Annotated in this window: 40 protein-coding genes (1 of these 40 running past the window's edge); 19 read left to right on the top strand and 21 right to left on the bottom strand. The window is 55.7% G+C overall.

What is annotated here, in order from left to right:
• Positions 1 to 743, bottom strand: partial view of a formyltetrahydrofolate deformylase gene (locus tag ABEA92_RS07730; RefSeq protein WP_345683245.1) — the 5' portion only. It extends 118 nt beyond the left edge of the window; the window shows 743 of its 861 coding nt (coding positions 1-743); its start codon is at positions 741 to 743; its stop codon lies beyond the left edge, outside the window.
• 167 nt (positions 744 to 910) lie between these two features.
• On the opposite strand from ABEA92_RS07730, the gene ABEA92_RS07725 reads away from it, so the two are divergent.
• The 3 genes from ABEA92_RS07725 to ABEA92_RS07715 all read left to right on the top strand — a co-directional run bounded on the left by ABEA92_RS07725 (position 911) and on the right by ABEA92_RS07715 (position 4,275).
• A complete protein-coding gene (locus ABEA92_RS07725) occupies positions 911 to 1,402 on the top strand; it encodes a YkgJ family cysteine cluster protein (RefSeq protein ID WP_345683244.1) in 492 nt (163 codons plus the stop codon).
• A gap of 23 nt (positions 1,403 to 1,425) precedes the next feature.
• Positions 1,426 to 2,760: a histidine--tRNA ligase gene (gene hisS / locus ABEA92_RS07720; protein WP_345683243.1), complete on the top strand. Its 1,335-nt coding sequence runs from the start codon at positions 1,426 to 1,428 to the stop codon at positions 2,758 to 2,760.
• Between the two features lie 222 nt (positions 2,761 to 2,982).
• Entirely contained in the window at positions 2,983 to 4,275 is a 1,293-nt protein-coding gene (locus tag ABEA92_RS07715; RefSeq protein WP_345683242.1) for a prolyl oligopeptidase family serine peptidase, read from the top strand.
• 3 nt (positions 4,276 to 4,278) lie between these two features.
• Here ABEA92_RS07715 and ribH read toward each other — a convergent pair whose 3' ends face one another.
• From ribH to coaE, 3 genes are all read right to left on the bottom strand, one after another.
• The gene (ribH, locus tag ABEA92_RS07710) at positions 4,279 to 4,746 is read right to left on the bottom strand and encodes a 6,7-dimethyl-8-ribityllumazine synthase (RefSeq protein ID WP_345683241.1); all 468 of its coding nucleotides are present in this window, start codon (positions 4,744 to 4,746) and stop codon (positions 4,279 to 4,281) included.
• Positions 4,736 to 6,247: a transcription termination factor Rho gene (rho, locus tag ABEA92_RS07705; RefSeq protein WP_345683240.1), complete on the bottom strand. Its 1,512-nt coding sequence runs from the start codon at positions 6,245 to 6,247 to the stop codon at positions 4,736 to 4,738. Before rho ends, ribH begins: the two co-directional genes overlap by 11 nt.
• A gap of 131 nt (positions 6,248 to 6,378) precedes the next feature.
• Entirely contained in the window at positions 6,379 to 7,044 is a 666-nt protein-coding gene (coaE, locus tag ABEA92_RS07700; protein WP_345683239.1) for a dephospho-CoA kinase, read from the bottom strand.
• Between the two features lie 196 nt (positions 7,045 to 7,240).
• Between coaE and ABEA92_RS07695 the strand changes: the two genes are divergently transcribed.
• Positions 7,241 to 7,384, top strand: a complete 144-nt coding sequence (locus ABEA92_RS07695; protein WP_345683238.1) for a hypothetical protein — start codon at positions 7,241 to 7,243, stop codon at positions 7,382 to 7,384.
• An 80-nt stretch (positions 7,385 to 7,464) separates the two neighbouring features.
• On the opposite strand, the gene ABEA92_RS07690 is transcribed toward ABEA92_RS07695, so the two are convergent.
• The 4 genes from ABEA92_RS07690 to ABEA92_RS07675 form a co-directional block, all read right to left on the bottom strand.
• Positions 7,465 to 8,199 carry a zinc ribbon domain-containing protein gene (locus ABEA92_RS07690; protein WP_345683237.1) on the bottom strand — a complete coding sequence of 245 codons (735 nt, stop codon included), beginning with the start codon at positions 8,197 to 8,199 and terminating at the stop codon, positions 7,465 to 7,467.
• A gap of 257 nt (positions 8,200 to 8,456) precedes the next feature.
• Positions 8,457 to 10,115, bottom strand: a complete 1,659-nt coding sequence (locus ABEA92_RS07685; protein WP_345683236.1) for a sigma-70 family RNA polymerase sigma factor — start codon at positions 10,113 to 10,115, stop codon at positions 8,457 to 8,459.
• A gap of 295 nt (positions 10,116 to 10,410) precedes the next feature.
• Positions 10,411 to 12,522 (bottom strand): DNA primase, encoded by a 2,112-nt coding sequence (dnaG, locus tag ABEA92_RS07680; protein ID WP_345683235.1) that lies wholly within the window; start codon positions 12,520 to 12,522, stop codon positions 10,411 to 10,413.
• A 401-nt stretch (positions 12,523 to 12,923) separates the two neighbouring features.
• Positions 12,924 to 14,465 carry a 3-keto-alpha-glucoside-1,2-lyase-like domain-containing protein gene (locus tag ABEA92_RS07675; protein ID WP_345683234.1) on the bottom strand — a complete coding sequence of 514 codons (1,542 nt, stop codon included), beginning with the start codon at positions 14,463 to 14,465 and terminating at the stop codon, positions 12,924 to 12,926.
• Between the two features lie 275 nt (positions 14,466 to 14,740).
• Between ABEA92_RS07675 and hemB the strand changes: the two genes are divergently transcribed.
• Positions 14,741 to 15,757, top strand: a complete 1,017-nt coding sequence (gene hemB, locus ABEA92_RS07670) for a porphobilinogen synthase (protein ID WP_345683233.1) — start codon at positions 14,741 to 14,743, stop codon at positions 15,755 to 15,757.
• A 7-nt stretch (positions 15,758 to 15,764) separates the two neighbouring features.
• Positions 15,765 to 16,481 carry a class I SAM-dependent methyltransferase gene (locus ABEA92_RS07665; RefSeq protein ID WP_345683232.1) on the top strand — a complete coding sequence of 239 codons (717 nt, stop codon included), beginning with the start codon at positions 15,765 to 15,767 and terminating at the stop codon, positions 16,479 to 16,481.
• 75 nt (positions 16,482 to 16,556) lie between these two features.
• Here ABEA92_RS07665 and ABEA92_RS07660 read toward each other — a convergent pair whose 3' ends face one another.
• Positions 16,557 to 17,981 (bottom strand): PQQ-binding-like beta-propeller repeat protein, encoded by a 1,425-nt coding sequence (locus ABEA92_RS07660; protein ID WP_345683635.1) that lies wholly within the window; start codon positions 17,979 to 17,981, stop codon positions 16,557 to 16,559.
• Positions 17,982 to 18,205: 224 nt separating this feature from the next.
• Entirely contained in the window at positions 18,206 to 19,279 is a 1,074-nt protein-coding gene (locus tag ABEA92_RS07655) for a hypothetical protein (protein WP_345683231.1), read from the bottom strand.
• A 139-nt stretch (positions 19,280 to 19,418) separates the two neighbouring features.
• Here ABEA92_RS07655 and ABEA92_RS07650 point away from each other — a divergent pair, with 139 nt between their 5' ends.
• Positions 19,419 to 21,263 (top strand): mucoidy inhibitor MuiA family protein, encoded by a 1,845-nt coding sequence (locus tag ABEA92_RS07650; RefSeq protein WP_345683230.1) that lies wholly within the window; start codon positions 19,419 to 19,421, stop codon positions 21,261 to 21,263.
• 90 nt (positions 21,264 to 21,353) lie between these two features.
• On the opposite strand, the gene ABEA92_RS07645 is transcribed toward ABEA92_RS07650, so the two are convergent.
• Positions 21,354 to 22,283 (bottom strand): carbohydrate kinase family protein, encoded by a 930-nt coding sequence (locus tag ABEA92_RS07645; RefSeq protein ID WP_345683229.1) that lies wholly within the window; start codon positions 22,281 to 22,283, stop codon positions 21,354 to 21,356.
• A 317-nt stretch (positions 22,284 to 22,600) separates the two neighbouring features.
• Between ABEA92_RS07645 and ABEA92_RS07640 the strand changes: the two genes are divergently transcribed.
• Complete coding sequence (locus ABEA92_RS07640; protein ID WP_345683634.1) at positions 22,601 to 24,769, top strand: PQQ-binding-like beta-propeller repeat protein; 2,169 nt, start codon at positions 22,601 to 22,603, stop codon at positions 24,767 to 24,769.
• Positions 24,770 to 25,247: 478 nt separating this feature from the next.
• Here the strand turns inward: ABEA92_RS07640 and ABEA92_RS07635 are convergent, their stop codons facing one another.
• Positions 25,248 to 26,609: a sulfatase family protein gene (locus tag ABEA92_RS07635; RefSeq protein ID WP_345683228.1), complete on the bottom strand. Its 1,362-nt coding sequence runs from the start codon at positions 26,607 to 26,609 to the stop codon at positions 25,248 to 25,250.
• A gap of 502 nt (positions 26,610 to 27,111) precedes the next feature.
• Between ABEA92_RS07635 and ABEA92_RS07630 the strand changes: the two genes are divergently transcribed.
• On the top strand, positions 27,112 to 28,875 hold the full coding sequence (locus tag ABEA92_RS07630; RefSeq protein ID WP_345683227.1) for a DUF885 domain-containing protein: 1,764 nt from the start codon (positions 27,112 to 27,114) through the stop codon (positions 28,873 to 28,875).
• Positions 28,876 to 28,893: 18 nt separating this feature from the next.
• Here the strand turns inward: ABEA92_RS07630 and ABEA92_RS07625 are convergent, their stop codons facing one another.
• A complete protein-coding gene (locus ABEA92_RS07625) occupies positions 28,894 to 30,057 on the bottom strand; it encodes a substrate-binding domain-containing protein (protein WP_345683226.1) in 1,164 nt (387 codons plus the stop codon).
• 183 nt (positions 30,058 to 30,240) lie between these two features.
• Between ABEA92_RS07625 and ABEA92_RS07620 the strand changes: the two genes are divergently transcribed.
• On the top strand, positions 30,241 to 30,507 hold the full coding sequence (locus ABEA92_RS07620; RefSeq protein ID WP_345683225.1) for a hypothetical protein: 267 nt from the start codon (positions 30,241 to 30,243) through the stop codon (positions 30,505 to 30,507).
• Positions 30,508 to 30,557: 50 nt separating this feature from the next.
• Here the strand turns inward: ABEA92_RS07620 and ABEA92_RS07615 are convergent, their stop codons facing one another.
• Positions 30,558 to 30,701, bottom strand: a complete 144-nt coding sequence (locus tag ABEA92_RS07615; RefSeq protein ID WP_345683224.1) for a hypothetical protein — start codon at positions 30,699 to 30,701, stop codon at positions 30,558 to 30,560.
• 182 nt (positions 30,702 to 30,883) lie between these two features.
• Positions 30,884 to 32,110, bottom strand: a complete 1,227-nt coding sequence (locus ABEA92_RS07610; RefSeq protein ID WP_345683223.1) for a DUF1559 family PulG-like putative transporter — start codon at positions 32,108 to 32,110, stop codon at positions 30,884 to 30,886.
• A 421-nt stretch (positions 32,111 to 32,531) separates the two neighbouring features.
• Between ABEA92_RS07610 and ABEA92_RS07605 the strand changes: the two genes are divergently transcribed.
• Together ABEA92_RS07605 and ABEA92_RS07600 are read left to right on the top strand one after the other, a co-directional pair.
• On the top strand, positions 32,532 to 33,083 hold the full coding sequence (locus ABEA92_RS07605) for a sigma-70 family RNA polymerase sigma factor (protein WP_345683222.1): 552 nt from the start codon (positions 32,532 to 32,534) through the stop codon (positions 33,081 to 33,083).
• Positions 33,083 to 35,746, top strand: a complete 2,664-nt coding sequence (locus ABEA92_RS07600) for an iron dicitrate transport regulator FecR (RefSeq protein ID WP_345683221.1) — start codon at positions 33,083 to 33,085, stop codon at positions 35,744 to 35,746. Before ABEA92_RS07605 ends, ABEA92_RS07600 begins: the two co-directional genes overlap by 1 nt.
• Here the strand turns inward: ABEA92_RS07600 and ABEA92_RS07595 are convergent.
• Positions 35,736 to 35,909 carry a hypothetical protein gene (locus tag ABEA92_RS07595; protein WP_345683220.1) on the bottom strand — a complete coding sequence of 58 codons (174 nt, stop codon included), beginning with the start codon at positions 35,907 to 35,909 and terminating at the stop codon, positions 35,736 to 35,738. The two genes, ABEA92_RS07600 and ABEA92_RS07595, sit on opposite strands and share 11 nt — an antisense overlap.
• On the opposite strand from ABEA92_RS07595, the gene ABEA92_RS07590 reads away from it, so the two are divergent.
• Complete coding sequence (locus ABEA92_RS07590) at positions 35,908 to 37,836, top strand: glycoside hydrolase family 97 protein (RefSeq protein ID WP_345683219.1); 1,929 nt, start codon at positions 35,908 to 35,910, stop codon at positions 37,834 to 37,836. The genes ABEA92_RS07595 and ABEA92_RS07590 overlap by 2 nt on opposite strands.
• Positions 37,837 to 38,062: 226 nt before the next feature.
• Here ABEA92_RS07590 and ABEA92_RS07585 read toward each other — a convergent pair whose 3' ends face one another.
• From ABEA92_RS07585 to ABEA92_RS07570, 4 genes are all read right to left on the bottom strand, one after another.
• On the bottom strand, positions 38,063 to 38,527 hold the full coding sequence (locus ABEA92_RS07585; protein WP_345683218.1) for a hypothetical protein: 465 nt from the start codon (positions 38,525 to 38,527) through the stop codon (positions 38,063 to 38,065).
• Positions 38,497 to 39,447: an HD-GYP domain-containing protein gene (locus tag ABEA92_RS07580; protein ID WP_345683217.1), complete on the bottom strand. Its 951-nt coding sequence runs from the start codon at positions 39,445 to 39,447 to the stop codon at positions 38,497 to 38,499. The genes ABEA92_RS07585 and ABEA92_RS07580 overlap by 31 nt, the downstream gene beginning before the upstream one ends.
• A gap of 236 nt (positions 39,448 to 39,683) precedes the next feature.
• On the bottom strand, positions 39,684 to 40,733 hold the full coding sequence (locus tag ABEA92_RS07575; protein WP_345683216.1) for an NAD-dependent epimerase/dehydratase family protein: 1,050 nt from the start codon (positions 40,731 to 40,733) through the stop codon (positions 39,684 to 39,686).
• A 167-nt stretch (positions 40,734 to 40,900) separates the two neighbouring features.
• Entirely contained in the window at positions 40,901 to 44,299 is a 3,399-nt protein-coding gene (locus ABEA92_RS07570) for a serine/threonine protein kinase (protein ID WP_345683215.1), read from the bottom strand.
• 405 nt (positions 44,300 to 44,704) lie between these two features.
• On the opposite strand from ABEA92_RS07570, the gene glgA reads away from it, so the two are divergent.
• The 6 genes from glgA to ABEA92_RS07540 all read left to right on the top strand — a co-directional run bounded on the left by glgA (position 44,705) and on the right by ABEA92_RS07540 (position 55,595).
• Positions 44,705 to 46,237: a glycogen synthase GlgA gene (glgA, locus tag ABEA92_RS07565; RefSeq protein WP_345683214.1), complete on the top strand. Its 1,533-nt coding sequence runs from the start codon at positions 44,705 to 44,707 to the stop codon at positions 46,235 to 46,237.
• 104 nt (positions 46,238 to 46,341) lie between these two features.
• Entirely contained in the window at positions 46,342 to 47,568 is a 1,227-nt protein-coding gene (locus tag ABEA92_RS07560; protein WP_345683213.1) for a galactose-1-phosphate uridylyltransferase, read from the top strand.
• Between the two features lie 474 nt (positions 47,569 to 48,042).
• The gene (locus ABEA92_RS07555; protein WP_345683212.1) at positions 48,043 to 50,208 is read left to right on the top strand and encodes an alpha-amylase/4-alpha-glucanotransferase domain-containing protein; all 2,166 of its coding nucleotides are present in this window, start codon (positions 48,043 to 48,045) and stop codon (positions 50,206 to 50,208) included.
• A gap of 565 nt (positions 50,209 to 50,773) precedes the next feature.
• Positions 50,774 to 51,394 carry a sigma-70 family RNA polymerase sigma factor gene (locus ABEA92_RS07550; protein WP_345683633.1) on the top strand — a complete coding sequence of 207 codons (621 nt, stop codon included), beginning with the start codon at positions 50,774 to 50,776 and terminating at the stop codon, positions 51,392 to 51,394.
• A gap of 15 nt (positions 51,395 to 51,409) precedes the next feature.
• Positions 51,410 to 54,316 (top strand): serine/threonine protein kinase, encoded by a 2,907-nt coding sequence (locus tag ABEA92_RS07545; RefSeq protein ID WP_345683211.1) that lies wholly within the window; start codon positions 51,410 to 51,412, stop codon positions 54,314 to 54,316.
• Positions 54,303 to 55,595, top strand: coding sequence for a hypothetical protein (locus ABEA92_RS07540; RefSeq protein WP_345683210.1), 1,293 nt, complete (start codon positions 54,303 to 54,305; stop codon positions 55,593 to 55,595). Before ABEA92_RS07545 ends, ABEA92_RS07540 begins: the two co-directional genes overlap by 14 nt.
• Before the next feature lie 110 nt (positions 55,596 to 55,705).
• Here the strand turns inward: ABEA92_RS07540 and ABEA92_RS07535 are convergent, their stop codons facing one another.
• On the bottom strand, positions 55,706 to 55,906 hold the full coding sequence (locus ABEA92_RS07535) for a hypothetical protein (protein WP_345683209.1): 201 nt from the start codon (positions 55,904 to 55,906) through the stop codon (positions 55,706 to 55,708).
• Between the last annotated feature and the right edge of the window lie 1,765 nt (positions 55,907 to 57,671).

Below are 57,671 nucleotides of genomic sequence, written 5' to 3'. Positions count from 1 at the left end.
ACCTCGTCTAACTTGGTTCCTGGCGAGACGGCAAAGGTGCGTTGATTGATCGTTTGGTTGCCCGCATCAAGTTCGGGGATGATGAAGTGGCATGTCGCTCCAAACGTCAACATCCGAGCGGCGTAGGCATCATGATAGGGACGAAACCCAGGAAACCCTGGCAGCAGTCCATGATGCAGATTGATGATCCGCCCGCCCGCGAATTGCCAACACGTCGAGGGGGGCAGAATCCTCATGTATCGCGCCAACACCACATAGTCGACTTGGTAGCGATCCAACAACTCGACCATCATTGCATCGTTAGAAACGCCGTTGCCATCGCCGATCATCTCAAACGCGGCACCGAATTCGGCAGCCAACGGTGCGAGTTTTTTTCGATTCGAGATCACCACGGGAGCGTCCGCATTGATCCCCCCGTCCCTGACCGCTTCGAGGATCGCTCGTGGGGTGTGTTCTAGATAGGTACAGCAAACCGCCAAACGGGGACGCTTGGCCCGCAGCTCGCTGCTCCAAACCCGAATCGCCAATCCGGTCACCTCGCCGATTTGCCGCATCGCATCGGATAAACGCTCAAATTCGCTGGCGGGAATATCGATCCGGCAAAGCATCGCAAACAGATGCTCTTCGTCGTGATCGTACATCTGGATTTCGGCGATCCGTGCCCCCTGGCCGGTGACGTGGTGAATGATCGGATCGGCCAAACCGACATTATCGGGCCCCAGTGCTGTAATCACGACTTCCACTGATTAGTCTCTCCCTAATGTCTTTCAAGCGTTTGTAAGCTTGAACTATCCGCAAAACACGCCCCAAACGAACCGTAGGGGCTTTGTTGAACAATCGATGCTTTGGTAGTTTCTACAACATCCAGCATCGACCTAGAACCACCAATGCCGTGAGGAGATTCGCCCAGGTGAGCACTGTAACCCAGATCCCGAGTGGGAGCCCCCAAATCCGGACGGGGAAACGCCGCGATCAATTCCCCGAGGGAACGAATCTGTGCGAACATTGCACGGCAAAATGCTGTCACTATTTCGCTCTGCCGATTGACGAACCGGTCAATCGCCGCGATTTTGACTTCATTCGCTGGTACCTCGTTCACCCTGGGGCGACGGTTTTTGTCGAAGGCGAAACTTGGTATTTGCTGGTCTATTCGACTTGCCAACACCTGCAAGAGGACCATCGCTGCGGGATCTACGAAACGCGACCTCAAATCTGTCGCGATTACACCACCAAAGAATGCGAATTCGAAGACGATTGGTGCTACGAAAAGTATTTTGAGACCCCCGAACAAATCGACGAATACGCCGACGCGTTGTTCGGACCTCAGTTTCCTGATCCGGATCGCAACGACCACGACTCGCTGCGAAGTCGTCGCCCCACCTCGCTTCCCCTGCTCTCGTAATCCACCCTCTACCGATCCCAACTATGTCGCTTATCCAGCCCAGAACACTCAAAGGTTTCCGCGATTACCTGCCCGCGGTCATGATCCCGCGCGAGCAATTGATGCAAACCGCCCGCGAGGTCTTTCGCTCGTTTGGCTTCGCACCGATTGACACCCCAACGCTTGAACACTTGGAAATCTTGACGGGAAAAGGCAGCGACGAAACCGACCGCCAAATCTATCGATTCCAAGACAATGGCGGCCGCGATGTGGGCATGCGATTCGACCTGACCGTCCCCTTGGCTCGCTTTGCGGCGCAGCACATCGGCACGCTGGGAACGCCGTTTAAACGCTACCACATCGCCCCGGTGTGGCGAGGCGAAAACCCGCAAGCGGGTCGCTACCGCGAATTCATCCAGTGCGACTTTGACACGATCGGAACCGAATCGGTGTTGGCCGATATCGAAGCCGTCGCGGTGATCAACAACCTGTTGGAAACGATTGGCTTTGACCGCTTTACCATCAGCATCAACAACCGCGCCGTGTTGACGGGACTTCTCGACCATCTCGGGTTGGCCGATCGCAGCGTTCCGATCCTTCGCAGCCTCGACAAATTGGCCAAAATTGGTCGTGAAAAGACGATCAATGAAATGGTCACGACGGCAGAGATCCAATCGGAACAGGCCGAAGCGGTTTTGCAGCTCGCCGAGTGCACCGGCGAAGCCGACGCGATTTTCGCCAAGCTAACCGAGATCACCGGCGGGAACGAAAAAGCCGCGCAAGGCATCCAGCGTCTGCGAGACATCTACGAAGGCGCCTTGGCGTCGGGAGTTCCCGAGCGTCGACTGCGTTTGGACGTTTCGATCGCTCGCGGCTTGGACTACTACACCGGCGTGATCTTTGAAACGATCCTCGATGACCTGCCTGCAATCGGCAGCGTTTGTAGCGGCGGTCGCTACGACAACCTCGCCGGGCTGTACACGAAGCAACACCTGCCAGGGATCGGCGCCTCGCTCGGGCTTGATCGCTTGATCGCGGCAATGGAGCAGTTGAACCTGTTGCCATCGACCTCGACGCCAGCATCGGTGTTTGTCGCCTACTTTGACGAATCCCACCGCGACGACTACCTGCGACTCGCCAGTAACCTGCGAGCGGCCGGAATTGGCACCGAAGTCTATCCCGAATCGAAAAAGCTCGGCGCCCAGCTGAAATATGCCGATAGCCACGGATTCCCGTTTGCGATCATTGCCGGTGGCAACGAGTGGAGCGATGGCCAGTGTCAATTGAAACAATTGAACACCAAGGAAACCGAGCAGATTCCTTACAGCCACGACGACCCCAGCAAGCTCGTCGAGCGACTTCGCGAATTGCTGAAGTAAACGAACGCCGCGATGTCCTTCGGCGAACCGGCCATCGCACGCTGATCCGCACGCAGTGCAAGCAAGTGAATCCGTTACACTCGTTTGCGCATCGTGCTAATATTAGGGTCGTTTTTCACCTGCCGTTCGCCTTCGCCACGTGTGACTCGGGTCAATCCCGTTGTTCACGCAAGCCGACAATGGGTTCCACGGCAATCTGTGTCGATAGCTTTAAAGCTGATCATGAACCCACATCGCAATGTTCCGTGTATCCGGTGCAACACCATCCTGCTGGTGGCCACGTCGGCTCAGACCGTTCAAGTGCAGTGCCCAAAATGCGGAACCTTTCTGCAAATCCCAGGCGTTTCTAGCTTCACAGCGCCGGACGACCTCGATTTCGAAGCGTTGCAGACGAACTATCCTGCTGCGCCCTTTCCAACGCAGCAAATCGATGGCCGCAGGCGACAAACCGCTGCATCGCCACAATATGGCCCCACCGCGCCGCCACCCTACGCTCATTCGCGAACGGCACCGCGAGGAGGCATTCCGTCCTGGATTTACCTCGTCGCCGCTCTGGTGATCGTGCCACCGGTGTTCTGTGGCGTTTCCGGAGTGGCTGTTTATTTCTGGGCAACAAACCGCGGTTCCAACACTCCGATCTCCGCAGCGGGTCTGCAAAACGTACCGGTTCCAGATGCCCTTCCCAGCCTAGGGCCGGTCGAACGAACGTTCGCATCCGGTGTCACGACACACTTTGTGCGGCTATTAGGCGATCCGACGGTGGCAGGAAGCCGGATGACGATGCGGATCTACATTCCCGCCGGAACTCACTACAACCAATCGCTGCCCTGTGTATTGGTCGCGCCTGCGGGAACGCCACTGATACACGGCGTCAGCGTTGACCCTAGCGACAGCTATCACGATGAAACCCTGCCGTATGCCGAAGCAGGCATGGTGGTGATTCAATACTCGATCGATGGTGCGATGCCGGCCGGCGCCGAAAACAGCGACCAACTCTACTTAAAATCACTTCCGCTGGCGTACCAAAAGTTTCGTAGCGCCGGAGCAGGAGTCGTGAACGGACGCAACGCCGTTGAATATGCGATCAAAAAAATCGCGATCGTGAACCCCCAAAAAATCTACTGCGCCGGACACAGCTCGGCCGGCAGCCTCGCCTTGCTGCTGGCAGCAACCGAACCGAGAATCACTCGCTGTGCGGCGTTTGCAGCGGCCTATGACTTGGAAAGCCGCATGGCGGAGATCACCTCCGATGTAAGCTACCGGATGATGTTGCCGGGGATCAAAGATTTTGTGGCGGAATCGTCGCCGATGAACCACGTCGACGAATTCCAATGTCCGCTATTGATTTTTCATGCACTCGACGATTCCAACGTACCGCTGGAACACGCCGAGGATTTTCGAAAAAGGCTACAGCAAGCCGGCAAAGACGCCACTCATCTACGCGTTACCGGCGACCACTACACCCCGATGATCCAAACCGGCATTCCTGCGGCCATCGACTTCTTCAAGCGATAAGCCTTACATTTTTTCGGCGAGCCGCAGCAACTCGAGCACCGCCTCGGCCGCCTCTTCGCCTTTGTTGCCGACATTTCCACCGCTGCGCTGCAGCGCCTGTTCGACCGTGTTACAGGTTAGCAATCCAAAACCAACCGGCGAATCGGATTCGATCGATAACCGCATCAATGCTTCGCTGACGGCGCGGTTGATATGTTCGTCGTGAGTCGTTTCGCCTTTGATGACGCAGCCCAACGTGATCACGGCAATCATGCTGTGCTGTTTGAACATCCGCGACGCCACGATAGGCAGTTCCCAAGCCCCCGGAACCCGCACGACGACAATATCAGCGGCACTATACCCAGCCTCCAACAGCGTGCTTTCGGCACCTTTGACCAACGAGTCACAGATCGCTTCGTTGTAGCGACTCGCGACGATCGCAATCTTTCCCTTGGGCAACTTTCCGTCCACTCCACTCACTTCAATCGACATCCTTCAAACTCATCAAAAATTCGGCGTTGTTCTGGGTTTTTCTAAGCTGTGCTACTAAATCTTGCATGGCGTCGGCGGGCGAAAGCTCGGCCAACGCACGGCGAAGCGCCGAAATCCGACGATACTCTTCGGGATCCATCAACATTTCTTCGCGGCGAGTCCCGCTGCGGCTGATATCGATCGCTGGCCAAACCCGGCGGTCAACCAACGAACGATCAAGCACGATCTCGAGGTTCCCGGTGCCTTTGAACTCTTCGAAGATCACGTCATCCATGCGGCTGCCGGTATCAACCAACGCGGTGGCTAAAATCGTCAACGAACCGCCTTCTTCGACCTTTCGCGCCGAACCAAACAGTGCTTTGGGTTTTTGCAAAGCTCCGGCATCAAGTCCCCCGGTCAATAATTTACCGGTCGATTCACCTTCGCTGTTGTGGGCGCGAGACAAACGCGTGATCGAATCCAAAAAGATAACGACATCCACTCCGGTTTCGACCATCCGCTTGGCTTTTTCGATCACCATCTGAGCGACTTGAATGTGCCGCTGAGCCGGTTCGTCAAACGTGCTGCTGATGACTTCGCATTGTGGCCCGCGAACCTCACGTTCCATGTCCGTGACTTCCTCAGGCCGCTCGTCGATCAACAGGATAAACACGTAGGCTTCGGGGTAATTTTTCAAAACCGCCTTGGCCAACTGCTGCATCAAGATCGTTTTGCCCGCGCGCGGTGGGCTGACGATCAAACCACGTTGACCAAACCCGACGGGGGTCAACATGTCGACCACCCGCGTGCTCAATTCCTTGCTATCGTGCTCCATCATGATGCGGTGATCGGGATGCAGCGGCGTCAATTCATCAAACGGGATCTGGTTTTGGCGTCCCATCGGGTCACGGCGATTGATCGCCTCGATCCGCAACAAGGCAAAGTACCGCTCGTTTTCTTTGGGCGGCCGAATTTGGCCTGCCACATGGCTGCCGGTTTGCAAACCGAATCGCCGGATCTGGCTGGGCGAGACATAAATATCGTCTGGGCACGAAACGTAGTGGTACTGCGCACTGCGAAGAAAACCGAAACCATCGGGCAGGATCTCAAGCGTTCCTTCGCCGAACATCAACCCATTGGCTTTCATGCGTTGCTTCAGAATCGAAAAGATCAATTCTTGCTTTCCACCCGCCTTGGCGACCTTGATCCCCTCGGCTTCAGCCATCGCGGTCAACGCGTCCTGTGGCATCTTTTGCAACTGAGCGATGTTTAGCTGCGGTGTCTCGGACTCGCCGCTAGGGATTCCGACTTTTTCGCCAATCTTGTTCGCTTCACTGACAATTTCTTCGGGCAACGACAGCGGATCACGCTCGGCATCGAGTTCACGAATCCGTTGATCGACCTCTTTGTCAGGGTGGCGGGGACGATGGTTTTGACGCTGATAATTGCGGTACTCGCGCGGACCACTATTGTCGTTCGAGCCGCGACTATTGCGATCGCGAGGTGGTTGATTGGATTGCATGATGATTAGGCCGAGATCGATCGGCGCTGGCAGGACAGTCGATTGGAAAAGAGATGGGTAGGAAGGTGTGAGTGCGAGAATTCAGTTCAAGCAGATCGGGTCGAGAAAAGAGAAATGTTTTTTCGTGTGACTTAGCCGTCGTCTGGTTCGAGACAATGTCGATCCGGAGAGGATTCTCCACTGCAATCGTTTAACTTAACGTAAAGCTGGCGGATCTGCTCGTAGAGGTCCTCGAGCGAGCCATCATTACGCAGGACGCGGTGGCTAAGCCGGCGTTTTTCTTCAATGGATAGTTGGTTGGTTTCACGTTTGGAAAGCTGAGCTGCATCCCAACCGCGTTCTTGGGCTCGCTGCAACCGGTGTGCCCATGGGGAATCGACACACCAGATCTCGTCACAAGCTCGATCCCACTTTGATTCGAATAGAAGTGGAACATCCAGTACCAAGACGTGTACGCCCTGGGCCTCCGATTGCCGGATTTGCTGCAGGATTTCGTTGCGAGTAGGCGGATGGGTCAGCGACTCTAAATAGTCTAATGCGGCGCGACTCGCGTCGTCATCCCCGAAAACCACCTCAGCGAGACGCGAGCGGTTGACTTTCCCCTCGGCATCGGCGATTTCCGAGCCAAAACGCTCGACCAACTTGGCCACAACCGACGGTCGATGAAGTACTTCACGGGCAATCAGATCCGCGTTGACCCAGGTGGCTCCGAGTCCCTGTAGATAGCGAGCAACGGTTGATTTTCCACCCGCCGGAGCTCCCACAATCCCCACGATTACCATGTTTGCTGTACTCAAAACGAGAACGAAAAGGAGCTATTCTGCCTTGTTTTGTCGCCAAATCTAGGGTGATCAGACCGCTACAAAATCGAAAAATAATTTTGCCAAATTTTTTTATCAATCAATCGCGAAAACGTCTCGAGCCTCGCAAACCCGAAGCGATGCCCGATCCAGTCGCTGCCTGCGAGACGCTACAAAAAACACCACGGCGACCGTGACGCCCCGCGAACGCAAATCGGTCTCGCTGCCGATGTCGCTGCCGATGTCGCTGCCGATGTCGCTATCGATGTCGCTGCCGATGTCATTGAAACCGAGCCTGCCGCGAAGGACCGCTGCATCAGTGACGCAGCCCCGCTAGCGGCGGCAAGATCCGGAACGCCAATGAAGGGTTAGCGACGTCTGCAATCTCGACTTGGTCCAGTCCGGACCCCGCCACACTTAGGTGACTCGGCGATTTTCAGGAAGGTATAAAAACGCGTTGCAGTTGGGGCATCGCACCAAACGCGACAACTGCAATTGACTCATCACCTGAGTTGTCAGCGTCTGGTAACACCCGCCACACGAATCGCCATCGATCGGCGCAAGTGCCTCTTCTCCCTTGGACGCGGTCAACCGTTCGTAATCCGGACGAACCGCACTAGGGATTTGTTTTTCGGTTTCGACAAGCTCGGCTTCGACGCGTTCGAGCTCTGATCGTAAACGCTCCATCTTGGCGTGAACATCGACCACTCGTTGCTCATGCTCGGATTTCTGCTTGTCCAGCTCGGATTTCAGCGAATCCAACTCGGCTTGCAGCTCATCGATATACTCGAGCCCCTCGAGGATCTCGTCGCTCAATACACTGTTGGCCTGTTCGTCCGCCGCGATCTGCTCTTTGAACGTCGTGAACTCACGATTGCTGGCGGCCGTGTTCAGTTTGACGTTGATTTCGACGATCCGTGCCTCACGCGACTTCAACTGGAGCTGTTTTTCGTCCGAAGCCAGCTTCGTCTTCTTCAGCTTCTCCTGCAACTCGTCCAGGTCCGCCTGCGCCTTCGCGACCATCGCCTCGCCTGCTTTGATTTGGCGGGGCCCACGCGATAGTTGGCCACGCAAATCCGTCAATTGACGATGGATACGGTGAAGCGTGCGAAGGAGTGAAGCGCTGATTTCGATATTCGAACCAGTAGACATGACGACAAGACCAGTGGGAACCGAAGCAATATGAATAACGGTAGGTATAGCATATCGCTTTGGACGTCGATCCGACACCACCGAGGGTGCCCAAGCGACCGGATCCCACAAAGACCTCAGGGGCACGCTCGCACCAAAAGCAGCGAAAATCGCGGCTCCGTGGCGGCCGCCGCTAGAGCGAACGAAACTCTTGGCGAGTTTCGCTACGTTTTGTTTCACGACGCTTCGTTTCGCTACGTGAATCCGAGGACCGTGGCTTACGCGGCGGTCTTCAGAAATTCGCTCAAACGATCTGCTCGCGATGGGCTTTGCAGTTTCGCAACCGCCTTGGCCTCGATCTGCCGCACTCGCTCACGCGTGACCTTGAAAATGCGGCCACACTCTTCGAGCGTGTAACTGTAGCCATCGACCAAACCGTAGCGAAGGCGGATGATCTCGCGTTCACGGAACGTCAACGTCTTGAGCAATTCGTCGATCTTGCCTCGCAAGATCCCGCTAGCGGCCGCTCGCACGGGGTTATCGTCTTCGCTGCCCTCGATGAATTCACCAAAGCTGCTATCTTCGCCTTCGCCGACGGGACGATCCAAACTGACGGGGTGCCGGCCGATGTCCATCACGCGGCGAACCTCTTCCAGTGGTACTTCGGTGGCCAACGCGATTTCTTCGTACGTCGGCTCGCGACGCAGTTCTTGAGTCAAACGCTTCTGAGCCTGACGCAGCTTGCTCAACACGTCGATCATGTGCACAGGGATACGGATCGTGCGTGCTTGGTCGGCAATCGCTCGCGTGATCGCTTGGCGAATCCACCACGTGGCGTAGGTGCTGAATTTAAAGCCACGACGATATTCGTACTTGTCAACCGCTCGCATCAAACCGGTGTTGCCCTCTTGGATCAAATCCAAGAACGACAGCCCGCGATTGCGGTACTTTTTGGCGATCGAGACCACCAAACGAAGATTACCGCTGCTCAATTGACGCTTGGTCGCTTCGTATTCATCAAAGTGGCGACGAACTTTGGTCATCCGGTTGCGAAGGCTTTCCGGACTCTCTTGAGTGACCAACATCAATTCGCGAAGCTCTTGTTTCAGATCCGCAGCTTCATCGCGGCTCATCGCGTCATCGCCCAAAGCGGACAAGCGATCGCGAATGAAAGTCATGCGGCGTGAAATCTTTTCGAGCTGTCCCAACAACGGCACGACGCGGCGACTGCGAAGCGACAATTCTTCGACAAGCTGCAAGCACTTGCGGCGGTTACGGATGAATCGACGGCGAATCTCGGCCTTCAAACGAGGCGAAACGCTCTTGCGAACGAGCTGCTCAAAATCCGATTTGTTCTGCGCGATCAAGACATCGATCGTTCGCAGGTTGTGAGGCATACGAGCACTGATCTGCTCTTTGGTCAATCGTTCGGTCAACGAAACCTTGATGGTACGATCAAATGGCAATTCACCGTTGTGCACGCGGTGCAGCGTTTCGACCGTGCTGCGAAGTGCGTAATCGGATTCCAACAACATGCGGCGATATTGACGACGCGTGATTTCGATTTTCTTGGCCAACGAAATCTCTTGCTCGCGAGTCAGCAAGGGGATTTCAGCCATCTGGCTCAAGTACATGCGAATCGGGTCATCGCTAGCCTTGGGCAATTCTGCCGATACCAGCGGCGCATCGTCGTCTTCGCTGTATCGCATTTCAGCCACACGAGGCTCGGGCTTTTTGCCCGCTGCAACAATCGCCTTCTTTTCCGCCTTTTCGATTAACTGAATCCCGTGACGCTCAATCGCTTGCATCAGTCGATCGAGCTTTTCCGGATTGACGTCTTCATCCGGTAGGTAGGCGTTGACTTCGTCGTAGGTGAGGAATCCATCCTTGGTTCCACGAGCGATAAGTTGAGAAAGATCTTGGTCCATCAATTGCATCTGAAAACCTCATGTTTTTTTAGTGCCGAATCCTGGCACCGTGGGTCGATTGAAAAATCCTATTTCACACAATACGCACATGATCAGCTCCTCTGATCGGTCACCGTTGGCGGGCGTCTTTTTGACAAAGACATCAACGATGCGTGGTATTGAATCGGGACGGTCTGAAGCGGGGTGTCAGTAGCTCCTTCGATTGATTGGAAACAGTAACGTTTGCGAAAGGTTCGGTTGACTTAAGTTACTTAAGCGTTTTCGTGTTGACTTCGAATGCTATCATTTGCTAGCATCTCGCAAGCTAATCTTTTTTCATCTGGTGACGCGCTCGCTCGGCGTCAAACAGCTCTTTCAATAGAGCCTCCTCTTCCTCTTCTGCCAATGCCGAAGAAGCCAGTTTTGCGATTTGGCGGTTTTTTTCTGCCGAAAATTCTCGCTCGCGGTAGCGCAGAACAACCCCCGCGTAACGCTCGAAGGTGGTTTGGGTGGATTGGTCGCCGCGACGACGCACGCGTTCCTCGAGCGTCACGACTTGGTTTTTCAAATCTTCGTTTTCAAGAACCAACATCAGCGACTCGAGCGTCAAGTCACGGCCTTGCAGATCCAAGTCTTGATAGGCCGACAACAACATCTTTGCCGTATTGGAATCGAGCCAATCAGGATCGATCGATTCGACCGCCATCGCCGCAAGCTCGGGTGATTCAATCAGCGTTTCAAACAACTCGCGATCGATTCCGCTGAGCGGCTGCACACGATTCGCTTGCGACGATGAACGTGACGACGTCCTGCCAAAATCGCCAGACGCATCCAGCCCGCCAAAATCGGACGCGCCACCGAAGTCCGGGGCGCCGCCGAAATCCGGCGGGACACCGAAATCATCGTAGCCGCCAAAATCACCTTCAACTTCTGCCGACTCTAAAAACGCCGCATTCGGATCAAACGATGACGCCGGGGGCGAACTTTCGCTGCGAGGCGGCGGCGAGGGACGCTTCACCGGCCGGGCAGCACCAGGGCTTGCGCCGCGACTGCGTGAATCACGATGTTTCGCCTGGGCTCGCGAGCGTGTTTTGCGAACCTCTTCGAGTCGCTCACTAAGCCGCTCAATCGGCAACCCGAACGTCCTCGACATCCGCAGCATCAACTGGTCCACTTTTAGATTCGCGGTCCGCGGAGCTTGAGCGATGATCCCCAACAAAACTTCGATCGCTTGCGTCACCTTGTGCGTGTCGTTCGTGACATCGACCCCTTCGGTCAACCGATTCAATTTGTGCTCGAGCGCGTCGGGCGCCTTAGCCACCAATTCATCAAAGGCGGCGCGCCCCTGTGACGCCAAAAAATCGGCGGGATCATTGCCATCGGGCAACGTCAAAACCCGCATGTCGACATCGGCACGCACAAACAACTCGAGCACTTGATCGGCGCGGGTTTGCCCGGCGGTGTCACCATCGAGCACCAAAACGACCCGTTTCGCAAATCGTTTCAACAAACGAATGTGGTCGTCACCCAAGGCGGTCCCAAGCACGGCGACCGCCGACTCGACGCCTGCTTGGCGAGCGGCGACCACATCGGTGTAACCCTCCATCACCAAGGCGTCACCACCGCGACGGATCGATTCACGCGCCAGTTGCAAATTGTACAGCTGGTGTGACTTGCGGAATAACTTGGTCTCAGGACCGTTGATGTACTTGGCCCCGGCCTTTTCTTCGCCACGTCGCGCGGCGATCGCGGGGATCAACCGGCCTCCCAACGAGATCGGGCGATCTTGCAGGTCATGAATCGGGAACATCAACCGGCCGCGAAACCGATCGTAATACCCGTCACCCTTGTTTCGTTTGATGGCCAAGCCAGCGGCTTCGGCAACCTCGGCGCTAAAGTTATGCTTCTTAAGCAAGTCGACAGCAAAGCTCCACGACTCGGGCGAAAAGCCGATGCGAAAACGCCTGCGGTTCTCGTCATCAATGCCACGCGAGGCCAAATAGTCCCGAGCAATCTTGGCATCGTTGCTGGTGCCACTTTCAAGCTGTTGGAAATAGGCGTCCGAGACCAATTTCATTGCTGCAAACAGCGTGGGGCGATCATCGGGGCTGCCGAAAACGGTCTTTTTGCCGCCTCGTAGCTCGTCGATCGGAATGCCTGCCTGTTCGGCCAACATGCGAAGTGCCGATGGAAAATCGAGCCCGTCTCGCTGCATCACGTAGCTAAAGATATCGCCACCGATATCACAAACCCAACACTTCCACGTCTGCCGCTCGGGATTGACGGTCAAAGAAGGTCGCCGGTCGTTGTGCCAGGGACAACGTGCAACCATATTGCGACCCGCCGGATGCAACTCCAGCGTCTGGCCGACAACATCGACAATGTCGACGCTCGCGCGCACTCGCTCTTTCAGGTCGAAGTCCACAGGCAGGGACAAGCGACAACTCCCGTAAAAGGAACCACTTGGTGACAAGGCACCTGGAAAGAAAGCCACGACAAACCCGAAACAATTTCGGTGCGGAACCCCTTCCTTGGGCGACTCGCCGATTCAAGCTGGCGAAACGTATCCGATCGGTCGACCCATCTCGATGATCACCAACTAGGCAAACCACCGATTTCGCCAATCTTGCTTGACTGGCCGCGGGCAAATTTCGATCTTGCAATCCATTGCGACGCAATTGAACGGTTTGCTAGCAAAAATACAACTGGCAAACCGCTCATAAATTACGAGCGACCGGCGATTGTGCGAAACCACCGTGTCGGCGTCAAGCTCAATTTTCTTGAGCAAAAACCCGCAAAATCCCCTGTTTTTACGCCGTTCAACCAAAAAAGCCTGAATTAATTCAGCTCACGCACGCGGATATCTTTCCAGCGGACTTCGAAGGGGCCGGTCCCCTTGGCGATGCCGTGCACTTGCAGCCCAATGAAGCCTTCTTTGCTCGATTCTGCGTCCGAAAAATCAGCGATCTTGGTGCCGTTGACCCAAGTTTGAATGCGATCGCCCACCGCGCGAACGACGAAACGATTCCAGCTGTTGTTTTGATAGGCGTCTTTGATCGGTTGTTCCTTGGTGATCCAACCGCGTCCGGTCCCTTCGCTGTAGACGTAGCCCGCTTCGCCTGGCGCCGCTTCGATTTCGACCTGGGGGCCGTGAACACGACCGTTTTTGTAATCCTTGGTGCTGAGCGAGCGAATCTGCACCCCGCTGTTTAGTCCAGTGTCGACGTTGGTTTGGAAGGTCAGCTCGAAATCGCCAAAGGTTTGATCGGTGCACAAGAACGAATTCGGGCTTCCTTCGGAGGTTTTTCCGACCACAGCCCCTTTTTCGACGCGGTAGGTCGCGGTGCCGTTCTTTTGGGTCCAGCCCTTGGTGTCGCTGCCATTGAACAGCGAAACCCAGCCTTTGCCATCGATATCGGGGATCGTGTCCCACGAGACATCGTTGCCTGCGGCCGACTCGCTAAGCGTCGCCGGATCGCGGACGGCAGGCTCGTCGGCCGTCAACGTCTCGGCATCGACGGCGGGCAGGGTCACATCGCCAGTCGCCGCCCACTCGGTACCACGCTGCAGCGTGACTTGGAACGCCAACCCCTTCATCGCGTTGACGTCATGCCCAAGGGTCGTGTGAAAAACACGTCCTTTGCCGTATTGAATGCACATCAACAGCGGCTCGTGTTCGCCAGTACCGCCCGATTCTTTGGCACTGAATCCGGTCGCCAACACTTGCATGTTTTCCGCGGGTCCTCGCAACTTTCCGTACAATTCGTCAGCCGTTTGCATGAACGATCCCGGCAATCCCTTGGTGATCGGATGCTCGACATCGCGAACGACGACGACAAAGGGAACGCGTTTGCCGTGGGTGCCACCCGATCCAGGCGAGTTGTCACGCGTAAATTTTTGCAGATCCTCTTTCCAACGAACGTAGGGACCATCGCTCTCATTGCGACCGCCCCAGCCCCCCAGCCCGATCATGCGATTGTAGGCCGACCATTTTGGGAACGAGTTATCGGCGGCGTGAACCGAGCAGAAACCGCCTCCGCCAGCGACGTAGTCCTCAAACGCTTTTTGCGTCGACTCGCTCCACGGTTGGCCGTTGTAGTTGGAAACGATGACGTCATAGCCGGCGAATTTCGGAGCGAATGTACTCATGTCGCCCCCTTTTGCAGGCGAGGTGACAACGTCCACTTTGAATCGCCCTGATGCTTCGAGCGTCTGTTTGATCAGCGGGGTGGTTTCTTGCCATTTGTGATTGTTTTGCCCGTCGATCAACAATGCCGACAAGACTTTGGCATCGTCAGCCGCCGACGCCTGTAGCGTCACACACACGACCAATGCGAGAGAGGCGACCAGTCGTTGAAAAGAGGAAGTTCGTATTTTCATCAGCGTTAGATTCAAAATGAGGGTCAAAGGATGGGGGAAGCGACGGTGAAATGGGGCCGTGCGAGCTGCCAACTTATTTGGGCCGCCTGGTTATTCGCGGCACCGGTTCGTTTGGGCCGACAGCGGCCTCGGGCATCCCATTGTATCAAGATCATCACCAGATGCTGGGTACATGAATCGGGATCGGTTGCCTAAGATACGTGAATCTTGCAGCCCAAACAAAAATCGTGGGCCGCCAAATGAACCGAGCCCCTCACCGAGCCCCCCTCGTACGAATGAGCCATTTTTCTCGCGGGAATTTCCCCGCCACTCGCCTGCGACGCGTCCGTCGCCACGACTGGTCTCGGCGACTTGTTGCCGAGAACCAATTGAGCGTGGACGATCTGATTTGGCCCATCTTTGTCTTTGATGGCGAGGGACGCCAACCGATTGAAAGCTTGCCGGGGGTGGACCGACTGGGGCACGACCAAATCGCCGAGGCGGTCCAGACCGCGTGCCGTTTGGGGATCCCCGCCATCGCGATTTTCCCGGCCACGCCTAGCGAACTGAAAACGCCGGATGCCGCTGAAGCGATCAATCCCGACAACCTCGTTTGCCGCACCGTTCGCAAGATCAAACAAGAAGCAGGCGATGCCCTCGGCGTGATCTGCGATGTTGCCTTGGACCCCTACAGCAGCCATGGGCAAGACGGATTGGTTCGCGATTCGTATGTGATCAACGACGAAACGGTCGAAGTGTTGTGCCAGCAAGCGTTGGTACAAGCCGAAGCGGGATGTGACGTGATCGCGCCGAGCGACATGATGGATGGCCGGATCGGAGCGATTCGTGGGACGTTGGAAACCGCGGGAATGACCAACGTGCAAATCATGTCGTACGCCGCTAAGTACGCCAGTTCGTTTTACGGGCCTTTCCGAGATGCGGTCGGATCGTCTGGCAATCTTGGCAAAGCCAGCAAGAGTACCTACCAACAATCTCCTGGCCAAAGCGACGAGGCGCTTCACGAAGTCGCACTCGATTTGGCCGAGGGCGCCGACACGGTGATGGTCAAACCGGGGATGCCCTACTTGGACATCGTCTATCGTGTGAAATCGACCTTTGGCGTTCCCACGTTCGCCTATCAAGTCAGCGGCGAGTACGCGATGCTCTCCGCCGCCGCCAATCACGGTTGGCTCGATCGCGACAAAGTGATTCTCGAAAGCTTGTTAGCGTTCAAGCGTGCCGGTGCCGATGGCGTGCTGACCTATTTCGCCGTCGAAGCGGCACGCCTTCTCCATGCCGCCCACTCGCAATAGCAGCACGATGACTTCGGAACCCACGATGACCTCGGAACAAAACGCCCCGACCCTCGACGCACTTGAAGCCGCTGCCAGCGATAAATTCGCCTGGCAATGGGATGCGATTTCGATCGCCAACCAACCGTTCAAACTGGCCGTGGCGGCCGACCCCGACAGCATGCTGATCGAAGCCTGCGAACGCCAAGACGCGGGCGAAGAAGGGGTGATCGATCCGTTTTGGGCGACCACATGGCGGGCCGCCGCGGGGCTGGATCGTTTCCTGGACCAAGTCGAACTTCAAGACGTTCCAGTTTTGGAACTGGGTTGTGGCACCGGGCATGCCGGCATCGCCGCGATGCTGCGTGGCGCCAAGGTCACGCTGACCGATGGCGTCGAAGATCCGCTATTGCTAGTGCGAATGAGCGTGTGGCAACAGCGTGATCAATGCACCGTGCAGCGATTGCGATTCGGCATCGACACCCTCGACGATCAATCGTTTCCAATCATCCTGGGCAGCGACGTGACCTACCTGCGTCAATTGTGGCCCGAGCTTGACGTGTGCTTGCGACAACACTTGACCAAAGGAGGTCGAGTGCTGCTGAGCGATCCGTATCGGTTCATTGCCAACGAATTCCGCGAATGGATTCAAAAGCACGACTGGCACTATACCGAGCACAAAGTCGAACTTGCGGACGACCCTAAACACCCCATCCGCGTCATGGAATTACACGACGCGAAGTAAAAAGAGCACTGCCGTTTGCCGAGGGACCCGCACTGGTGTTTGCCGCGGGCCCGATCAAACAAACGCGACGGTTGCCTAGCGGTCGGTCGACTCGGCAATGCAGTACAGGTGTTGCTTGCCACGATAGAAGATCTCGTTGCCGACGATGGCCGCCGAGGCATCGATTTCCTCATCAAGCTTGTTCTTGGTAACGACTTCGAACGAATCGCCATGCTTCAGCACCACGGTCGTGCCATCACGTCCGGTCAAATAGACGTGGCCGTTCGCTGCGACCGGCGACGCATAGATGGTTGAAATATCGGGCAATCGAGTTTGATCGATCCGCAGTTCGCCGGTCTTGGCATCGCGTGAAAGCAGCACGCCATTGTTGGCTTTGACGAAATACAGCTGGCCTTGATACAGCAGCGGCGAGGGAACGTACGGCGCCGCGTCTTCTTCGATCCAACTGATCGTCTCGCTATCGGTGACATCCCCCTTGCTGCTGAGCGGGATCGAATAGATCGCGTAACCTCGAAATCCGGTCATCACAATCACGTTGTCCTCGAACCGCACAGGCGACGGAATCGGGTTGCCCGCTTGACCACCACATTCCCAAATCAATTCGCCCGTGGCCAAGTCATAACTACGAACGCGATTGCTGCCGTTGGTGATCACTTGCGTGCGTCCTTCGTACTGGGTGATCAAAGGAGTCGACCACGTCGTTTGCTCGTCGCGAGTTTTCCGCCATCGCTCTTCACCCGATTTCGCATCGAGTGCCACGATGAACGATTCGCCTTCGTGATCAAACGGGACGACAAGCGTATCGCCAGAGACCGCTGGCGAACTGCCTTCGCCAAATTGAGCTCGTGTTTGCATCTTACCTAGATCGCGACTCCACAATGTTTTCCCGTTCAGATCCAAGCAGTAAACGCCTCGCGATCCGAACGAGACATACAGCCGTTCTCCGTCGCTCACCGGCGACGCTGATGCAAACGTGTTGGTGTTGTGTCCGGCTTCGTGAGGCACTTGCTCGGTCACGGTGCTCCGCCACACCTCCGCGCCGCTGGCACGATCGTAGGCCAACACCATAAAGGCATAGTAATTGGTTGGTTCCGCCCCGCCGCGGCCACGGCCACCTCGACCACTACGGCCGCCCCCTTCACCACGGCCACCAAGACCACCTCGCTCACCGCGACCAAAACCACTAGGCCGATCGCCGCCACGGTCACGTCGTGGCGGCTCGGAGGACTCGGCGGCTTGCGGCTCCGTTGCCGCCTCCGCTCCCTCTTTCATCCGATCGGTTTTCACTGCGGTCGCGACATAGACGCGGTCGCCCAACACGATCGGGGTCGAGCTGCCGACACCCGGGACTTCGATTTTCCAGCGGATATTTTCGGTCTCGCTCCACTGGGTTGGCGGATTCCCCGTCGGTGCGACGCCGGACGCTTCGGGGCCCCGCCACTGCGGCCAGCCGGAATCGAGATCCTTGGCCGAGCCGGCCCCCCCGGCAAAAGCGGTCAACGTAAAGGTAGCCGCGGCAATCAGATGAAGCGATTTCACAAGAACAGTCCCCAAAAAAGCGAGAAAAGGAGCAACAAGTCAGTGAGGTCATAGCTCGATTCAACCCCACTGCCGCCGGCAGGTTCCGCTGGATATTCGAAAGGCCCAGTGGCTGGAAAAAAACCGTCGACTAGGCCCATTCGGACGCCATCGGGTTATCCACACATTGGGATAGAATCAGAAAACTAACGATTTAGACGATCCAGCAACGCTTGGATTTTCCAGTGTGTCGGCGAAGTCGCCGCGACGACCAACCATTGCCGCGACCGGCACGTCAATAGCGACATCGTGGATGGTCCCCCGAGCGATTCCCAAGTATCGCTGTCGATGTTCGTTTCGATCACCTGCAACAGCGGCTCGCCGCGACGGGAATATGATGGCTGCCACGAAGCCGCCCCGCCGGCGTTCCATTTCGTCTCCGGCTCGCGCTGGCGTCCGACCAAGGGCGTGACGTCATAAACGCGAATCGCCAGTTGTTCCTCGGCACCTTCTCGCGTGGTGATCGTTAGCTGCCCTGAGCGTATCGAGAGCACTAAGTCAGACTGCGCTAACAAATGAGTCACCTTCGCACCGACACTCGGCGTCTGGATGTCCGCCCGGCTCCTATCCAACCCCCTCGTCACCTCGGAACTTCGCCACCACGGAACGACTCCGGTGCGATTCGCCGCACCGCCCGATACATTCACTTGCGAATCGGTGGTTTGGTCACGCCGCTGCGACTCTGATCGCGACGGCCCTGCAAACGGATCATGATCCGTGATTGCAAAACTCGGTTGCTCGTGTCTCTTTGCAATCAGCACAAGGCTTTCCTTCAGCCCAATCTCTTGCAAAGCGTGAACGTCAATCTCGGTGGCAACACGGGTCGACATGTCTCGCGTCAACTGAGGTAACGTGAGACCGTCGTCCCAGGCGAATCGGCATGGCTCTTGCAAAAACGCCAAGATGTCAGCCTCCTGCTGTTCAGTCATAAACGGATCGATTTGCCACGACGCTACCTCGCTACCATCTCGAGTGACGCGAGCGTGAGCGTGAATTCCATGCATCACGTCGGTCGGTACCACCGATTGAGCATCGGCCACCGGCGCCGCAATGAAAACGATCCCCGTCGCGAATATCGATCGCCAACGCAGCACAGACAACATCATGGCAGCCACTCGCAGTGTGAGGTGAATTCGAACTCCATCGTGGTAGCGGTCCAGCAATTGGCATTCCCACTTGGCATTCCAAGTGCATTCAACCACGGTATCGAGAGAATTCATCGTGCGCTGCACTGGAGTGCGTGATCAAGTTTGCCAAAGGTGTTGCAATTTGCTGCGTTCGATTTGCACACATCGGCAATCCCTCGATTCACCTTTTCCTAACCATCCGGAAAATGACGTCGTGAACAAGGAATCTACTATGCGCACGTTTAGACCCCCTTCGCTCGTGATCATCATCGCATGGGCAATGTCGATCCACTTGCTTGTCACCAACGTCCATCAAACCAGTGCCGCCGAATCGATCGCAGCGGGCACCGACACAATCGATTCCGTCACGCTGTACCGCGACCAAGCGAGTGTTGTTCGCCGGATCGACGTCCCCGCCTCGGCGGACTTGCAACAAATCCGGGTGACCGACTTGCCAGCGAGTTATGTGGCAGGTTCCGCGTTTTCGCAATGTGAATCGGGCAGCGTCATTCGATCGACTCGCGTGATGACCGTTGACTCACTTTCGCCCGAAAACGAGCAAAAAGTCAAAACGCTTGCAGACCAATACGCGGCGCTGCTGCGTGATCTGAATAACGCCAAACAAACGTCGACCGTGATTGAACAGGACTTGCTCACGCTTGAGAAACTTGTCGATTTTTCAGCAAGCAAAACGCTTGAAAACCTGGATCGCGCCACACTGGACGTGCAATCCGTTACCGCACTGACCGATTTCACCATGCAGCGGCGACGTCAACTCGCCCAAGAACTACATGAGCAGCAAACCACAATCGACGATTTGACCAAGGCAATCCAAGTCAACCGCGCGAGCATCGAGTCGATCCACAATACACGAGGCACGACAAGCGAGGCGCTAATCGAAGTAATCTCCCCTGAGGGCGGGCCACTGCGGTTCAGCTACCAAGTCAGCGATGTCGGATGGTCGCCGAGCTATACGGTCCGCGGCCAACGCATCGCTCAGGAAGAAGCGGAATTTTTGCTCGAATTTGAAAGCGTGATCGTGCAAAACAGCGGCGAAGATTGGGACAATGTAAAGCTGACCCTGTCGACCGCTCAACCCGATCTGCACTCCGCCGCCCCCGGTCTGACCCCGTTGCGTATCGGCATCGCGGAATCAAGTGCAGCGTTGTCATCGCAGACGTCATCGATGGCGCCGAGCGAGTTGGAAATCCCCTCATGGCAAGACCGAATGGTTTGGCACCGCGACATCACTCGCAATGCCGAATCGGGAATGAAGCAAATTGCTGAACTCGAGTCTGCTGCGAAAGTCCAACGCGATATCGCCTTGGATGCGGGAGCGAACGTCAGCGACGAGAGCTACACGATCGCCGACCGCATCAAAATCCCAAGTCGACTTGAAAATCAAGTCGTCACGGTGACTCACGACACCCTCACCGGCGATTTGAATTATGTCGTCACGCCGCTATTGAGCAGTTTCGCCTATCGTGAAGCGGACTTAAAAAACACGATCGGCCGAAACTTGATCGCTGGTGATGCCGACGTTTACTTGAACGAAAAATTTATCGGCCGCACAACGCTGCCGCCCACCGCTGCGGGACAACGTTTCCGAATCGGATTTGGCGCCGACCGCCAAGTCCGAACACGACGCGAATTGATGTCGCGTGATTCGTCGGTTCACGGTGGCAACCAACGCGTCAGCCTAAAATACCGGCTGGTCGTTTCGAACTATCACAACACGGCGATCCCCATCCGGTTGCTGGACCGCATTCCGCTGGCGACTGAAAACGAATCGATCAGCGTTTCATTGGCGGCGGACGTGGCGACGCAACTGTCCACCGATCCGCTCTACCTGCGAATGCAGCGGCCAACTGGAATATTGCGCTGGGATCTCGAAATCCCGGCCGAACGGTTTGGCAGCAACGCCTACGATTTCGAATACTCGTTTACGATTGAACACGATCGCGAGAAACGCATTGTCGGTGACCGCATGCTCGAACAGATGCGAAGCGATTATCGTTTTGAAAACTCAAGCGGCGGCGGATTTGGCGGTGGCATGAGCGGTGGTGGCATCTTCTAAAACAAATCGTCCTGATCCATTCATTGGGCTCGCGCCGCGAACGCTCCCAAAGTAGTTGACATTGGTCCCAGCCATTGGCGTGCGTCTCTCTCACTTCAGCATCGCAGCAATCTTGTCTGCATCGAAGGCAAATGCGCCTAACCCCTTGGCGTTGTGCGCCGAAACGACGGATGCGATGCGAGCACACTCACGCGGTGACCGCCCTTGCGACCAAGCGAACAGGAACGCACCGTGATAGGTGTCGCCGCATCCGGTGGTGTCGCGAACCGCCTCGACCGCGGTAGCCGGTTGATGCCAGGGCGACTGATCGGTTCCGGCAATCCAACTGCCGCGTTCACCGCAAGTCACACCGACGCAACGCGAGCCAAACTCACGTTGCAGAAACGAGACAAGTTCGTCGGGCGAAACCGCGGCATCTGATTTTGTCTGGGACTTGAAATGTTCCTGTGCAAAATGTTCGGACACGATCAAAATGTCACTCGCCCCAACAAGCGGCAGCACCTCGCTGCGGTAGCGGTGGGCTCCGCCATCAAACGAAACCAGCGTATCGTGCTGTTTGGCAACCTCGATCGCTTGCAAACAAGTTCGCAAGTGTCGCCCATTGAGATGAAGAATTTTTGCGGCGGCCACGCCGCGTGCCAGCTCGTCGCTCCATGGCAATTCAAGGTCGCTGGCGGGCGAAAACACGATCGTCCGTGATGCCGACGCGGCGTTAACCCAAATCGTCGCCACCGAAGCGGTTTGATCGTCGCTTTGCTGAACCCAACGGACATCGACCGACGCGGCACGTAGCGCTGCCAAAATCGACTCGGACATCGGATCAAACCCCAGCAAATCGGCAAATGCGGCTCGCCCACCGAGAGCGGCCGCAGTCGCCGTGGCCACGGCAATTCCGCCGCCGATCCCGACCGCTCGCTGCTGGGCTCGCACCACCGATTCCTCGGCCGGAAAACCGTCGACCACCATCACGGCGTCGAGCACCGAGACCCCAATTCCGATCACATCAATTTGTTTTTGCAACGGAGTTTCCTTGTTTCTTGATTAGCTCCCTTGACACCATCGCGGCTCGCATCAATTATCAATCGTTCTATGACGAAGAAGACTGGGCTTGCAAAACGCTTTCCCAAAGCGGCCCCTGTTTGTCCACGCGGCGCTCGCGTGGCGGCTGCAATTGACTCCAGTCGCGTCACTCACCATGTTGTCGGATACCCATCGCTGTGGCTCACTGGCATCTTCTGGACACGTTTGCGTCACGACGCAATCTCGTCCGCTTCCGCTCGCTGCTCACCTACGTCGCCCTTTGCACCACCCTACTTGCGATCACGCTGGCTGCCCCGATGGCATTCGCCGCGGACGTCGATCCGATGGATTGGCCCAATTGGCGAGGCCCTCAACAAAACAGCTGTTCGTACGAAACCGGGCTGATTGAAAAGTTTAACCCCAAAGGCGGCCCGGGCAGCAACGTTTTGTGGAAAAGCGAAATCGCGGCGGGCATTTCCACGCCGATCGTGATGCACGGACGACTTTACACGATCGTGCGTGATTCACCAGGCACCCGCAAGGACGCTGAAAAGGTGATCTGTTTGGACGCCGCCAGCGGCGAGCTAATTTGGGAGAACATCTACAACGTATTTCTTTCGGACGTTCCCGCCGAACGTGTCGGATGGTCCAACGTCTGCGGCGACCCCGAAACGAATCAAGTCTATGCGCTAGGTGCGTGTTGTTTGCTGCAGTGCATCGATGGCGAAACCGGAAAAACGCTCTGGGAACGCTCGCTGAGCGAAGAGTACGGAATGCTCAGCACGTATGGCGGCCGTACGAATTCGCCGGTGGTGTTTGAAAACCTAGTCGTTATCAGTGGCGTGACCACTGGTTGGGATGAAACCGCCCGCCCGGCTCACCGTTTTTTGGCGTTCGACAAAAACAATGGCGACTTGGTGTGGATCACCAGCACACGTCCGTTGCCCGAAGACACCACTTACAGCACCCCGACGATCGCGGTGATCAACGGCCAACAGGTTTTGGTGACCGGTTCAGGCGACGGCACGATCCATGCGATCCAGCCACGCACCGGCAAAGTGCTTTGGCAAGAAGTCCTCTCACGACGCGGCATCAACACCAGCGTCACGGTCGACAACAACGGCAAGGTGTACGCCAGCCATGGCGAAGAAAATCCCGAAGGCACCGCAATGGGCGCGGTCGTCCGCATCGATGGCGAATTCGCGTCGCTCGATTCGGCCTCGGCCGAGCAGTGGCGAACCGAAGAACTGACCGTCGGAAAAAGCTCGCCGCTGAAGGTCAACGACCGGATCTATGTGGTCGAAGACTCGTCGCGATTGCATGTTTTGGATAGCGAAACGGGTGAAGCCATTGGCAAGCCACTCAAACTTGGCACCGCCATGCGAGGCAGCCTGCTGTACGCCGATGGCAAGATTTATGCGTGTACCGCGACGGGCTATTTCTATGTGCTCAAACCGAGCGAAGACGGTGTCGAGACACTGTTCAAAGTTCGGCTGCCCAGCGGGCATGACGTGGGCGGATCGCCAATCGTTTCGCATGGCCGTATCTATCTGCCGACCACCGCAGGGCTGTTCTGCCTCGGCGACGAAGAGGTGAAACCGAGCATGGGGTCGATCGAGCCCGCGGCAGCGGAACGTCCGCTCAGCGAAAATCCTCAACTCGCTCAGCTGCAACTGATTCCCGCCGAAGCGATCGTCAAACAAGGCAGCACGCTACCGCTGCAAGTGGTGGCGTTCAACTCGCTCGGCCGACGACTCGATTCCATCCCGACCGACTTGACGTTTGAAGTGGTCGGCGATGGCGGCAGCGTCGACGGTGACGGCGTGTTCCACTCCTCCGGCGATCACGCCCACCAAGCTGCGATCGTGACCGTGCGGAGCGGCTCGATTTCGCACCAAGCTCGCTTGCGTGTGATCCCCGATCTGCCATGGACGTTCGACTTTTCCTCCGGCGAAGTTCCCGTTACTTGGATCGGAGCTCGTTATCGCCACGAAGCACGGACGATCGACGGAAATCCAATGATGGTCAAAATCACCACGATTCCCAAAGGAACCCGTAGCCAAACCTGGATGGGACCGACCGATTTAAGCGACTATACCGTTACTGCGGACGTCAAAGCGGCCCCAGGAGCATCGAAACTTCCCGATATCGGGCTGATCAACGGACGCTACACGCTTGATTTGATGGGCGAGTCACAACAGCTGCAAATTCGCACCTGGACCGCTCAACTGCGGATGGCCAAGAGCGTCCCTTTGCAATGGCAAGCGGACACATGGTACACGCTGAAGGTGCAAGCCAAAGTTGAAAACGGCGAAGCGATCATCCATGGCAAAGTGTGGCCTCGCGATCAAGCCGAACCAAGCGAGTGGACGTTGACGGCGACCGACGAAGCCCCGAATCATCACGGCAGCCCTGGACTGTTTGGCAACGCGACCAATGCGGAAATTTTCATCGACAACGTCACGGTGGCCCAAAATGGCGACTGATGATTATCGCGTGTGATTCACCTGGTTTCCAAGCAGTTTCGCGGCGACATCTCGCGGGGTGATGCCCTGTTTGCTTGATCCACCAGGGTGGACGTAGTGGGGCATCTTCCAGCACAGAAAGATGCCGCTTGCCCTCGAAACGGCTTGTTGTTTTATTGAGCCGCTCGCGCGTCAGCGGCCGGGTCCCACGCACGCCCCGGTGTCTTACGGCCCACCATTGCGATTTGCATTTGGATTCAATCAACAAGCCGTTACCGACTTGTTGATTGAATGAAGGTTCCTGCGGCAAGGGGTGTAGGATGGACTTCCTAGTCCATCAATGGTGGATTCGACGGACTAGAAAGTCCATCGTACGACTAAAACAACAAGCCGTTACGCTGTTCCGCTAACGACAAACGGCCCTGCTTGTCGAGGGGAAAAAAGTGCTTCACCGCGTGGCGTGAATCGACTTCTGCGAGATTGGCGGCCTTGGTCGTGCCTAGCGAGTTGTGGGGGCCAACTTGCCCGCTTGACGCTCGCTCGGTACATACCACTCGTCCAGCAACGCACTGAGCTTTTTGACTTTTGCTGGATTCGCCTCCGCAAGATTCACCGTTTCTTTCGGATCATCTTTCAGGTTGTAAAGCTGAGGCTCGGCGTTTTCAGGCGGGTACCTCATCGACCCAGGCGCTCCGTCGTAGGTCAGCAAGAGCTTGTCATGGCCGTGGATCACCCAGCGATACAGCAGCGATGCTTCGGGGTTTTCGATGTCGGCGATGTCGTGGGCAAATGATTCGCCGAAAATCGTATCTCGCTCGATGGCCTCGCCCGACTTCAATTGTGGCAACAGATTCAGTCCGGGGAAATCGTGCGGCCCCTCGGCTTCGGCGGCCGCTAAAACGGTCGGCACAAAATCAATCGACGAACAAAGTTCGGGACGATCCGCGGCAGGAATTTTTCCTGGCCAGCGGAACATGATCGGCGTTCGTGTTCCAAGCTCGTAGGGACTCCGTTTGGATCGCGGTCCGTAGCCACCGACTTCCTTTTGGATCCAGCCGTTGTCCGTGACGTAGATGACAAGCGTATCGTCGGCAATTCCCGCGTCATCGATGTGGTCCAACAGCGTTCCGCAGGTTTCGTCGAACCATTCGCACATTGCGTAGTACTGAGCGATTCGTTTCTGCACTCCTTTTTTCAGGTACTTCTCAAGAAGCCGCGCGGGCGGATTGTGTGGTGTGTGCGGCATCACTGGTGCGTACCAAAGAAAAAACGGCGTTTCCGCTTCCACGCTGCGATCGATAAACTCAGTGACCGGCTGCATGGTTTCACGTCCGATCGCCAATCCCGCATCACCATGCCGTCCACCCGGATTTGGATACCCCTTGGTCATTCCTTCGGTGAAACCACCGCGCTGGAAAGATCCTTCCCACCACTTTCCGCTTTGGAAACTGACGTAGCCCTTCTTGGCCAGCCACTGAGGCAAGGCGCCGGTGTGGTCAATGTGTGAGATCAGCAGCTCGCGAGCCTCTTTCCCCGCCTTTTCGGCGTGGGCTTCGTTTGCGGGGGTGCGGGCGGGGTCGTTTCCGGTCGTCTTGTTCTGATGCGAATAGAGTCCCGTGATGAGCGTCGATAGCGCGGGGCGACACAATGCGGTTGGAACATAGCCACGACGAAACAACGTGCTCTCTTTGGCGAGCTGGTCAAGGTTCGGCGTTTCAATTTCCTTATGCCCCATGAAACCATAGTCGGTGTAACCCTGGTCGTCAGAGAGGATCAAAACGATGTTCGGCGATTTGGCGTTGGCCGTTATCGCGGTTGCGACCACGAAAAGTATCGGCAGCAGTCGAAGGAGACTATTCATTTGATTCGTCATATTGACTTGGTACTTTGGCAGAGAAAGAGAATTGGGCCCGCGAAGCAATGAACGGACAATCAGTCGGATACGCTTCCAGTCGGTTAGCACAGCAATGACAGACTGGAAGCCTATCTCACTTCAGAGCAACGAACTGTTCAAGTGAATTGTGATCAATTACTGGCCTTTGATAGAGAGGGCTAGAGATGGCTCCCCTGGATGCCGCGGCATTCAAGTGTTTCGAGTTGCCAGTCAAACTCGACGCTGCTGGAGGTATTCGCAGAGGCGTCCCCTGCCCTCGTCTCGGTCTCGGCTTTTGCTGTTTGGCATGACGGATGGCGATCCGTCGAGAAACGCCCAATTGTTCGGTGAGCGTTGCTTCGTGCAAGAGTCTTGCGCATTTGCCGAACGGATTGTCGTAAATTACCAACAAGCAATGCGTATGATGCCTCTATCCCGATGTTGCGTCCATCGAAATGGGCGTCTGTTTGAACGACGAAGTGGAATCGACATGACAAAAATTGGCTCGGTGTTACTCGTATCGCTACTGATGGCTTCCGCACTCTTGGCGGACGACTCACACGTCGATGCCGAGTTCGCACGACTCGGCGAACAATACATTGACCAGTTCGCCGAATTCTCGCCCGTACAGGCGACCTCGTTGGGCGACCATCGGTTTGACGGCAAGCTCGACGATGTAAGTCAGGCGGCCAGAGAGCGAAAGCTCGCGTGGCTCTCTGACTTCGCCAAACAACTTGATGGCATCGATTCGAAGCAGCTCTCGCGCGCCAATCAAGTCGACCTTGCGCTATTGAAGCACTCGATCGAGTACAAACAATGGCAGGCCACAAAACTGCAAGAGTGGAGATGGAACCCGCTGATCTATACCGGGATCAGCGGAGATGCGGTCTATAGTTTGATGGCCCGAGATTTCGCGCCGCGTCGTGACCGACTATTGAACGTCGCCAGCCGTTTGGAACAGTTCCCGCGTTTCTTCGAACAGGTCCGAGCGATCTTGGATGTTCCGCGAGTGCCGCACGTGCACGCAAAAACCGCGGTGGCCCAGAATCTAGGCATCTTGAAGTCGATCGACAACTATGTGCGGCCGTTCCTCGAGGAGTTGCCAAAACAGGATCGCGAAAACGTTGCGAGTGCCATCCGAATCGCCGAAGCGGCGGTTCAAGAGCAACAACAATGGCTGGAATCCGAGTTGCTTCCTGGTGCGAAAGGTGACTACCGGCTGGGGATCGAGCTCTATCAGCAAAAGCTCGCATTCGCCTTGCACTCACCCTTGCGACCTCAGGAGATTCGTGATCTTGGCGAGCGGCGGATCGAGGAGCTTCACAACCAGATGTACGCCATCGCCAAGCCGATGTACCAGGATCAATACCCGCTGACGCAGTTCCCCGAAAATCCATCCGATCCCTTTCGCCGCGCCGTGATTCGGTTTGGACTGGAAAAAGCTTATGCGAATGCACCGCAGGCAGACGAGATCGTGCAAACCGCGCGACAGTCGGTTGCCGCGGCGACCGAGTTCCTTCGCCAAAACGACGTGATCACCCTCTTTCCCGATCCGCTTGAAATCATCGTGATGCCCGAGTTTCGTCGAGGCGTCTCGTTGGCCTACTGCGACTCGCCCGGGGCATTGGAAACCGATCAGCCCACGTTTTATGCCGTCTCGCCACCGCCGGCCGACTGGACCGAGAAACAAGTGCTTTCGCATCTGCGTGAATACAACAACCGGTCGATCGACGTGCTGACGATCCACGAAGCAATGCCGGGACACTTTTTGCAACTCGCTCATGCCAACCGCTACCAGGGCAAACTGCGTCATCTGTTTCAGTCCGGCGTCTTTGTCGAAGGCTGGGCCGTCTACTCGGAATGGATGATGTGTGAAGAAGGGTTTCGCGACCACGACCCGCTGTTGAAACTGATCACCTTGAAATGGTATCTGCGTGATGTGACCAACGCGTTGCTTGATCTTGCGGTCCATGTGGATGGCGGCTCTCGCAGCGAAGGCATGCGAATGTTGGTCGAGGATGCGTTTCAGGAAGAGCGGGAAGCGGCGGGAAAATGGACCCGCGCTCAAATTACGTCCGCCCAACTGCCTACCTATTTCGTCGGGTATCTTGAGCACGTGGCGCTACGTCGCGAGGCCGAGCAGATGTGGGGCGACCGCTTTAATCTCAAAGCCTATCACGACAAAGTTCTGTCGTTTGGTTCTCCACCGCCTCAGTTTGTTCGTGCACTCGTCCTCGACAAACCCATTCCATGACCCGATGGAATCTTGCGATCAAGCCGTTGATGAGATCACGTGCGTTTTTCTAAATTGCCCGGGACTGAGTCCGAGTTCACGCTGAAACACGGCACATAGCTGGCTCGAGTCACGAAATCCACTTCGGCGGGCGACCATCTTGATCGAAAGCCCCGACTCGAAGAGTTGTGTTTTCGCCATTTCCAGCCGTGCACGAGTGATTTCTTCCCCCACCGTGCACAGCACCTCGTGCTTGAACCGCCGCTCGAGTGTTCTTCGCGACAAGCATGCGTGCGTTGCCACGTCGTCCACGGTCAGGTGTTCGTGAGCATGCGTCGCGATAAAGTGCAGGCATTTGGCGATATCGGGATCCGCCACTCCATAGGCGTCGGAAGAACGTCGTTTGACGATCCCGCGGGGCGGCAGCCAGGTTGGATTTTCAGGTGGCTCACAACCAGCGATCAGTTGCTCAAGCAGCGATGCGGCTTGCACGCCGACTTGCTGGTAGCCCACATCAATACTGGAAAGCTGAGGGTTTGTGTACTCACAGACCAAGGGCTCGTTTTCCATCGAAACGATGGCAATCTCTCGTGGTACTCGCAGTCCACGTTGTTCGCATCGCTCGATGATGAATCGACCGAGCGAATCATCCGACACACAGACGCCAGTGCGTGGTTCCCATGTGGCCACTAACGCATCAAGCTGATCGGAAAATGATTGCCAGTCCGCCGCAGATCGAGCATAGCCGTGGTCGAACAAGTCAACGGTGTGCTGGAACGCAATCTCGCGGGCCGAGGCGTTGTAGCCAGCGATCTGTAATTGCACACCACGTTGGTCGGTAAATCCGACATAGGCAAGCTTCCTAAACCCGAGAGACAGGAGATGCTGCGTCGCCATTTTTCCGGCCCGCTGCCAATCGGGAAAGACTCCTGGCAGGTTCTCCGCATCGGTATTCAACCAAACATTCACTGCTGGAATCTTGTGTTCTTTCGCTTTGATCTCCATCGATCGCCCGATGCGTCCGACGAAACCGTCGAATGCCTGGTCGGGGTGGTCCACGAAATCAAAATCGGTCACTGGAATAAGCGTCGTATCCCAATTGGCAGTGGAAGCGACTTGTTGAATACCGGCTAACACATCGAGATGCCGACGAAGCGGAGTCTCGACCTCGATCAGGATTGCGATGCGATGCTTCTTGCTCATCGGCTCTGCGCTACTCATTCATCGGGGTGGATTTCAGTCTGGCGTATCGTTACGCACCGCAAAACTCCTTTAGCAAACGATCAGACAAGTTGGATACGAATCGACGATCTGACGTGCAACTCGATTCTTGCCGCTAGGAGATGGGAATGCAGTAACCAACGATTGATCCTAGCAATCATCCCAATGAAAGCTATGTTTTATTCGCCGCGCAGCGGCGTTTCTGCGCACAGTGCGGGTGCTCTACCGCCGCGTGGCGATGGGGAACGCGGTTGGGAAGGGGCGCGAATCAAAGATCAACGGCGTGTCCGCAACCACAGCGTCCCCCCAAAGAAAAACATCTCGCCACAGAAATGTGCACCAGCCGAGGACACATTTCTGACCTCGATTTTGGCCGAAGTCAGCGCTGGTTTCCGATCACATCTAATTCGGATTGATCCCCATATCGCTTGACCAGCGTTGACTTCTTTTTCATTCGGTTCGCATTGGCAAACTTAGTCGAATCAATAGTCCCGATCTTTAGACGCTTCGACAAGTTCAGGATGTTCCGCCAGGAAGTCATTGACTTCGTCGCCCTTGATGGTTTGCGGCTTCCTTTCGCATCCTGCGATCATGACAACGCACAGCAAGACAAGGGCGAGAGGCATGGAAAAATGGCGATATACCATTGTATAAGTGCTCCTAACAGCGATGAAATGGATAGCCACTTGGCCTAATTACCAAGCGACTGCGAGTAGAAAAAGGGGCGAACCGCCCCCCCAAAAAACTGAACAGTACGCGACTAGGCAATACCGCTGAGGCAACAGATGCAAATTGGCACCTGGGAATCTTAGAATTCTTGGCTGATGATTTCTTTTGCAGCCCGAGTCCCGAGGCTTCCCCAAAGCCCAAAGGGGCTCTGCGATCCGGGGGGAAGCCCGTCTCCACGGTTGGTGACCAATTTGCTACCGGAATTCCCTGCTTCAATTGATTCGGTGACAAACTTGATCGCTCCATCGCCCATCAAGACGTGGCATCCGCCCTGGTGCCGGCTACCGGGAGGGCAAATGCCCGTACCGAAGTTGTCACTCGCCATGCATAGCCCACGGTTAGGAGGCAGAATCGTATTCATACCGCTATACGCAATTGAGCCAAGCGCCCAACGATAACCGCGTTTCCGCTCGGCGTTGGTGTCATAGGTACCGGACTGCCAAAACAAGGGACGGTCGGCGTCTACATACAATCGTTCACACTGATTTGCCCGATCGGCAGGTGAGAAATACCTTCCGTCGCGGTTGTTGCCAATCTTTGTGTTAAAAGAGGTGCGTTTATCTCCATCGCCTAGATCCGTAACAATCTCGCCGGCTGCGATTGTATTGGAAAGCCCATCCAATACGTCACGAAACCGAGTTTGCTGGCGTGGAATGAACATTCCTCTTTGCGAAACGCGAGCGTTTTGTCTCTCACCAACGCTGACGTCATTCCCATAGTCATCAATGGCCCCGAGATCACCATGGTGTGCACTATCTCCATCACACCAAGCGTAGTTCGTTCGGCCTTGCGAAGGCAGGCCAACCCCAGGATCGCTCGGGCAACGAAGGGATGGGAGATCGGTTAACCACGGCGGGTACTCGTCGCTACTATGGTTAGTTAAATCCATGATGGGCGAGGGGCCCATGCTGGGAACGATCCCGTTGGGCGTCTGGTAGGGATTGGACACCTGTTCCCAAATCGCTTGCTGCTCGAAAAACGGTGTAAGCGGGACGAGCCAATTCAGCAATAGCCGGTTATTGGCAGTCGCTCCGCGATAGTACTGGGGACTGTTTCGAGTGTTGAGCGAACCATTATTGATGGATTGGGTACCACCATTAACCATCGGCAGACGATCGTATGCAGAGTGATAGTTGTGCATCGCCAAGCCGATTTGCTTGAAATTGTTACTGCAACTCATTCGCCGGGCGGCTTCTCGAGCGGCCTGAACGGCGGGCAGCAGCAGTCCGACTAGCACCCCAATGATTGCGATCACGACAAGCAATTCGACCAGAGTGAATCCCTGATTCCTGAAATTCTGTTTCATAGCAATTTCGCCTAAAAGAATAGATTTGAAAATCGTTTGATGTTGCAGTATCAACATCTCAAAGCACGCCAAGATGCTCGCCCGTACGGTGATCAGTCGTGCAGGTCTAATCGAACACTTCTTCGAATGATTGCGATGCAAAGACGGAGAAAAGCTCACGCGGATCAAATGGCGTATAGGGAAATGCGGTGAGTGATCGCGTTCTTAGCAGAAATTAGTGCAGATTTTTCTTCCTTTCTTACCCTCCCTAGCAATCCCCCCGCTCAACACATCACGTCGAGCGACAAATTGCCGACCACGAATCATAAACGCGAGACAGAATACATGGCGTGGTTAAACTGCTAAGGTTTTCCGATGTGGCTGCATAACAATAGACAGCTGTTTCTGTAATCTTCCCGGCGGATCCCACCAGGCCCCCAACATGATGGACCCGACAACCAGACGAAAACGAACCCACAACGAGGAGGTTGCTGCGTTATTTCTTAAACACTCATCTCGTATTCGTGGAATCATCCTGAGCATGCAGCCGGACTTCGCGAGGGCCGATGACGTGTTGCAAGAAACCTTTCTGACAGTATCGGCCAAGGCCAATGAATTCGAATTTGGAACAAATTTCATGTCTTGGGTGTACCAGATTGCTCGGTACAAGGTGCTTGAGGATCGCAGGCGTTCCGGCAAAACCACTGAACAGCTTTCCCTTGCCTCGATCGAATCGTTGCTCGCTGCAGAGTCAAATCTAGCGGACGACCAGCACGAGGAACGTGTGGAGGCGCTGAAGGACTGTTTGACAAAACTGTCGCCAAGATCGCGGCAAGCGATCGAATTGCGTTATGCCCGTGAGCATCCTGCAAGCGAAATCGCAACGGTGCTGGGGTGGACGGTCGATTCGGTGTATGTCGCTCTCTCACGAGCGCGAACGTTGTTGGCGAAGTGTATTGACGAAGATTTGCGATCGAAAGGAGTCACCATCTGATGGACCTTGAACGTCTTGAAAAGTTGCTCGATCTCTATTTCGATCAAGGGTTGACCGAATCAACCAATTTGGAACTCGACCAGATGATCCAATCATCGGAAGAGGCGAGAGTGGAGTTCTGGAAGCGAGCTCGAATTCACGGATTATTGCGTCACCAAATACAAGAGCAATTGGGAAGCGAGCCTGTGCCCAGTTGCGAGGTTTCGCACCCACCGGTCGAAGCTGCCGACGGGGCGTCTCCGCGTCGCAGGCGTCGTTGGCTAATCGCTAGTGCTGCGACTGCTGCGTGCCTGCTGTTGTCCGTCGGCATCTATACGGCATTCACTCGTATCGAAACGACGACAAAAACAGGAATGCAGACTGCTTCGAATGGCTCAGGTGCAGCCAGGAACCAGCGTGCGGTCTTCGAAGCATCAGATAACGCACGCGAGAATGACCTAGGTGCAAAGCCTCGGGGCCCCTGGGTTGCCTTCTTGCGAAATTCCATTGATGCCCAGTGGGGCGAAGTTGGGACGGCCCGCCGAGTGGGTGAATCGCTTCCAGCCGGACGCCTTACCTTAAAAAGTGGATTGATCGAATTCCAGACCAACCGAGGCGCGGTCGTGATTGTCGAGGGGCCTGCCGACTTGGAGCTAGTCGACGACATGGAAATTCGCTGCCGACAGGGGCAGCTAACCGTGAACGTCCCTCCACCCGCACAGGGTTTTCTGGTACGAACCGAATCCGTCGATGTGGTCGATCTTGGCACTGCTTTTTCAATGCAGGTCGACACCAATGACGACGCTCGGATTCATGTGATTGAGGGCGAGGTTGATCTGGTAGCGCCATCGGATCATGCCGCGACGAATAGTTTGGTCAATGTCCCCAAGAGACGACTCGGCAAGGGGGAATCAGTCGAGGTGGACCGTCCAGGCAATTATCGAGACATTGAGATATCGGATCGCCTTATCAATTCGAAATCGCGAACCCAATCGATCGCAATTAGTTTCGATGAAGTCAATCGCCGATTGTGGAATCATCGTCGGGCGCAGGTTGCCAAGGACCCAAGCTGCTTGGTTTACTACGATTTCGCTCGAGAACCAGAACCGCAGACAAGCGATCTTATCCTTCCTAACCGAGTCAAAACGGCTGCCGAAGGTTCCGACGGAACGATCATCGGTTGTAACTGGACCGACGGACGATGGAAGCGAAAGCATGCTTTGGATTTCAAAAGTTTGTCCGACCGAATCTTGCTGTCCGTTGCAGGGCGTCATGAGCAATTGACCTGCATTGTCAAGATCCGTGTTGACGCACTGAAAGTAGACACGACCCCGATCTTGATGTCTCGTGATTTATCGCCCCGCGGGGTGCAATGGTCAATCGAAACCACTCCAGAGAACTCAAGCATTGCCAGACTCGTTTGGCGTCGAAATGGCGAATCGAACGCATCGTTGCCACAAGAGTTTTCTACGAAACCAATCCTGCGTGATGAGCAAATGGGAACGTGGATGCAACTCGCGTTCGTTTGGAATTCCGAAAAGGGAGAATTACAGCAATTTGTCGATGGAAAAATTGTGGATACACAATGGGTCGAGACAAGCGGAAGTTCACCCACAGGCGAGCTGGATTTAAGAGATTTGCAGATCGGCAATGGTAGCCCGACGGTGATGGAAGCCGACATGCGGCCAAGCAATCTGTGTGGTCGAATCGATGAGTTCATCCTCTTTGGTCGCGAACTCGCCCCACATGAAATCCAGGCGTTTCACAACCTTGGACGTTCGTATTGGACCAACAACGGCAAAGATGGTGATTGGGAGCATGCCGATAATTGGTCGGGCGGGATATCCCCCAATCCTGGCGATGATCTTTACATCAATCACGCAGGTGCCGAGCTGGCAAGGTATCAAGCGTATGGGAATGCGAATTACGGTGCTATTCATGTCGGAAGCTTCTCCGGCCAACTCGGTGAGCTGATCATTGAAGGCGGCGTTTTGAAAGCCGATCGTCACTCGAGTTTTATGTCGCGGGTCGGATCCGCAGGCGGCGAAGGCAGGCTAGAACAACGTGACGGCGATGTGCGGATCAATAAGCTGCAAGTTGGACTGGATCGTGGGTCGAAAGGTCACTACTTGCTGCAAGGCGGGCAACTCGTGCTCTCCCGAGCCCCCGTCCATGATCGATACAGCCTCAGTATTGGCGAAAATTTTGGCGAAGGCGTGTTCACCGTATCCGATGGATCGCTTCTTACTCGCCAGGGCGTTGTGCTGGGCCGAAGCGAAGGCTTGGGGACGTTCCAGGTGCTTGGTTCCAAAGCGGACACGATTGCCATTGGTTCGCTTGGAAGCGGCGACGGGGAATGGTATCAGGGGACCGATTGCATGCTGGATATCAGAATCGACGATGGAGGAGTCACCACCATCCAAATCGATGAAGGCGATGGAGATAGCAGCGAAGGTGCTGATGTCACATTTTGCTCTGGCTCGTTACTGAATGTTGGATTCCTTGGCGAGTCACAGACGGGAGCCTGGGACGTGATGACTTGGAAAGGAAAACTGTTCAATGAAGGACTTCAGTTCGCATCATCCGTCGATACGGACGTTTGGTCGTTTGAATTCGTAGACACCGACCAGTCCGGTACCGCAGATACGCTTCGCGTCGCCGCGCGATCACCTGTCAAGGAATGACAATTTCACTCACTGCAGCCCAGTGATTTTTTTGTTCAAAGCAATTCATTTGCCTGGCCAACAAATTACCAATGCGCGAATCGTTCTTGTTCACCTCAAACTTTTTCGCCGTGTTATCCGACAAAGCGATCAATTTCAACTCTTTAGGATCATCTATTTTCATGCTGAGACAACGACAGCGAATCATTATTACGTTTCTATCTTTAGCATGCGGATTGCTGATCCAGCACGGCTTGGTAAACGCGTCCGACGCAGCGGCATCACCTCTAAAGGTGATCTCGCCCAACGGAGTGGTGAGCGCGGAGTTCTCGTTGACGGAACAGGGCGAACCACGCTACTGCGTCTTCTATCGAGGCAAGCAGGTTACCGCCCCATCCGCCTTGGGGTTGATATTCAACAACGGTGTTCGGCTCGACCGAGACCTCGAACTCGCAGCTTCCGCTAGCTCGTTTCATCGAAGCAGCTGGAAACCAGTGGCTGGTGAACGCAGCGAGATCAAGAACGAATACAATTCCTTGACCGTTCACTTGGAGTTATCCCCGACAGTTACGGAGAAAGAAAAACCGGCGCTGTGCCAACTCGATATCGAGTTTCGTGCTTTTGATTCGGGGATCGCATTTTGCTACACCGTTCCGGAACATGAGGGACTGGACTCGTTCGAAATTGTCGACGAGAGTACGCGGTTTCGATTCACTGCCGACCACATGTGCTGGAGTTCGCAGAAAGTGGAAGGCGAGTACGATCACGTCAAGCTTTCCGAATTAGAGGGGACTCGCGGGCGACCGATGGTGGTGGAAGTCCAAGGTGGACCACAACTGGCTATCGGCGAAGCGAGACTAGTCGACTTCGCTCGAATGGAACTTGCTCAAGATCCTAACCATGAACTTACGATTCGTCCGGTTTTGGGGAGTGATATTGTGGCCAACGCTCCATTCACGAGCCCTTGGCGATACTTGATGATGGCGGATTCGGCCGGTTCGTTGATTGAGAACAACGATCTGGTTTTGAACTTGAACGATCCTTGTGCGATTGAGGACCCGTCTTGGATCCGTCCTGGGAAAGTGTTTCGATCAACGCTTTCGACGAGCGGTTCTAAAGCCGCAATCGATGTCGCTGTCAAGCTCAACATGCAATACATATTGCTGGACGCTGGTTGGTATGGATCCGAGTTCTCAGATGATTCGGACGCAACGACCGTAACGGTTGACCCGAAACGCGACGATGGCCCCTTGGATCTACAAGAAGTCATCGACTATGGGCGTGAGCGAAACGTTGGAGTGATCTTGTATGTGAACCGTCGCCAACTGGAAAAGCAACTTGATACGCTGCTTCCTTTGTTCAAGGAGTGGGGAATTGCCGGCATCAAGTTTGGATTCGTACGCGTCGGAGATCAGACTTGGACGAAGTGGGTTCATGCGGCAGTGAAGAAATGTGCCGAGCACCAAATCATGGTTAACATTCATGATCACTATTTGCCGACGGGTTGGAGCCGCACGTATCCCAACTTGTTGACCCAAGAAGGTATTGGGGGTAACGAGCAAATGCCGTCGGCAAAGCACAATGTCACATTGCCATTCATCCGCTTTCTTTGTGGCCCCGGCGACTATACGGTGTGTTACTACAACGGTCGAATTCAAACGACACGTGCTCATCAATTAGCAGCATCGATCGTTTACTTTAGTCCACTGCAGCACCTGTTTTGGTACGACAGGCCCGACAAATACCGTGGCGAGCCTGAACTAGAGATCTTTAAACAGCTGTCGACGACATGGGACGACACCAAGGTCATTCATGGCGAAATGGGGCGTTACATCACTATTGCCCGACGTGCCGATGCCCAAGGAGCGAATGATCGATGGCTGGTCGGCAGCATGAACGCGGGAGAACGTCGGCAATTGGAAATCCCGCTCGATTTTTTGGATCCGGGAAAAACGTACGAGGCGTTGATTTGTTCCGATCAAGCTCCCGATGGCAGCGCGTCAACCAAGGTAGACGTTGTGCGAAAAGAGGTAACCTCGGAATCCGTTTTGACCGCCGACATGGCATCTAACGGAGGGCAGGCCGTCGTGCTGACTCCTCGCAACCAATAGCCATGGAGTGTCTCGATTCAAAATAACAGTCCTGCGGCGAGCGGCCAGTGCCATCAACTATCGCACTAAACGGGCGGTTACTATAGCGGTGCGGCGCGAGCCGCCCGGTCAAAATCGAACGTTTTACTCGCCGCAACCGGACGGCTCGTGCCGCAAACGCTACCCAAAATCGATGGCATTGGGCGAGCGGCCCCCGCTCAATGCCCTTCATTTCAGTAGCACCGAACTAGTGCGTCGACTGCATCTGCGTTGACGGTGTTGGCTCGAATGCGTTTTCGCTGGGCGAGTACTTTTGCAGCAAGATGGTGCCGATTTCAAAGCAAGCATCGCCGAGCCGGCGGACCCGGGTCACTCGTACGCGGACCCAGAAGGTGGGCAACACGATGCGGACCTCTTCTTCGGGAAAGAATTGCAGCGAGCTTAGAAAGCCAGCGCCGGTCCGCGAGAAGTCACGTGTGTAAATTCCAATGGGGCGGCTTGGTCGTGGACAGAACGGCAATGCCACTTCACTCCACAGCAACCCGCGAGTTCGAATGCTGATCCGTTGATTGCTGCGTTCGTCGGTGGGAAACGAATTGGACGCTTCGCCGTTACTGGCAAAGTATTCCGACATCTCTACCGGCAACTGAATGTCCCAGTTCACCTGTTCGATCAGTCCGTTTAGGCGCTGAGAATAATCGACTTCCAACATTCCAACACCTCTGGATCGAATGACGCGGAACCCTCTCGCTCGAGAATCTCGAGTGCTTTGTGTCGTGAGAGCGGTTTTCGGTAAGGACGCTGGCTGGTCAATGCTTCGAACACATCGACGACCGCACATATCTTGGCCCAAGGATGGATTTCAGAGCCCACGCATCCCACCGGATAACCATGCCCATCCATTCGTTCATGATGCTGATAGACCATCAGCAATTGGCCTTCGCTTAAATCGGTCCGGTGCGCCAATTTGCGGAACCCCAAACCGGGATGACGTTTGACTTGGCGAAATTCCCAGTCGTCCAGCTTGTCGGGTTTGCTGAGGATGCGATCGTCGATATCGAGTTTACCGAGATCGTGAAGCAAACCGCCGGTGGTGATCTGTTCGACTTCTTCGCTTGAATACCCCAGCCCCGCGGCCAGCATCGCCGAATAAAACGCGACATTGGTCGAGTGAGTAAAGGTCGCGTAGTCGTGATGCAGCACGCGAAACATGTCGCTCGCCGCAAATTCGTCTCGCATGATGATGTCGGCGGTCAATGCCCCGAGCTGGCTGACCGTGGCGACCGCTTCGTTCATATCTCGGTTTCCGAACGCCGAGCGGAGCGAATCGAGCACGACCTCGTTCAAAGCACCAACTTGCAACTGCGGCGTGATATTGCTGGACGCCAAATCCGCATTCAATAAGCGACGCAGATACGATTGATACCGAGGCCCCGAGTCTTTTTCGATATACAACAGGTGATTACCGCGATCACGCAGACGATCCAAATCATCGAGCGTCAGCGGATAAGTCGCGCCGCGATATAGTACAAAACGACCTGAATCCTTTTCGCGCTGAAACAGATCGAGCCCTACCGCACTTGCCGGAAGCAAGGTGGCGACGCTAATCGGTAAAAAGTCCAAAGCGAGCATTCGGAACACACCTAAAGGTTCATTTCAATGACCTTTACGCCAGGTCATTGCCTAAAAACCTAGGACGTATGTTCGCACCCCGCCGGAAGTATCCCCTCTAAAAAATTAATTTTCCGAACCAAGCGAGCGGTGGTTACCGTGTTTAATCGGCGTAACCCACGCCACTCTCGCATGCGGAACGAACCACCTCTCACGCACGGCCTTCTCGAGTGGAAACCGGTGCAATCAAAATGAGCTCAAGAGACTTTTTGTTCAGCGGAGGCAATCATTTGCCTAAGGATTTCCTTCAAGGAAACCCTAATATCCCAATCGGGATAATGAGCTCGCAACTTGGACAAATCACTGATGTAACAGATGTGATCTCCTTTGCGATTGTCGTCGGCAAGCGAATAATCCAATTTATACCCCCCAATCTCTTCGATCAGAGCGATGCACTCCAACACGCTGGCGGCGTTCTCGCGACCGCCGCCGATGTTGTAGACCTCGCCGGGGCGAGGATTCTTGGCGAACGCCTCGAACGCCTTGACCACATCGCTGCATTCAATTTGATCACGGACCTGCTTGCCCTTGTAACCAAAGATCGTGTAGTGTTTGCCCACCACGGCAACGTGAACGAGGTAACTGAGAAAACCATGCAGTTCGACACCACTGTGGCTGGCCCCGGTTAAACACCCGCCTCGGAAGACGCCGGTCTTCAGCCCAAAGTACTTGCCGTATTCTTGCGCCAAGACATCCGCCGCGGTCTTCGAAGCACCAAACAACGAGTGCATGGTTTGGTCGATACGACACGATTCGTCGATCCCGTCATAATCCTCGGGATTGGCATATTCCCACCGTGTTTCGAGTTCCTTCAGCGGCAATTCATTCGGAGCGTCGCCGTACACCTTGTTCGTGCTCATGTGACAAAACACAGCGTCCGGCGCAAATTGACGCGTCGCTTCGAGCAGATTCAGGGTGCCAACCGCGTTGACTTCGAAGTCCAGAAAGGGGATCGCCGCGGCTTTGTCGTGTGACGGCTGTGCGGCACAGTGGATCACGAGATCTGGGGGCTCATTTTTGAACAGATCCAAGATCGCGTCGCGGTCGCGAATGTCAATCGAAACGGTGCGAAAGTTCTTCGTTTCCGATTCCAACTGACTTTGGTTCCAGCGAGTGCTGCCGTCGGGACCAAAAAAAGTCGCCCGCATGTCGTTGTCGATTCCGATCACTTGGTCGCCAGCCGCGTCCCAATGACGGACGGCCGCAGAACCGATCAGTCCGCTTGAACCCGTTACCATTACTCTCATGAGATTCTCTGTCTTGTCGCGAAATCGAAACCGGAAGCTCGAACGAGCTGTCGTGGCAATAGCTTGCTGAGATTGTAGTTGCCAATGACAGGGGGACCAGATTAGCCGCTGGCGGCAGCGGCCACATTCACGAAATCCTCGCCCAACTAAAACGCATAACCGGACGCCTACGGCGTTACCACGAACTCGGCAGGCAATTCGTACTTGCCTTCGGCAGCTTGTCGGGTCGTGATCAGCAGCTCTTTTTTGCCGGGACGCGAGGGATCATCCGCAACGACCCAAATCAATGCCTGTTTGACGTCATGCGAACCGGTGGCAGTTTTGTCAGGATTGGCCCCCAACAACAGATCCGTCAACACTTGACGAAACGGCATGTCCTTTTTGGCAAACCCGCGAATCTGCTGATTCTGAGTGATCCCCATTTTCTGCAGGTCGCCGCCCACGATTCGCATCGGCGGCACCTCGGTTCCCTCGGGCAGCGAAGCAGCAAATTGCTCGCCGATGATATTGATGCCAAACTCGAGCGACTCTTGGTCAAACGTGACCGACATTTTTTCCGAAAGCAGTTCGTCCAGCGTGTACGTTTTCTTGGGCGCCGACGCAGCAACCGTGCCCCCGCTGTCACCGGTGGTGTTGATCGCAAACAACGTCGCCAGCGTGATTTGGGCTGCCGCGTTGGCGGGCAAATAGGCGTTGCCGATCGCGGCTTGGTCGGCGACACCAAAGCGAGAATAGCTGCTCAGAAAATCCATCATCGCCGGCAACTGGTTCGCCAACAATCGCCACGAAGGATCGGGGACCGCATCGAGCACAAAGTCCTTTGCCCATTGGGGAGTCGCTTCGACGGCGTTTTTCAAGTTCTGCATCAACGTCGCTTCGCCGATCCCGCCGCTCGGAGACAATCGCACTTCGGCATACAGCCGGTCTTCGTCAAAGTGAGCCAACACCATCGCGGCGGCCACTTCAGGAATCAAAAACGATTTCAAAGGACGTTCTAATCGCGGTGCGCCGACTTCGATCAATTTCCGTCCGTCGGCGAACAGAAAGTTTGGCGTCACGATCATCGCCAAATCGTTTTCAGGGCTCGTTGCGTCCCACAGCGACTGCATGCTGCGAGGCAACAAGATGCTCGCACCGCCGCTTTCGGCAATCTCTTTGGCGCGGGCGATCGATGAAACCGAAAACCGCGTCACTTGATTCTCACTCGACTCGGTATCGTTGATGAAATATGCATCCGCATCGATTTCATCCCCCGCATACAACGTGGCTCCGTCGGGTGTCCGCGACGCCGACACGTCCCATGCTTTGGTCAACGTATCGAGTGGCACGGGATCATGCAGCGTGACCGCAAGCGAGATTTCGGGCCAACCATCGCTGCCCTTGTGCATGGCGATCGACAAGCGGTCCATCTGTTCGACCGGCACCTTCGCACGCGCCGACGCTTGGTCTAGCAACTGTTTTAGATCTGGAGCAAGCGAATCGAGAAAGTGGTTTCCGCTATTCTTCGCACGCAGCTCGGCCAAGTTCACCGTCAAAATCAACGAGGGACCGGGAGGCAGCATTTCCAGCGGCGCTGCAGACTCGCTGGCCACCGGCGGCAACCACAGCAAACGATCATCGTCGACGATTTGATATCCGGGAATCGCCGCTGGCGCCGGATCGCGCCGGACGGGTTCGGTCGTTGAATCCACATCACGACCGCTGACCGATGGAATGCGAGCGGGGATCGGCGGACGTTGTCGTTTGCGGACCTCTCGCTGCGACTCGCCCGGGCCACCCACGATCAACATGATCACCAGCATCACGACCGTCACCGACAAACCGCCCAACACGATTGGCGCCTTGTTGGATTTCTTTTTCCGGCGGCGACGTCTCGTCGGCGGTGGCGACGCCGGTTCGGGTGGCGCGATGGGCGGCGCAGCGATGGTTTCCGTCTTCACGGTTGGCGTCTTCACGGTCGGTGCCGCGGCGACAACAACCGGCTCCGACGCATCTTCCTGTACGTCGCCCGTGTCAGCGACCTGAGGTTCGGCAAGATTTGGTTCGGCAAGATTTGGTTCGGCAAGATTTGGTTCGGCAAGATCCGGTGCAGCAAGATCTGGTTGGGCGGTGACGACCGGCGTGGGGGTCGCCTGGACCGACGTCACCGGATCTGCGGCAACAGGCTTGCTGGTTGCAGATTCGCTGGCAGCAGGCTTGCGTGCCGCCAGCTCGCTAACGGAAGCTTTGTCGCTAACGGAAGCTTTGCTAGCTGATGCCTTACTCGGCGTTGGCTGGTCTGGCGTTGGCTTGTTTGGCGTTGGCTTGCTTGAAGATGGCTTGTTTGAAGTTGGCTTGCTCGCTTTCGGGGCCCTCGATTCCGCTGGCGTCACGACCGGCACCGCATCGTCGCTGCGGTGAGTGGCTTTGCCGCCCGCCGCCGACGTGTCGATTTCGATCGGGGGCGCCGCCGGGGTTATCGGGGGCGCTGCGGGGGTTGGTGCCGAAGCGGCTGCCGAGGACGCGGGATCGATCATCGCCGCGGTCGCACGCAGCGCGTCGGCAAACTGAGCGATCGAGGCAAAGCGTGATTGAGGATTCTTTGCCAACGCAAACGCCACCACTCGCAACAAAGGATCACCCGCCTCGCCGGCGGCGACCGCTTTGGCGATCGGCGATGGAATATGCGACGCATGCAGCGACATCATTTCCTCGACCGAATCCGCTTGAAACGGCATCTTGCCGATCACCATCCGGCAAATCAGACAGCCCAGCGAATAAATGTCTGTGGCGGCGTTACACGGGGTGGAGGTATCAGCCAACTCTGGAGCCGCATAGGCGTGTGGCGACTCGAGCAGATCGAGCCAGGAATAAGGATTGGTGAGCATCGCTGAGACGGCGGGCCCCGACGGATCACGCAACAAACGTGTCGAACCGTCCTTGCCGATCCACACGCGATCGGCTCGCACGTCGCCGTGCCACAGCGAATTGGCATGCAGCGCCGCCAACGCGTCACTGATCGCAATCCCGATCTCACACGCACGTTTCGGCTTTATCCGTGGATGTTTTTTCAAAACCTCCGACAACACCTCGCCGTTTGGTAGCGGCGAAAACACCACAACGTTCTCCTCCACACGATCCAATTGAATCGACTGAAGCGACGATTGAGTCACTCCGGCGTGGGCGGCAACCCATTGATCCCGACCTCCGCTTAGCTGTTCGGGGGTAGGACGAAACAGAACCCCCAACCGCGTTTCGCGATCGGCTGCCGTTTCTTGTTCCGCCGCCGATTGGCTCGGCTGCCGAATCACCGGCAACCACCGACTCAGCGGCGGTGCAGCGGCGGCCTCGGTTTGCAGATATCCGCCATGACGCAGGCTCACAGTTTCGGAAACCAGAAGCATCTTGGCTTGATACTGCGTCAGCACCCCCGATCTGACCAAGAATTTGGCCAGCGAGACCGCATCATCGGGTGGCAATCCCCCCGCTTTCTCGGCAAAGCTCACCGCGTAACGCTTACATCCTGCCGCATCGGTGACACCGTTACGAACCAACCTTGCCCAGAATTCGCTAAGTGCGACCGTCATGAATAAACAACAATTCGATGTCGAGAAGGAAACGCTTGTGCGGGAAAAACGCTTTCACCGATGGATAGTCTAATGGATCGACCGATTTCAGCCGACCACGGCATCAGGGGGCCCGGCGCCAGCGGGCCTGTCCCCAATCAGCCCGTGCCCTGTCGGCCCGCTCGCTGTCGGTCCGCTCGCTGTCGGCCCGTCCCCAATCAGCCCCTCACCATCGGCCCGTCCGCTATCGCCCAATGCCATCTACTTTAATTGCGATGCGTTTTCCGCAGTTGCAGCCGACTTTAGCCAACTTTTTGCGTTAGTTTTCACGCAACGTAGAGCTTTCACGCGAATCGAGCTAGACTTTTAAAGTAGCGAGCACCGCGACAGCGATTCCATCACGAACATGCATCATTTGAGTTTCCATTGAATATTGTCTATCTATCGACTGAAGCCGTCCCGTTTGCCAAGACGGGTGGTCTTGCTGACGTATGTGGCACTCTTCCCTCAAAGATCGCCGCGTTGGGGCATCGAGCCACGTTGATCATGCCCGCATTTCGAAGCATACGAAGTGCAGGATTGCCGATCGAATCGACCGACACCAGTTTCGCGATCCCGTTGAGCCCTCAGAAACTGATTGGGGCACGCATCCTGAAATCGAAACTGCCTGAGGGGAATGTCCCCGTGTGGTTTATCGATCAACCGCAATACTTTGATCGCGAATCGCTGTACGGCACCTCAACCGGCGATTACCCCGACAACGCCGAACGCTTCGCCTTCTATTGCCGCGCCGCGATGCATGCGATCTCGCGACTCGATGGGCCTATCGACATTGTCCACTGCAATGATTGGCAATCAGGACTCGTCCCCGCGATGATGGCGGCCGAACCCGATGCCTATCCTTGGATCAAAAACGCCTCGTCCATCTTCACCATTCACAACCTAGCCTACCAAGGTCATTTTGACCGCGAGTCGTTCCGCTGGACCGGACTCGATTGGAAACATTTCAATTCCAATCAGTTCGAGTACTACAACCATCTGAACTTTTTGAAAACCGGCATCGTCTCCGCCGATATGATCACCACGGTCAGCCCCAAGTATGCCGAGGAGATCTGTGGCCCCGAACAAGGCTGTGGACTCGATGGCGTGCTACGTGGTCGACGCGATCGGCTTTCGGGAATCATAAACGGCATCGACCAAACTATTTGGAATCCCGAAACCGACAGCAAGCTTGCTGCAACTTATGACGCTCGATTTTACAAGCAGGGGAAACTAGCGAACAAGCGCGAGATCCAACAGCGATTTGGATTAGAGCCCAACGAGTCGCTACCGATGGTCGGATTGGTCGGACGCTTGGCGAGCCAAAAAGGTTGGGACATGATCCTGCCGGTGCTGCAAGCGCACCTGACTCAGGACCGTCCGGTCCAGTGGGTTGTGCTCGGCAGCGGCGAAGCGCGTTACGAGGAACCGCTTCGCCAATTGGCCCAAGCTTTTCCGAACCGCTTTGCGTTGTATCTCGGATTTAGTGACGAATTAGCACACTTAATCGAAGCTGGCTCGGACGTCTTTGTAATGCCAAGTCTATACGAACCGTGCGGACTGAACCAATTGTATAGCCTCCGCTACGGAACGGTGCCGATTGTGACAGAGACTGGTGGCCTAGCGAACACTGTGGTCGATTGTACAGCAGAAACACTCGCTGACGGTACTGCAACAGGTTTTTTCATTCCCGCAGCGAATGCCGAGGCGCTCGATCAAACGATTGGACGGGCATTGCACCTGAGATATCACGAAAAAGAAAAATGGCAACAAATTATCGAAACCGGGATGTCGCAAGACTTCTCGTGGCGGCATAGCGCCGACCAGTACATCGAGCTTTATGCAAAAACCATTGCCCTTAAAAATTCACAGGCAAAAACGATCATCAAACGCCGAGATGAATCAGCAACTTTTCGCTAATTTTGTCTCGCCAAACCCTACGATGATCCGTTAGGATCTCGTATGGTCCCTGCACCCCCACAGGAATTGGTGCACGAAAATAAACCTGTATGTAAAGTAGTCACGTGATCGAAAATGCCCCCTCGCGAATCGCGAATCGAAGCAAGAAACTGGTTCGTCTACAAAGACGCAGTGGGGCCTCTACAACGCCAGCGGTTCACGAGACGCCGACGCCACTGCAGGAACCAAGTGGCTGTGCCGAATCTCGGCTGAATCCGATCACGGGCGATTGGACGATTTTTGCGCCTCACCGCGAAGCACGTCCTGATCAATTTGGGACCGAGCAGCGGGTTCCGACCACGACCGCGATCGAGTGTCCGTTTTGTGCGGGCGAAGAACACACGACGCCGCCACCAACCTGGGTCGCCAAGATCAACCCGGACGACAGCTTTCAAGTGCTGTACCCACCATCGGATGACACCGCGTCGCCATCGGGCCCGCTGAACGATTGGTCGGTTCGCGTCGTCCCCAACAAATTCCCCGCGGTTACGGAATCGGCATCGAGTTCCGCTCATCAAGATCCGACAAAACGATCGCATCCGTTGTTCCAAAGCAACAAGGTCATTGGGGGTCATGAAGTCATCATTGAATCCCCCAATCATGTGCAATCGCTCAGCGAATTGGATTTGACAGAAATCAAATTGATGTTGGTGGCTTACCAACACCGGCTGAGACATTGGCGAATGCAACCGGGCATTCAATACATCAGCTTGTTCAAAAATGTTGGCGGCGACGCGGGCGCTTCGCTGCAACACAGCCATAGCCAATTGCTGGCAACCGACCAAATGCCCAATTCCGTTGAAAACATCAACGAACGCATGCGGTCGCATCAAGCTCGAACGGGATGTTGCCTGCAGTGCGATATTATTCGCGCTGAACTGAAACAAAAGAAACGAATCGTCGCCCAGACCAACTCGCTCGTGGCCTACTGTCCTTACGCCAGCCGGTTGCCGATGCTGCTGCGTGTGACCACCAAATCGCATGTTGACCATTTTGACCAACTTTCGTTCGACGTCCTCGACGACTTGGCGCGGATGATCAAACGGATGGCCGGTTGGCTCGAAACGCTTGTTCCTAACGCTTCGTACAACATGTTGCTGCACTCGCGGCCTCCGGGCGCCCATGGCAACGCCGAAGCATTCCATTGGTCGCTGGAATTCTTTCCCCGAATCAGCCGGGTTGCCGGGTTCGAGTGGAGCAGCCAGTGCATGATCAATACGGTTCTGCCTGAATTGGCGACCGAGAAATACCGCAAATGCGCCGCCGCGGAAAACCCACGGCTTGTGCTGTAGGTGGCTCAAACCACTCGCCTCGACTTTGGCGAGTCCAAACCGCTCCATGGGACGGCGGCTTTTCCGGCTCGCACAACTCGGTGTGTTCTCGCGTGAACCATCGCAGATAGCCGACCTTGCCTATCATCTCTGCGCAGCCTCTTCTCGCCACTTGCTGCTTGTGGCCCATTCCTGCTTGCCGCCCATTTTCACGGCTCACCCGTTTGCATTTCCGCGGGGTCTTCTTGGCATCTTGGGCCAGTCTGCGAAACCTCAGCGACTCGCCAGTGCAGCGAAAACGCGGCTTCGCTACGAAACCGCAGTTTGGGTAAATGATTCGGATCATTCTGGCCGATACAAGTCCTAACAGTGTGAAGGCCAACCGCACCCTACCGATCTCGGGGGTAATTCCCTATCGGATCGGTCGCGACCGCGTCCTTTGCACTGGGTTTGTGATCGACCGATTTTGACCCTTTCACCCCCATCATCACAACTATGACGCCTCACGCTTATCTTTGTTTGGTTCTGCACAACCATCAACCAATCGGTAACTTTGATGGCGTTTTTGAACAAGCGTACCAGGACAGCTATCTGCCGTTTCTAGAGGTATTCGAGCCATACGACGCGTTGCGAATCTCGCTGCACACCTCGGGGCCGCTGATGATGTGGTTGGCCGATCGCCACCCCGAGTACGTTGATCGATTGCGGATGTTGGTCGACGCAGGCCGTGTCGAAATCATCGGTGGACCTCAGTACGAACCGATCTTGGCGATGCTGCCCCGGCGCGATCGAATCGGCCAGATTCAAGCCTACAGCAATTGGTTGCACCGCACCTTGGGCGTTCGCCCTCGCGGGATGTGGACGCCCGAACGCGTTTGGGAGTCCTCGCTTACAAGTGATGTCGTCGACGCCGGAATCGAGTACACCGTGCTGGACGACTTCCACTTCCGAGCCGCGGGACTTCGCGATCCTCAGTTGACCGGTTATTACTTGACCGAAGATGACGGACGCGTGTTGCGAGTGTTCCCAGGATCCGAGCACCTTCGCTATACGATCCCATTCCAAAGCGTCGACGCCACGATCGATCATTGTCGCGAACTTGCCCATCGAACGCCTGGCGTCGTATTGACGTTTGGTGACGACGGCGAAAAATTCGGCACTTGGCCCGATACCAAAGTGCACGTCTACGAAAAAGGATGGCTTCGCTCGCTGTTCGACTCGTTGACCGCCAACGCCGATTGGCTCAAAACCGTCACCCTCGACGAAGCGGTCACGCACACCGCACCGGTCGGCAAAATCTATTTGCCCGACTGCAGCTATCGTGAAATGACCGAATGGTCGCTTCCGGTTGCAGCACAAGATACGTTTGACGATGTTAGCCATGCGATGGAAGATCATCCGCAGTGGAGCGATTTGAAAAACTTTGTACGTGGTGGTTACTGGCGTAACTTCAAAACCAAGTACGATGAAACCAACGAAATGTACGCGCGGATGATGGACGTCAGCCGCCAACTCGCAGAACTCGAAGCCACCGGCATCGGTGCCAGCGAGATCTCGCAAATCCGCGACGACCTGTATCGCGGCCAATGCAATTGTCCCTATTGGCACGGTGCGTTCGGCGGCATTTACCTGCCACACCTTCGCAACGCAATTTTCCAACACTTGATTGCAGCGGACAACGAGCTGGGACGACTCAGCGGTGTCAATGAACACAGCGTTCAAGCAACCGCATCGGATTATGACTTCGACGGATACCAAGAAGTCCGACTCAGCAACAATCGCTTGTGTGCGTGGTTCGCACCGGGGCGTGGCGGCCGGATGTATGAGTTGGACGTTCGCGAAATCCAGCACAACCTGCTTGCGACACTTCAACGTCGTCCCGAAAGCTATCACCGCAAAGTATTGGCGGGTCCAAACACCGGAGGCGATGAAGTTGCAAGCATCCACGATCGAGTCGTGTTCAAACAAGAGGATCTGGACCAGCGTCTGCAATACGACCGATTCGCTCGCAAGAGTTTGATGGACCACTTCTATGACAACGATGCGACTTTGGAAAACGTCGCACGTGGCGAAGCAACCGAACGCGGCGATTTTGTCGAATTGGCGTTCCAAACCAAACTGCGTCGCGGGGCTGATCGCGTGCAAGTCCAGATGCGTCGCGATGGTAACGCCTGGGGCATTCCGATCTCGTTGACCAAGGCGGTGACGATGCACGCGGGCAGCGATCGATTGACGGTTGCCTATCTGCTCGAAAACGTTCCGCAAAACCAACCGCTGCATTTCGGCATCGAGTTGAATTTTGCTGGGCTGCCATCGGGTGCGGACGACCGTTACTTCTCGGACGTCAACGGTCATCGACTCGGACAACTTGGCGAGCAACTGGACCTCGAGAATGCACTTGGACTGAGTCTCTCGGACCGCTGGCTCGGGATCGATGTGTCGCTTGAGATCAATCGGCCCAGCGGCATCTGGGCGTTCCCGATTCAAACGGTCAGCCAAAGTGAATCTGGATTCGAACTGGTCCACCAAAGCGTTTGCGTGCAACCTCACTGGATCGTTACCGGCGACGAAAATGGTCGCTGGAGTGTCGAGTTCGAGCTGGCCGCATGCTGCGAGCAAAAGTCGGAAACCGTTCACGAACAAGAAGTGATCCGGTTGTAAGCCGGGGGGTAATTTTTCTTCCTGCCTGTGCTGCAGTCACCTCTTCACCGAGGAAGAAGACTGCTGATTTAGTGGCACGCGAATAGGCCGGAGGCCGACACACTGACGGCAGAGTGTGTCGCCCGCTGGGCTCTGTTTTCCCACCTCCGCTAGCCGGTGGCTCACGCCCAATGCCATCCACTTTGGCCCTCACCGAGTGGTTTTTATAGCGGAGCGGCGCGAGCCGCCCGGTCAAAATCGAACGTTTCACTCGCTGTGACCGGACCGTAGCTACGCTCGCCAGAGCGTGCATGGATGCCGCAAAAACACGAGCCACCACCTTCGGGCGACGGCGACTACCCGAGCACGCATAGCGGCACGGCAGCCTTGTCCACGGCGGGCTTCTCTTCTTTTTCGGGCATTTTCTCTCTTGCCTGAGGCTCATTTGCCGCGTTCGCAAACATGCGAACACCCCTGCGGTTTGCGGTGTCTTGCCTGGGACCACCCCACCCCCCAATAATATTTGTTGGTTTTCGCGTGACACCTTGTTGCGGGACCGGCCAGGACATCTAGAGGACTCAGCGCCATCAACCCCACCGAACTCTCCTCGTCTGAACTACTCCGACTCGCTCGGGCAGGCGATGCCGCGAGTGTGGGAGCGCTGCTATCAAAATATGGCAATTACATGGAGGTGATTACGCAGGCTCAGCTCGATGCACGGGTCCGGCGACGCGTCAGTGCGTCCGATGTGGTTCAGGAAACCATGCTGGAGGCTCATCGAGACTTCGAGAAATTCTCCGGTAGTACGATGGCCGAATTCACCGGCTGGTTACGAAAGATACTGATCAATAATCTTGCCCGCACCGTTGAAACTCACCTGTTAGCCGCGAAACGGGACGTTCGCCAGGAACGATCACTGCAGGATGCCAATGACGCCTTGAACCGATCCCACCTACGAATCGAATCGATGCTTTCGGATCATGCACGATCGCCTGCTTCCGAGGCGGATCACCAAGAAGCCCTCATTGAAATGGCCAATGCCATCGCAAGTTTACCCGAGGAATATCGAGAAGTGATTGTGCTCAGGCACATCGAGGGACTGCCGTTTAACCATGTTGCCGAGCGAATGAAGCGAACCTCCGGAGCGGCCCGCATGCTTTGGATGCGGGCCATTGAACGTCTCCGCCAGACAATGAACCAACGTTGATCGAGTGAACCAAACATGCACGCTGTAACTCACCCTGCCCTGCCTTCCTGGCAATCGCTGCCCACCAGCCTGCAAACACGCTTGGCCGAATTGCTGGATCAATACGCTTGTTCACTCGAAGCGGGTGACGAGGCCGAGGCGGAACGATTGCTCGCGCGGCACCCTGAACTCAGCGAGCATCTGCAAGGGCACCTTGAAAGTCTCAGACTGCTTTGTCGCCCTGTTCACAAAACGCCGACTAGGCAAACGGACCTTGCGGCGGATCCCACCGAATTTGGCAGCCAATCGCAGCTCGGCGACTACCGTATCGAGCGTGAAATTGGCCGTGGTGGAATGGGCGTGGTCTATGCCGCGACGCAACTTTCGCTGCGACGTAGCGTGGCGCTGAAAGTATTGCCGTTTGCCGCGGTCTTGGACCAGCAACAAGTCGCACGTTTTCGTAACGAAGCCCAAGCGGCCGCCTCGCTGCATCACCCTAACATCGTGCCGGTGTTTGCCGTCGGCTGCGAACGTGGCGTTCACTACTACAGCATGCAGCTGATCGATGGACAAACGCTTGAACAAGCGATTAAAGAGATGCGGCATCAGCAAAAAGCTCGTCCGCTATCGCAGCTTCATCACGCCGGGGACGCTGTCGCAGCCGATGACCTGAGTGACGTGGCCTTTGACACAACCATCGGTGTTTCCGCGAACGCCCTGGCCAGCGACGTGTTGTCCAAAGCACGCAGCGGCGGAACCTCGCACGCGGTCGCGTCCCCTTCGCGAAGCCCCTTCGCCAGCACGGCAATCAACACCGCCGAAACCGTCCGCAATCGCGATTTTGTGCGTTCGACGGTCCAGATCATTATCGATGTCGCCGGCGCACTCGATTACGCGCATCAACAGGGCGTGGTGCATCGCGACATCAAACCATCCAACCTGCTGGTCGACGCGGCTGGCAAGGTATGGGTCGCCGACTTTGGCTTGGCTCGTTGTCGCGGCGTCAACAATCTGACCGCCTACGGCAACATCATCGGCACCGCTCGCTACATGAGTCCCGAACAGGTCGCTGGACGGTCACAAGAAGTCGATCACCGCACCGACATCTACTCGCTGGGCATCACGTTGTATGAATTGTTGACGCTGCAGCCCGCGTTTGCAGCAACCAACCGCGAACAATTACTCAGCGCAATCGAATCACACGACCCTCCATCACTTCGTCGGCTGAACCCGGCGATCTCAGTCGACTTGGAAACGATTGTTTGTAAAGCGATCGCCAAATCCAAAGACGAACGCTATGCCACCGCGGGTGAATTGGCCGAGGATTTACGGCGATTCCTCGACGGCCGCCCCACCTTGGCGCGGCGTCCCACGCTGGTCGATCGCGCATTCAAATGGGCGATGCGTCGACAAGGGCTGGTGTGCTCGGCGTTGGCGATTTCGCTGACGCTCGGGATTGCGATGTCCGTGGGAATACTGCTGGTGTCGCGGCAGAGCAAGCTGAAGGACCAAGCCACCGCAAGAGCCCAGCTGCATTTGGACCAAGCGCATCATGCGGTCGATCGATTCAGTGGCATGATCTCAGAACAACTGGCCGAGATTTCCGGCACCGATCAGTTGCGAGCCGAGATACTGCACGAAGCCGAACGATACTATCTGGACTTCCTGCGTTACGCCAAGCAAAGCACGCACATGCGATCCGAGCTTGCCAAAGTGCGGTATCGGCTCGGAGCACTGCAGACGCGATTGGGAAAATTCGAGGACGCGGAATTTCATTATCGGCAAGCCATCGCTGACTTTACCGCTCTGGCCAATCAGGGGCAAAGCACCGATTCGGATCAAGCCGACCTGGCACTCTGTTTTCATAATCTAGCGGCACTGCGAAAGGACCAGGGACGCTACAGCGAAGCCTTGGAAGGTTATCAGCAAGCGGCAACGTTACTTGAAACGCTGCTAGCCAGCCACAAGAACCAATCGCAATTTTTCCGTCAGTGGGCCACAACGCAGACCAATCTGGGATCTTTGTTGTGGGTCTGCGGAAACGCTGAACAGGCTGACCGATTGCTGATGGATCTGCAGCAACAACTTGAAAATGTATCGCTTCGGCACGACGAAGACCGCAGCACACGACAGCAGTTATTTGAATGCCGGAATGCGCGGGTGGCGATGCTGATGGACCGCGATCCAGATCAAGCCGAAACGCTGCTGCAAGCCAATATCAGCGAACTTGAATCGTGGAATTTGACTCCTACTGAAGACGCAGTCCGCGAAACCGACGAGCGACTCGCCGCGTGGCAGCCCTCGCCGCTGTGCCAATTAGCGATCGCACGCAATAACTTGGCTACCTTGTGGGGCCAACGAGGTGACGTCACTCCAGCGATCAAATTGGTGCGTGCTTCGATCGCAGCATTGGAAACCGAAACCGACCGCGGCAACCCTGTCTCACGCCAACAGCTCGCTGTGGCCCATAACAACCTTGGACAATTGCTTTGGAACCGTGAGCCCAACGAAGTGGCGACACAGGAATTTATCAAAGCCGAAGAGATCCTGAGGCGTGACTTGGTATCCGAGACCGCGCCGGCCGATACACTCAGCCGGTTGGCGGGCGTGCTGCATAACCGTAGTGTCATCGACCAACATCAAGGCAAAATGGAAAACGCAGTTCAGCATTTGACCGAAGCGATGGAGTTTCAATCGCTTGCGGTGCGAAAGGCTCCGTACAACGCGAGTTACCGGGAATGTTTAGAGAGCCACCGCGAACAATTAGACCAAATCCTGCATCAGATCCAGGATCAATCGGGAACAACCAGCACCAACGCCGATTGGAAAGCCGAAGCGAGAGTCTTACAGCCGATGCAATCTCCTAACCAACCGACAACCGGCATTCGCGACCACGCCGATTCGGGCAACGAAAAGGAAGGGAACGTCAATGGCTCGGCATGATTGGAAAAAAACAGCGACAGCCAAACGCCAACGTTCGTTTCATGGTGGAATCGAGCGATTGGAGACGCGTGCGTTATTGGCTGGCGACGAATGGAGCACCGCAAGCGAACCCACCCCAAATCCACCAACGTCACTGCACGATCCGCTACAGATCGCTGCACCTGCGCACGTGCGTCAGATGACCATCGGCCGGCCGGCTCCGAGTCAGCTCCTGCAGCCACCGCTCGATCACCGGAACGAGTCGCACGAATCGGATCCGCCCGGCCGTCCAACAGAAACGGATTCGCTAAACCGCGACCAAGCGCTCGTGGAATGGGACCAAGACTCACCGAGCATGACCGAAACCGAAGACAGCGAACCAGCCGATAACGGATCCCCCGCTGTATCTCCGGATGATTTGGACGATACGGGAGGAACCGTGACGGACCAAACCAGTTACAACTCGCCCGAAAGAGCACTAATGCCCGTGCTGCCAATCCAACGTGCTGAACGTGCGAAAATCGACACGCCTTCTGCAGCGATGGTCACGCTGGTCAGCCCGCCTCAGTCGACAAAACCGCTGCAATCAAGCTCGCTGACGGCGTCGGATCTCAACGCCCACGTCAGCTACATCGATGACGATTTCCACTATTTTGAGCAAAGAGTCGCCCGCGGGTCGGCATCCGTTGCCTCGCTTTCGTCCGAGCCCTTGGCGAACCATGCCGCGGTGGACAGCTTCATGGCGATGTCGATGCTCGGGCCGAGCGGGACGGAGGACAAAGATCACGGCTCGGCAAAAACCGCGACGAACCTCCGCCATTCGGCGTCCAATGCGACCCTGCGATTGCAAACTTCACCAGTCACACACGAACAGGTGGCGATCATTCGCCCACACAACACGACTCCGCAACCGACCGCCACTTCGGTCCGCTTTGGATCGTTGCCAATGGTCACGCTACTGCATTCGGTCATGCTGGCGGGGCAGATGGTGCTGAACAGTACTGCTGAGCAGATACAGGGAAATTCGTCTCACGACGAACCGTCATCACGCGGCCAATTCGTTGACGACCATGATGCTGCGACGCAAACCGCGATGACCTGCACCGTCCCGGCCGGCACGGCATCGGCAACGACCAACCCAGATCCATGTAGCCCAGATCCATGTAACCCCGTGTCTTGGCAAAACAGCACGCTGTTTACCGTCGTGTGTGCATCCCTGAGTTTGCCTCATTCACTCGCCAAGCGAACCAAGCCCTTACAATGGACATGGCATCGACTTGGTCGCAAATCGCAGGACTAGCGTTTGAGTTCGCATGCATTGACGTTGATCAGCGAATCTCGCACCACGCGTGCGGACGGCCAAGTAATCGAGTTCTAGCCCGACACCGTCTGCGGGCTGGGGCTTTCCATCTACAAGTTACGTAGTTCTCGGCCAAGGCATTGCCGAGCTTCATTGACAATCTTTTGATCTTCGCTGGGCTCTTCGGCTGGTGTACTTTGAGCTTGTGAGGGAGTCGAACTCGAGTTGGTTTGCCGCGATGCTGACACAGGTGAAACGTCTGTCGCAAACATGGCCGTCAACAATGACAGAGCGAGGGATGAACGAAACATCGTAGTGCTTTCCTTTTCTTCGGAGTTTTCAGAGAGGTGATGAATTCGGGTTCGTCCAAGAACTCGACGAAGCGGAAAGGATGCACGCGGTGTGCCATATCGCCGCACCCTCTAAAACCGAGCTTATTGACGCATTGCGTCCGCTTTCAGACGCCCAGGTGAAGCAAAAGTTTGCAGCATGTGCCAAATTCTGCAGACTCGCCGTTGCGTCGGTCTACCGGCCAAGATCGTGTCTGATTCGCTTATTTTCTATGTTTCATCCGCTTGAGGTGCTGGTCAATATCAGACACACCACTTGAGTTTGGTAGATCGGGGTCCTGCCCGGCCAAAACAGATACTGATCACAAAAGGTGAGTTTCGTTGACGGTGCAAGTCCACACGTTATTTTGCCACGTGTGAGTGTTTGATTAACGGATGCTCACCAGGCAAAATTACGATGATGATGGAACAGCCAAATACATCGCGGGCTTTTCAAACCGAGGCACTGCTGTAGCGTCCTCCAGTTTCTTGCGACCGACTTGGCGAGAAATCTTTGCAGTTGTACCAGGACTTCGCTCTTTGGATGGCGTCCCAAGGATGACATTTGTAAAGCACCTTGAATCTAAAAGCACTTCCTACATCGATTACCCAAAATGACCGGATTTTGAGAAGACATTAGGGGTTGGGGCATCACGCGGTCATAGCCGGCATTGTGGTCCTTTATACCAGTCTAAATCATTGGCGAAATAGGCTTGAGTTGCTGTTGCTTGCGTAGCTTCGATCGACGACGACGACTTTCCTCAGCCTTCTTCTTCGTCTCACGAGCCGACCGAAACATTTCAGGGAACTTTAGTTTCAATTCTAGTTCCACTTTCGCTTGGACCGCCTGTTCTAGGAGTTGCCGATCCGTTTTGACGCAATATCGCTTTTCCGATGGCGCCCCACGCAAAGGCATTGTGGCATCCAATGACGACACATTAAATGGCAATATCGCGATTTGGTCCTGAGCACTTGCGTCATTGCTTAAAACGATTGTCAACAGAGGTAATGAAAGAAAGGCGAGAAGTCGTTTCACAGTCAATTTCCGTTTTTGATGGTTTCTGAGATAGAACAGACAGAATCGTCAAAACAAAGGTATCTTCGCAACACCATTCTTGCGGAAGGCTCTGCTGCCACCTCGCCCTAAACTTCGTTCTGGGAGAGGTGCAGTCAGCAATCCACCTCGCCCGAGCGAAGCACGGGAGAGGTCGGACAGGCCCTCAAGGCCGCGTCCGGGTGAGGGCCGACCGAGCAAGTTGAATCGCTGCAAGCGGTTGCTGGCGAGGTGTCCGGTGCGAGCAAGCCGGTGACACGCCCTCACCCGAGCATCGCTGAAAGGCTCTGCTCGACCTCTCCCAAACTGCGTTTGGGAGAGGTGCAACCAACGAGTCACCTCGCCCGAGCGAAGCACGGGAGAGGTCGGACGGGCCCTCATGGCCGCGTCCGGGTGAGGGTCGACCGAGCAAGTTGAATTGCGGCAAGCGGTTGCCAGTGAGGTGTCCAGTGCGAGCAAGCCGGAGGCAGGCCCTCACCCGAGCATCGCTGAAGGCTCTGCTCGACCTCTCCCAAACTGCGTTTGGGAGAGGTGCAATCAACGAGTCACCTCTCCCGAGCGAAGCACATTGGTATCTACACAAGTCGTCAAATGAATTAGGCTGTACTGGATGGACTAAATCTTCCGCCGATGGAACGGCGACTGCAACGGCGTTATACACAAATCGTGTCTGAGCACCTAAATTCCTCGAAT

The organism is Novipirellula caenicola (assembly GCF_039545035.1).
Taxonomy (GTDB): Bacteria; Planctomycetota; Planctomycetia; order Pirellulales; family Pirellulaceae; genus Novipirellula; species Novipirellula caenicola.
This window is presented reverse-complemented; position numbering and strand designations above follow the sequence as displayed.

What these genes read in the sequence shown, in the direction of transcription:
- hisS (WP_345683243.1), top strand. Translation starts at nt 1,426, where the DNA reads ATGTCGCTTATCCAGCCCAGAACACTCAAAGGTTTCCGCGATTACCTG.
- ABEA92_RS07715 (WP_345683242.1), top strand. Translation starts at nt 2,983, where the DNA reads ATGAACCCACATCGCAATGTTCCGTGTATCCGGTGCAACACCATCCTG.
- ribH (WP_345683241.1), bottom strand. Translation starts at nt 4,746, where the DNA reads ATGTCGATTGAAGTGAGTGGAGTGGACGGAAAGTTGCCCAAGGGAAAG.
- rho (WP_345683240.1), bottom strand. Translation starts at nt 6,247, where the DNA reads ATGCAATCCAATCAACCACCTCGCGATCGCAATAGTCGCGGCTCGAAC.
- ABEA92_RS07690 (WP_345683237.1), bottom strand. Translation starts at nt 8,199, where the DNA reads ATGTCTACTGGTTCGAATATCGAAATCAGCGCTTCACTCCTTCGCACG.
- ABEA92_RS07685 (WP_345683236.1), bottom strand. Translation starts at nt 10,115, where the DNA reads ATGCAATTGATGGACCAAGATCTTTCTCAACTTATCGCTCGTGGAACC.
- ABEA92_RS07675 (WP_345683234.1), bottom strand. Translation starts at nt 14,465, where the DNA reads ATGAAAATACGAACTTCCTCTTTTCAACGACTGGTCGCCTCTCTCGCA.
- hemB (WP_345683233.1), top strand. Translation starts at nt 14,741, where the DNA reads ATGAGCCATTTTTCTCGCGGGAATTTCCCCGCCACTCGCCTGCGACGC.
- ABEA92_RS07665 (WP_345683232.1), top strand. Translation starts at nt 15,765, where the DNA reads ATGACTTCGGAACCCACGATGACCTCGGAACAAAACGCCCCGACCCTC.
- ABEA92_RS07655 (WP_345683231.1), bottom strand. Translation starts at nt 19,279, where the DNA reads ATGAATTCTCTCGATACCGTGGTTGAATGCACTTGGAATGCCAAGTGG.
- ABEA92_RS07650 (WP_345683230.1), top strand. Translation starts at nt 19,419, where the DNA reads ATGCGCACGTTTAGACCCCCTTCGCTCGTGATCATCATCGCATGGGCA.
- ABEA92_RS07640 (WP_345683634.1), top strand. Translation starts at nt 22,601, where the DNA reads ATGGCATTCGCCGCGGACGTCGATCCGATGGATTGGCCCAATTGGCGA.
- ABEA92_RS07635 (WP_345683228.1), bottom strand. Translation starts at nt 26,609, where the DNA reads ATGAATAGTCTCCTTCGACTGCTGCCGATACTTTTCGTGGTCGCAACC.
- ABEA92_RS07630 (WP_345683227.1), top strand. Translation starts at nt 27,112, where the DNA reads ATGACAAAAATTGGCTCGGTGTTACTCGTATCGCTACTGATGGCTTCC.
- ABEA92_RS07625 (WP_345683226.1), bottom strand. Translation starts at nt 30,057, where the DNA reads ATGAGCAAGAAGCATCGCATCGCAATCCTGATCGAGGTCGAGACTCCG.
- ABEA92_RS07620 (WP_345683225.1), top strand. Translation starts at nt 30,241, where the DNA reads ATGAAAGCTATGTTTTATTCGCCGCGCAGCGGCGTTTCTGCGCACAGT.
- ABEA92_RS07615 (WP_345683224.1), bottom strand. Translation starts at nt 30,701, where the DNA reads ATGCCTCTCGCCCTTGTCTTGCTGTGCGTTGTCATGATCGCAGGATGC.
- ABEA92_RS07610 (WP_345683223.1), bottom strand. Translation starts at nt 32,110, where the DNA reads ATGAAACAGAATTTCAGGAATCAGGGATTCACTCTGGTCGAATTGCTT.
- ABEA92_RS07605 (WP_345683222.1), top strand. Translation starts at nt 32,532, where the DNA reads ATGATGGACCCGACAACCAGACGAAAACGAACCCACAACGAGGAGGTT.
- ABEA92_RS07600 (WP_345683221.1), top strand. Translation starts at nt 33,083, where the DNA reads ATGGACCTTGAACGTCTTGAAAAGTTGCTCGATCTCTATTTCGATCAA.
- ABEA92_RS07590 (WP_345683219.1), top strand. Translation starts at nt 35,908, where the DNA reads ATGCTGAGACAACGACAGCGAATCATTATTACGTTTCTATCTTTAGCA.
- ABEA92_RS07595 (WP_345683220.1), bottom strand. Translation starts at nt 35,909, where the DNA reads ATGAAAATAGATGATCCTAAAGAGTTGAAATTGATCGCTTTGTCGGAT.
- ABEA92_RS07585 (WP_345683218.1), bottom strand. Translation starts at nt 38,527, where the DNA reads ATGTTGGAAGTCGATTATTCTCAGCGCCTAAACGGACTGATCGAACAG.
- ABEA92_RS07580 (WP_345683217.1), bottom strand. Translation starts at nt 39,447, where the DNA reads ATGCTCGCTTTGGACTTTTTACCGATTAGCGTCGCCACCTTGCTTCCG.
- ABEA92_RS07575 (WP_345683216.1), bottom strand. Translation starts at nt 40,733, where the DNA reads ATGAGAGTAATGGTAACGGGTTCAAGCGGACTGATCGGTTCTGCGGCC.
- ABEA92_RS07570 (WP_345683215.1), bottom strand. Translation starts at nt 44,299, where the DNA reads ATGACGGTCGCACTTAGCGAATTCTGGGCAAGGTTGGTTCGTAACGGT.
- ABEA92_RS07555 (WP_345683212.1), top strand. Translation starts at nt 48,043, where the DNA reads ATGACGCCTCACGCTTATCTTTGTTTGGTTCTGCACAACCATCAACCA.
- ABEA92_RS07545 (WP_345683211.1), top strand. Translation starts at nt 51,410, where the DNA reads ATGCACGCTGTAACTCACCCTGCCCTGCCTTCCTGGCAATCGCTGCCC.
- ABEA92_RS07540 (WP_345683210.1), top strand. Translation starts at nt 54,303, where the DNA reads ATGGCTCGGCATGATTGGAAAAAAACAGCGACAGCCAAACGCCAACGT.
- ABEA92_RS07535 (WP_345683209.1), bottom strand. Translation starts at nt 55,906, where the DNA reads ATGTTTCGTTCATCCCTCGCTCTGTCATTGTTGACGGCCATGTTTGCG.